49 protein-coding genes (1 of these 49 cut by a window edge) are annotated in these 57,671 nt (G+C 37.0%); 19 read left to right on the forward strand and 30 right to left on the reverse strand.

Features of this window, described 5'->3' with window-relative positions; all coding sequences use genetic code 11:
* Positions 1-84: 84 nt before the first annotated feature.
* From ACPF63_RS12970 to ACPF63_RS12980, 3 genes are all read right to left on the reverse strand, one after another.
* Positions 85-1,137, reverse strand: coding sequence for an alpha/beta hydrolase (locus ACPF63_RS12970; protein WP_426480200.1), 1,053 nt, complete (start codon positions 1,135-1,137; stop codon positions 85-87).
* Entirely contained in the window at positions 1,121-2,395 is a 1,275-nt protein-coding gene (locus tag ACPF63_RS12975) for a PepSY-associated TM helix domain-containing protein (RefSeq protein WP_426480201.1), read from the reverse strand. Before ACPF63_RS12975 ends, ACPF63_RS12970 begins: the two co-directional genes overlap by 17 nt.
* Positions 2,396-2,610: 215 nt before the next feature.
* Positions 2,611-4,761, reverse strand: coding sequence for a TonB-dependent siderophore receptor (locus tag ACPF63_RS12980; RefSeq protein ID WP_426480202.1), 2,151 nt, complete (start codon positions 4,759-4,761; stop codon positions 2,611-2,613).
* 342 nt (positions 4,762-5,103) lie between these two features.
* Between ACPF63_RS12980 and ACPF63_RS12985 the strand changes: the two genes are divergently transcribed.
* On the forward strand, positions 5,104-5,505 hold the full coding sequence (locus ACPF63_RS12985; RefSeq protein WP_426480203.1) for a nuclear transport factor 2 family protein: 402 nt from the start codon (positions 5,104-5,106) through the stop codon (positions 5,503-5,505).
* Between the two features lie 107 nt (positions 5,506-5,612).
* Here ACPF63_RS12985 and ACPF63_RS12990 read toward each other — a convergent pair whose 3' ends face one another.
* The 8 genes from ACPF63_RS12990 to ACPF63_RS13025 form a co-directional block, all read right to left on the reverse strand.
* Entirely contained in the window at positions 5,613-6,113 is a 501-nt protein-coding gene (locus ACPF63_RS12990) for a hypothetical protein (RefSeq protein WP_426480204.1), read from the reverse strand.
* Between the two features lie 261 nt (positions 6,114-6,374).
* On the reverse strand, positions 6,375-6,512 hold the full coding sequence (locus tag ACPF63_RS12995) for a hypothetical protein (RefSeq protein WP_426480205.1): 138 nt from the start codon (positions 6,510-6,512) through the stop codon (positions 6,375-6,377).
* Positions 6,513-6,568: 56 nt separating this feature from the next.
* Positions 6,569-6,946 carry a hypothetical protein gene (locus tag ACPF63_RS13000; protein ID WP_426480206.1) on the reverse strand — a complete coding sequence of 126 codons (378 nt, stop codon included), beginning with the start codon at positions 6,944-6,946 and terminating at the stop codon, positions 6,569-6,571.
* Positions 6,947-7,003: 57 nt separating this feature from the next.
* Positions 7,004-7,447, reverse strand: a complete 444-nt coding sequence (locus ACPF63_RS13005; RefSeq protein ID WP_426480207.1) for a hypothetical protein — start codon at positions 7,445-7,447, stop codon at positions 7,004-7,006.
* A 194-nt stretch (positions 7,448-7,641) separates the two neighbouring features.
* The gene (locus ACPF63_RS13010) at positions 7,642-8,835 is read right to left on the reverse strand and encodes a hypothetical protein (RefSeq protein WP_426480208.1); all 1,194 of its coding nucleotides are present in this window, start codon (positions 8,833-8,835) and stop codon (positions 7,642-7,644) included.
* 200 nt (positions 8,836-9,035) lie between these two features.
* Positions 9,036-12,218: a carbamoyl-phosphate synthase large subunit gene (gene carB / locus ACPF63_RS13015; RefSeq protein WP_426480209.1), complete on the reverse strand. Its 3,183-nt coding sequence runs from the start codon at positions 12,216-12,218 to the stop codon at positions 9,036-9,038.
* 167 nt (positions 12,219-12,385) lie between these two features.
* The gene (locus tag ACPF63_RS13020; RefSeq protein ID WP_180565575.1) at positions 12,386-13,459 is read right to left on the reverse strand and encodes a carbamoyl phosphate synthase small subunit; all 1,074 of its coding nucleotides are present in this window, start codon (positions 13,457-13,459) and stop codon (positions 12,386-12,388) included.
* A gap of 176 nt (positions 13,460-13,635) precedes the next feature.
* Positions 13,636-14,526, reverse strand: coding sequence for an aspartate carbamoyltransferase catalytic subunit (locus ACPF63_RS13025; RefSeq protein ID WP_317169709.1), 891 nt, complete (start codon positions 14,524-14,526; stop codon positions 13,636-13,638).
* Positions 14,527-14,765: 239 nt separating this feature from the next.
* On the opposite strand from ACPF63_RS13025, the gene ACPF63_RS13030 reads away from it, so the two are divergent.
* Positions 14,766-15,227 (forward strand): Lrp/AsnC family transcriptional regulator, encoded by a 462-nt coding sequence (locus ACPF63_RS13030; protein ID WP_426480210.1) that lies wholly within the window; start codon positions 14,766-14,768, stop codon positions 15,225-15,227.
* A gap of 318 nt (positions 15,228-15,545) precedes the next feature.
* On the opposite strand, the gene argH is transcribed toward ACPF63_RS13030, so the two are convergent.
* From argH to ACPF63_RS13070, 8 genes are all read right to left on the reverse strand, one after another.
* Entirely contained in the window at positions 15,546-16,850 is a 1,305-nt protein-coding gene (gene argH / locus ACPF63_RS13035) for an argininosuccinate lyase (protein WP_426480211.1), read from the reverse strand.
* Positions 16,851-17,116: 266 nt separating this feature from the next.
* Positions 17,117-18,199, reverse strand: coding sequence for a M20 family metallo-hydrolase (locus ACPF63_RS13040; protein WP_426480212.1), 1,083 nt, complete (start codon positions 18,197-18,199; stop codon positions 17,117-17,119).
* Entirely contained in the window at positions 18,174-18,968 is a 795-nt protein-coding gene (gene argB, locus ACPF63_RS13045; RefSeq protein ID WP_426480213.1) for an acetylglutamate kinase, read from the reverse strand. The genes ACPF63_RS13040 and argB overlap by 26 nt, the downstream gene beginning before the upstream one ends.
* Before the next feature lie 91 nt (positions 18,969-19,059).
* Entirely contained in the window at positions 19,060-20,019 is a 960-nt protein-coding gene (locus ACPF63_RS13050) for an N-acetylornithine carbamoyltransferase (protein ID WP_426480214.1), read from the reverse strand.
* Positions 20,020-20,050: 31 nt separating this feature from the next.
* Positions 20,051-21,199 (reverse strand): aspartate aminotransferase family protein, encoded by a 1,149-nt coding sequence (locus ACPF63_RS13055; RefSeq protein ID WP_426480215.1) that lies wholly within the window; start codon positions 21,197-21,199, stop codon positions 20,051-20,053.
* Between the two features lie 247 nt (positions 21,200-21,446).
* The gene (gene argC, locus ACPF63_RS13060; RefSeq protein ID WP_426480216.1) at positions 21,447-22,412 is read right to left on the reverse strand and encodes an N-acetyl-gamma-glutamyl-phosphate reductase; all 966 of its coding nucleotides are present in this window, start codon (positions 22,410-22,412) and stop codon (positions 21,447-21,449) included.
* Between the two features lie 36 nt (positions 22,413-22,448).
* Positions 22,449-23,645, reverse strand: a complete 1,197-nt coding sequence (locus tag ACPF63_RS13065; RefSeq protein ID WP_426480217.1) for an argininosuccinate synthase — start codon at positions 23,643-23,645, stop codon at positions 22,449-22,451.
* A gap of 81 nt (positions 23,646-23,726) precedes the next feature.
* Positions 23,727-24,302 (reverse strand): GNAT family N-acetyltransferase, encoded by a 576-nt coding sequence (locus ACPF63_RS13070; protein WP_426480218.1) that lies wholly within the window; start codon positions 24,300-24,302, stop codon positions 23,727-23,729.
* Positions 24,303-24,463: 161 nt separating this feature from the next.
* Between ACPF63_RS13070 and ACPF63_RS13075 the strand changes: the two genes are divergently transcribed.
* The 12 genes from ACPF63_RS13075 (at position 24,464) to nhaA (ending at position 40,156) form a co-directional block, all read left to right on the forward strand.
* Positions 24,464-24,880, forward strand: coding sequence for an IS1/IS1595 family N-terminal zinc-binding domain-containing protein (locus tag ACPF63_RS13075; RefSeq protein ID WP_047383611.1), 417 nt, complete (start codon positions 24,464-24,466; stop codon positions 24,878-24,880).
* A 227-nt stretch (positions 24,881-25,107) separates the two neighbouring features.
* Complete coding sequence (locus tag ACPF63_RS13080; RefSeq protein ID WP_426480219.1) at positions 25,108-26,487, forward strand: porin; 1,380 nt, start codon at positions 25,108-25,110, stop codon at positions 26,485-26,487.
* 191 nt (positions 26,488-26,678) lie between these two features.
* The gene (locus ACPF63_RS13085; RefSeq protein ID WP_426480220.1) at positions 26,679-28,259 is read left to right on the forward strand and encodes an MFS transporter; all 1,581 of its coding nucleotides are present in this window, start codon (positions 26,679-26,681) and stop codon (positions 28,257-28,259) included.
* A 43-nt stretch (positions 28,260-28,302) separates the two neighbouring features.
* Positions 28,303-28,530: a DUF6814 family protein gene (locus ACPF63_RS13090; RefSeq protein ID WP_034696261.1), complete on the forward strand. Its 228-nt coding sequence runs from the start codon at positions 28,303-28,305 to the stop codon at positions 28,528-28,530.
* A 61-nt stretch (positions 28,531-28,591) separates the two neighbouring features.
* On the forward strand, positions 28,592-28,786 hold the full coding sequence (locus ACPF63_RS13095; protein WP_426480221.1) for a hypothetical protein: 195 nt from the start codon (positions 28,592-28,594) through the stop codon (positions 28,784-28,786).
* Positions 28,779-31,481, forward strand: a complete 2,703-nt coding sequence (locus tag ACPF63_RS13100) for an ATP-binding protein (protein WP_426483220.1) — start codon at positions 28,779-28,781, stop codon at positions 31,479-31,481. Before ACPF63_RS13095 ends, ACPF63_RS13100 begins: the two co-directional genes overlap by 8 nt.
* Positions 31,482-31,490: 9 nt before the next feature.
* Positions 31,491-31,850 carry a response regulator transcription factor gene (locus tag ACPF63_RS13105; RefSeq protein ID WP_077414904.1) on the forward strand — a complete coding sequence of 120 codons (360 nt, stop codon included), beginning with the start codon at positions 31,491-31,493 and terminating at the stop codon, positions 31,848-31,850.
* Between the two features lie 155 nt (positions 31,851-32,005).
* Entirely contained in the window at positions 32,006-33,892 is a 1,887-nt protein-coding gene (locus ACPF63_RS13110) for an AMP-binding protein (RefSeq protein ID WP_426480222.1), read from the forward strand.
* A 55-nt stretch (positions 33,893-33,947) separates the two neighbouring features.
* The gene (gene acs / locus ACPF63_RS13115; protein ID WP_426480223.1) at positions 33,948-35,855 is read left to right on the forward strand and encodes an acetate--CoA ligase; all 1,908 of its coding nucleotides are present in this window, start codon (positions 33,948-33,950) and stop codon (positions 35,853-35,855) included.
* Positions 35,856-36,289: 434 nt separating this feature from the next.
* Positions 36,290-36,655 carry a hypothetical protein gene (locus ACPF63_RS13120; RefSeq protein WP_077414912.1) on the forward strand — a complete coding sequence of 122 codons (366 nt, stop codon included), beginning with the start codon at positions 36,290-36,292 and terminating at the stop codon, positions 36,653-36,655.
* Positions 36,656-36,764: 109 nt separating this feature from the next.
* On the forward strand, positions 36,765-38,975 hold the full coding sequence (locus tag ACPF63_RS13125; RefSeq protein ID WP_180565565.1) for a RelA/SpoT family protein: 2,211 nt from the start codon (positions 36,765-36,767) through the stop codon (positions 38,973-38,975).
* 2 nt (positions 38,976-38,977) lie between these two features.
* Positions 38,978-40,156: a Na+/H+ antiporter NhaA gene (nhaA, locus tag ACPF63_RS13130; protein WP_426480224.1), complete on the forward strand. Its 1,179-nt coding sequence runs from the start codon at positions 38,978-38,980 to the stop codon at positions 40,154-40,156.
* Here the strand turns inward: nhaA and ACPF63_RS13135 are convergent.
* Positions 40,153-41,166 carry a YihY/virulence factor BrkB family protein gene (locus ACPF63_RS13135; protein WP_426480225.1) on the reverse strand — a complete coding sequence of 338 codons (1,014 nt, stop codon included), beginning with the start codon at positions 41,164-41,166 and terminating at the stop codon, positions 40,153-40,155. The genes nhaA and ACPF63_RS13135 overlap by 4 nt on opposite strands.
* 331 nt (positions 41,167-41,497) lie before the next feature.
* Here ACPF63_RS13135 and ACPF63_RS13140 point away from each other — a divergent pair, with 331 nt between their 5' ends.
* Entirely contained in the window at positions 41,498-41,971 is a 474-nt protein-coding gene (locus tag ACPF63_RS13140) for a 23S rRNA (pseudouridine(1915)-N(3))-methyltransferase RlmH (protein WP_047376769.1), read from the forward strand.
* A 68-nt stretch (positions 41,972-42,039) separates the two neighbouring features.
* On the opposite strand, the gene ACPF63_RS13145 is transcribed toward ACPF63_RS13140, so the two are convergent.
* The 4 genes from ACPF63_RS13145 to ACPF63_RS13160 form a co-directional block, all read right to left on the reverse strand.
* Positions 42,040-42,492, reverse strand: a complete 453-nt coding sequence (locus tag ACPF63_RS13145; protein ID WP_077414920.1) for a tRNA (cytidine(34)-2'-O)-methyltransferase — start codon at positions 42,490-42,492, stop codon at positions 42,040-42,042.
* A 92-nt stretch (positions 42,493-42,584) separates the two neighbouring features.
* On the reverse strand, positions 42,585-43,397 hold the full coding sequence (locus ACPF63_RS13150) for a tetratricopeptide repeat protein (protein WP_077414922.1): 813 nt from the start codon (positions 43,395-43,397) through the stop codon (positions 42,585-42,587).
* A complete protein-coding gene (locus tag ACPF63_RS13155; RefSeq protein WP_077414924.1) occupies positions 43,394-43,960 on the reverse strand; it encodes a phosphatase PAP2 family protein in 567 nt (188 codons plus the stop codon). Before ACPF63_RS13155 ends, ACPF63_RS13150 begins: the two co-directional genes overlap by 4 nt.
* Positions 43,961-43,962: 2 nt before the next feature.
* Positions 43,963-44,304, reverse strand: a complete 342-nt coding sequence (locus ACPF63_RS13160) for a Sec-independent protein translocase subunit TatA/TatB (RefSeq protein ID WP_047376773.1) — start codon at positions 44,302-44,304, stop codon at positions 43,963-43,965.
* Positions 44,305-44,762: 458 nt separating this feature from the next.
* Between ACPF63_RS13160 and ACPF63_RS13165 the strand changes: the two genes are divergently transcribed.
* Together ACPF63_RS13165 and ACPF63_RS13170 are read left to right on the forward strand one after the other, a co-directional pair.
* Positions 44,763-44,960: a hypothetical protein gene (locus ACPF63_RS13165; protein WP_426480226.1), complete on the forward strand. Its 198-nt coding sequence runs from the start codon at positions 44,763-44,765 to the stop codon at positions 44,958-44,960.
* Positions 44,961-45,020: 60 nt separating this feature from the next.
* The gene (locus ACPF63_RS13170) at positions 45,021-45,713 is read left to right on the forward strand and encodes a hypothetical protein (protein ID WP_426480227.1); all 693 of its coding nucleotides are present in this window, start codon (positions 45,021-45,023) and stop codon (positions 45,711-45,713) included.
* Between the two features lie 64 nt (positions 45,714-45,777).
* Here ACPF63_RS13170 and ACPF63_RS13175 read toward each other — a convergent pair whose 3' ends face one another.
* The 3 genes from ACPF63_RS13175 to ACPF63_RS13185 all read right to left on the reverse strand — a co-directional run bounded on the left by ACPF63_RS13175 (position 45,778) and on the right by ACPF63_RS13185 (position 51,038).
* On the reverse strand, positions 45,778-46,596 hold the full coding sequence (locus tag ACPF63_RS13175) for an arylamine N-acetyltransferase family protein (RefSeq protein WP_426480228.1): 819 nt from the start codon (positions 46,594-46,596) through the stop codon (positions 45,778-45,780).
* Between the two features lie 97 nt (positions 46,597-46,693).
* Entirely contained in the window at positions 46,694-47,941 is a 1,248-nt protein-coding gene (locus tag ACPF63_RS13180) for a TCR/Tet family MFS transporter (RefSeq protein WP_077414930.1), read from the reverse strand.
* 187 nt (positions 47,942-48,128) lie between these two features.
* Entirely contained in the window at positions 48,129-51,038 is a 2,910-nt protein-coding gene (locus ACPF63_RS13185; RefSeq protein WP_047383562.1) for a protein translocase subunit SecDF, read from the reverse strand.
* 217 nt (positions 51,039-51,255) lie between these two features.
* Here ACPF63_RS13185 and ACPF63_RS13190 point away from each other — a divergent pair, with 217 nt between their 5' ends.
* A complete protein-coding gene (locus tag ACPF63_RS13190; protein WP_426480229.1) occupies positions 51,256-52,623 on the forward strand; it encodes a PQQ-dependent sugar dehydrogenase in 1,368 nt (455 codons plus the stop codon).
* Positions 52,624-52,795: 172 nt separating this feature from the next.
* Here the strand turns inward: ACPF63_RS13190 and hemN are convergent, their stop codons facing one another.
* The 3 genes from hemN to ACPF63_RS13205 form a co-directional block, all read right to left on the reverse strand.
* Entirely contained in the window at positions 52,796-54,154 is a 1,359-nt protein-coding gene (gene hemN / locus ACPF63_RS13195; protein WP_426480230.1) for an oxygen-independent coproporphyrinogen III oxidase, read from the reverse strand.
* 178 nt (positions 54,155-54,332) lie between these two features.
* The gene (locus ACPF63_RS13200) at positions 54,333-55,364 is read right to left on the reverse strand and encodes a WD40/YVTN/BNR-like repeat-containing protein (protein ID WP_426480231.1); all 1,032 of its coding nucleotides are present in this window, start codon (positions 55,362-55,364) and stop codon (positions 54,333-54,335) included.
* A 48-nt stretch (positions 55,365-55,412) separates the two neighbouring features.
* On the reverse strand, positions 55,413-56,930 hold the full coding sequence (locus tag ACPF63_RS13205) for an amino acid permease (RefSeq protein WP_077414938.1): 1,518 nt from the start codon (positions 56,928-56,930) through the stop codon (positions 55,413-55,415).
* Between the two features lie 164 nt (positions 56,931-57,094).
* On the opposite strand from ACPF63_RS13205, the gene pnuC reads away from it, so the two are divergent.
* Positions 57,095-57,671, forward strand: the 5' portion of a protein-coding gene (gene pnuC / locus ACPF63_RS13210) for a nicotinamide riboside transporter PnuC (protein WP_180565558.1). The gene runs 95 nt beyond the window's last position; 577 of the gene's 672 nt are visible here — the first part of the coding sequence; the start codon lies at positions 57,095-57,097; the stop codon falls past the right edge of the window.

Genomic DNA, 57,671 nt, shown 5'->3' on the forward strand with positions numbered 1-57,671 from the left:
TTTAGCCAAAACTTATTTTATACATTATCTAATATCAAAAATACAACCTGTTAATTAACAGACTGGATTTTTTATTTCAGTTCACTATTTCTTTGAATAATATCTGTTTTTCAGATTCGTAAAATAAGTTTCAGATTCTTTGAATCCATTGTTCTTCATGAATTTGATGACTACATTCAGGTACGCTTCTGAAGGGGTAAACTCTGTTCCTATTTTTTCGGAAAGCTTTTTATAATCTTCCTCCAGCAGTTTGGGATTTTTGAACAACTGTTTTATATCGGTTCTGAAGCCTTTAAATATAAATTTTAATGCTTCATAATTTCCGGGATAGGAAACAGTTCCATGGGTTTCCCCTTCGAAGAAACTATGTTTATAGTTCAAAGATCCGTTTTTTTCTATGATTCCTTTAAATTCTTCAATGGCCTGGGTCATATCGGAATTCCAGTTTTTCTGTTGTTCTTCATTGTCTGCCTGAGAAACATACAAAGATTTCTTTACCGGAAATTTTTTATTCTTTTCCAAATACTCTTTTGTTCTTGAAATGGTCACTTTATTATCCCACCATAAACTGGGATCATTCGCCACATAAGCATTGAAATAATCAGGATGTAAAAGGAATGTATTGATGGCAAATAATCCTCCGAAAGAATGTCCAACCAATACAGAATAATCCTGAGTCCGGTAATTTTTATTAATGAATGGTTTCAGCTCTTCCTGCATAAATTTTACAAAATTTTCACCTCCGCCACTGTCTGCAAAAAGGATAACATCTGGATTTACAGGGCTTTTTTTCTGAGCTTTCGTTGGCGTAAGATCTCTTGTTCTTTCTGTATTTTTTATTCCTACCACAATACATTCCGGAATATCTGGATAAGGAGTTCTGGCAATGAAATCCGTTAATCCGGTGTAATATTCAAAATTGATTTCTCCGTCTAGGAGATAGATGACCGGATATTTTGCAGCATTGATGGTATTGTCACTATAAGTTTTAGGCAAATGCACCCAAATTTCCCTGTTTTCGTTTAAAAATTTTGAAAATACATTTTGCTTCTCTCCTATTGTCAGTTTTTCCTGCCCATTCCCTAATGTGAAGAGTAAAAATAATGGGAGGTATAGAATTTTAAACCAATTGCTCATGCTGTAAATCTTTTCTGTGTTGATGAATATTTTTAATTTCTTTATTCTTTTTGGGTGATTTGTTTCTTCTGCCCCACCAGATCAGGAATCCGGTAACCGGAAGACTTGTACAGATAATTCCGATAATAAAGGTGAATATTTTACCGAACATACCACCCCAATATCCCACGTGAAGGTCAAAATTCATATGCTCAATTACTTCATGCATCTGAACTTCTTTGGGATAATCTATCTCATTCCCGGTATATTTATTTGTTTCCATACTTTTCCCATTGACAAGGCTTTTTAAACCAATAAACTGAGCTGCAACCACGTGATAGACTGTTGCTGAATCATTTCTTGGAATACTCATCCTGAGCTGTTTAGCCTCAGGAAATTCCTTGAATTTTTTGTCTACAAAATCAGTATAGGACAACGCTTTTTTCTCAGGATCAAATTTGGGTTCATATTTTTCTGCAATGGTATGGGCATCCACAGCGCCTCCAAAAGCCTGCTGGGTAAGATTTGTCAAAACCTCATAGGCCATAATCAGTCCTGTAATGGTAATAAATACTGCCGGAAGCAATGAATAAAAGCCAAAGACATTATGAAAATCGTAGTTTTTCCTGCGCCATTTTGTTCCTGATTTGATTTTAAAAGCTGTTGTTCTTGTTGTTTTATTCCATTTTTTTGGCCACCATAGAATCAGCCCTCCGATGAGCTGGATAAAAAATATAACTGAGGCAATTCCGACTACGGTTTTCCCGAACTTTCCTGCAAGCAACTGAGCGTGAATATGTGCAACAACATAAAAAAATTCATAGCTTTTTGTAGAACCGATGACTTTCCCAGTATAAGGATTAAGGTAATGATAGGCAAATACTCCTCTTGGACCACGTCCTTTCTGCTTTGCCTTTTCTGCTTTGTCTGCATTTTTGTCTTTGGTCGGCTTAGTTGCTGATGCTACCCTGAAACTTCGGTCTACCTCTTTATAAGTATCAAAATAGAATGCTTTTCTATCCGGAACCTGTTGATGAAACTGAACCAGCAATTCTTCGGGAGTCATTTTTTTTGCATTCACCGGAGTCTGGACATATTTGGCGCTTCCGCCGCACAGATCAATGATTTCGTCACAAAAGACAAATACTGTTCCCGAAAGAGTAACCGTCAGCACAATGATCCCGGAAACCAGTCCGAGCCAGAGATGCAGCCATCCGGTGATCCTTTTCGTAAGGGATTTCCCTTGCTTTTTTTTAGGATTAGTTTTTTTATTCTCCATATCTGTTTTTGTCATTCAAAAATATAATGGTTGAAAATGCAAAGGCGCAACAGGATTTATAATGGCGTTTGTAAAGTGAAAAGAGTTATTCCTGCTGCCATTTACTTTAGCATATTCGAGGGCACAGAAATATTGGGTTATTATAAATCAAAGCGTTGCACCTTTGCGGTTTTCATCCTTCTATTTTCGTTGAGATTATTTTTTGTTTTTAGGTATTAAAATTTAAATGCAAAATTGGCAAGGATTTCTCTTGGCTTCTGTGGCTGTCCGTAGAAATTCCAATAGGCTTCATTGAGGGCATTATTCATTTTCAGGCCGATTCTGTATTTTTTCTTGTCATAGAAAATTGTAGCACCTATGGTAGTATAAGAAGGAGCAAGGAAATGATTGGTAATATTAATATAAGTTTGGTCTACAAAATTAAATCCGGCTCCGAAACCAAGCCCCTCATACGCTCCATCTATAATTTTGTAGCTTGTCCACAGATTGGCTACATGTTTTGGTGTCCAGGCAATTCTTTTTCCGCTGTCTTTACTTCGGTCATCATATTTATTATTGTTATATCCATATCCGGCAACAATATTCCATCCTTTGAGAGGATTGGCGATGATGCCTATTTCCAGACCCTGACTTTTGATATTGCCATCCTGAATACTTCCTATTCCGCCCGGATCTGCAACCAGTCTGTTTTTAACATTAATATTATAATAACTTACGGTCGTCAGTAATTTTTTATGGAAAAGATCTACTTTAAAACCTGTTTCAACCTGATTTCCCTGTTCCGGATCCCATTTTGTCAAAACACCGGTTTCATTCAATGACGGAGCATAGTTTTTGAATCCATTCACATAATTGGCGAAAAATGAGATCTGATCTTTTACAATTTCATAAACCAACCCGAATTTTGGTGAAAACTGGGTCTGGCTGTACCCTGTAACTTTATTTTCAGGATATCCGTTTTTAGTCGAGATCTCTACACCATTTATTACTGTATCGTCATTTTTGTAACTGTCTACTCTTAAACTAGCCATTACAAGTAAATTATCTGTGATATTCAAAACATTGGAGATATATCCGCTAATCGTTCTGAATGTGGTAATATCCGATTCTGTAGATTTTCTCTCTTTATTCATGAATTTGTTTCTTGAAATGGGATCCCATGCTGAAGAACTGTCGAGATTCACTTTGTCATAAGGCATGAAAACGTTGCTGTATCCGTTAGCTTCATAATAAGGGAACTGATATTTTGTTCTTTGCTGGAAATAATCTATTCCTACTACCAGTCGGTTTCTTAAGCCACCTATTTTAAAATCTCCTGTAAAATTCTGCTGAATATTGTCTGTAGTCACTTTGAAGCTGTCGAAAGGACGGATCATTCTTTCTACCTGATTATTATTCAGATATCTAAGCACTAAAAAGATAGACTCATTTTCATTGGCTTCACCTCTTTGGTAAGATGTTCGCGAGGTCCATTGATCGTTGAATTTATGGGTAACCTCGGCCATCGTCACAAAATTGGTTCTTTTAGAACCAATATCATTGCTTGTAAACGCTCTTTTATAGGCTACTTCTAAGTCTTTCATTGAATGTAAGGTCAGTTTCTCTGAGTTTCTTACATAGGCATTCAATGTTTTATCCGGAGCATGAAATTCGGTATCAAGTGTTACTGTGGTTTTGTCACTTACTTTATATAAAACACTTCCGGAAAAGAACAATCCCTTGTTGTAACCCGCATCCTGAAATGAATCCTGAGAATAGGCTGCCACATTGAATCTTGCCAATGCTGTTTTTTCTTTATTCAAAGGGGTATTCACATCAGCCGTGATCCTGTTCATTCCCCAGCTTCCGGTGGTATAATTGATAATTCCCCCGAAGTTTTCCTGTGGTTTTTTAGTGACTATATTCACCACTCCGCCATAGTTGGCTAAGGTTCCTCCGAATAAAGTTCCGGACGGTCCTTTAATTACTTCTACTCTTTCGATATTAGCGATTTCGGACTGTACTCTTGGGTTTTGGGTAAGTCCGTTTCTGAAACTGGCATTGGAGCTGAAGCCTCTCATAAAAATATCGTTCCCGCTGTCATTTACACTGTTGCTTACCACAACACCTGGAGCAGAAGCCATCGCAGTGTTGAAGTCCATTGCACCCATTTCACTGATGATTTCTTTGGGAACAAGGTTGTAAACGGTAGGGTTTTCAAGGTTTTCCAGAGGAAGTCTTGCTATAGATTCAGATTTTTTCGTTCTGTAATTATGGGTTCCCTGGAGTGATACGGACTGGATTTCAGCCACTTTAATGGTATCCGTTTCCTGGGCACTCAACATTGTTACGGCTAATAGAGCTGCAGAAATAATTGTTTTTTTCATGTTTATAATTAAGTTAGTTTTGCAAAATTATTTTATTTTTATTAATTCTAAATAAAAATATGACACATATCATAAAATTAACTGCTTTGAAATAGCCCATCAACAAAGGATTTATTGAAATAAGAACTTATATCTGCTATTGATTATCTGCTGTGAAATGGCATTTTAGGTAATAGGATTTAGAATTTTCTTATCTTCTAATCTTATATATTTATGGCATTATTGATTAGAATTTTCCAAAAGGATTTGCCGTGGAAAAATGAGTTTAAGCTCTTTTAAACTTATTTTTCCAACATATAATTTTTATAGAAATGATTCAGGAAATTTAAAATTTATAGAAAAATGAATAACAGTATTCAAGAAACCGTACAGGATTTCCTTCAGCTTCTTTCGGGAAGAAATCTAACAGAGTTAACCAATTTATTTTCTGACACGGTAGATTGGTATATACCTGGAGATGAACAAAAAGCACCATGGCTGGGAGTAAGAAGCAACAAACAGGAAGTATCCGATTTTTTTGAGTTATTATGGAAAAATACAGAACCCGTTTCTGCTAAAATCGACCATATTTTTACTGACCATGAAAATGCTGTTATCACGGGAGAATTTGCAACGAAAATGCTTGCAACCGGTAATATTGCAGAGTCTTTATTCTGTATTCAGATGCGTATTCAAAACAATAAAATTATACGTTACAGATTACTTGAAGACAGCCTGGCTGTTTCAAAATCTTTATCAAAGTAATGAAGATATCTAACCATTTTATTGATGTAAAATTGAAAGCGAAAGAAAAATCTTTCGCTTTTATGGTGATTTGTAATTATTTACTTTAAAGTATTAAATTATCTTTTCTATATGACAGCAGATGCCATCATCGACATGTAATAGTTGGCACAATGCAGCGCATTAATCAGGACAATCTCTTTATCCGGAAACAATTCAAAGGCGTCAGAAGTTGTAATCTGGTATTCATAATTCAGAGAGGCCCATTTTAAATGCGGTTTTATGATCATAAGCTCCACTCCTTCCTGATCTGTAAGGACAAATGATTCTTTAAAGATACCTCTGTGTTTAAAGAGATAGCCGTTTTTCACGCCCTCAAAATAAGTCTGCACTACAATTTCACCATTCCAGTTCATCCTGAATTTTAAAAGGACTCTTTCATGGTCTTTCAACTCAATAGTGGTTCCCCAGAAACCTTTTGGTTCCACCTGATAGGATTGACCACTTGCAATTTCAATAACAGCATTAAATTTAAACCAGCTTGTATAAGTAAGTTTCCCAATTAATGTCTCTTCTTTTGTGACTTCAAAAGATAAAGAATTGCTTGATTTTGCGTAATATTCTGCCATGGTTATATCTGGATTTGGTGAAGTTTTTATTAGTTTTTAAATAGTAATAACAGCTTGAATTTTAACGCTCTAATTTATAAATAATTCTGCAAAAATAATCTACTTTTAAGATTATACGATAAAAACTATTGTGAATTAATTCTGGGAATGATTTTTATATTGAAAGTTTGCTTTCAAATATAGATCTGTACCACATACAATCTATTATTTACTTTCAAACCAATATTTCCACTTTTCATGATCAACTCCAAATTTCCCCTGCTACCATCTCGCGGGATAACCAACATCATCATTTCTGATAAGTCTGTGCTCTCTTTCCGGATAGGTCACATATTGATCTGCATCCCCAAAATGGGTATCATCATGTAAAATTCCGATAATGCCTAGTATTTCCAACAATCCTGAGAACTTTTTATGGTAGTAAATAAAATTTTTATTGCTTTTTTATCCATTCTTCATTGATTGTTAAGTTTTTCATAATAATGATTTAGATCTGCATTCAGCATGATTTTTGGATTTTTAAATACTTCATTTGAAAAATAGGTTTTATAGACTGCTGATTGATCAAAATCTTTATAATAAAGTTCTATTTCAGGATTTATCCCATTGCATAATTTATATGTTCCAACGCCGTAAAAATTACTTTCAAACGTTTTATTCTCATACAAAGTTAAAGTGTCTGCTATATGTGGAGCTTCTACACAACAAACTGGATTATCAAAATTCTTGTTAATATACTTTCCATAGATATCCTGTTTCTTTAATGGAAAATTAATATTGATAATAAGCATAACAACTAATATTATTACAAATACTAAAAATGTTTTTTTCATAAAATTGCTCATAATACCATCCTATTCTTCTGAACTACCATAATCTTACTTTTTTCTTTATTCAATTTTGTAAACATAATCATTACGGATAAACTTAATTTTATCTTTCAATTCTGCAGGATAAAATATTGCTCCATCAATCTCAACACTTTTAATCATATATCTCCAACTTCCATTATGGCTTTTGTAAATTTTTGTTGTTGAATTGGGATAAAGCTCAAGAACAATGGAAGAATCTCTCACTTCTATTTTTTCAAGAGACTTTGGATTTTTGATTTTATAAAAAGACCGTGGTGACAGTATTCCATTCTCATAATGAAATGCAAAGCTGCCGGATTCATTATCAATTGCTTTTGAGATCGGATAACTATAATTGATCTTTATTATTTTTTTGGTCCCGGTCAGATTCTGAATATAAAAATCAGTCAACCAGGAACATCCTGAAAGTACCGTTACGAAAATAAAACTTAAGAATCCTATAATCATTGACTTTACACTCATTGTCTTGAATTTTAGATGGTTTTCGTAAAAATAATCAGATTACTTTAATTGATGAGCTTTTCAGATAAAAAAATCCCACAAGAAAACTTGCGGGATTTTTTATTTTACATTGTTTCAATTTTAAGGTACAGGCTTTATCACATTCAATGAGTCTGTATTATTTTTATCTGGCCATAAAATATACCTCAAGCCTGTTAATTTATTCTTATATAATAATTGACAGCCATATTTTTGGGACGGGTTTCTTTTCCTCCGGTAATGGCAATAATTAAAGGAACTGCAGCTTTGTCATAACCACTAACGGTTTGTGAGCCATCAAGATCTCCATCAGCTCCAGATGTATTTCCTGAAACGGCTAGAGGTGTTGCAACTACACCACCGAAACTTTGCTGTACAATTTGATGATTATGTTCCTTAAAATCATCCTGTTGGATACTACCCCGCAGCCTATTATCAGAAGGGTCTTTTTGATGTGAAGAAACTCCCGGAATGCCATTTCCAGCTTCATTTGAATCAAAGACATTATTTCCGCGCAGGAAAACACCTCTCAAATCCGGAACATTCGTCAAATTTTGTGAAGCACGTGCCAATCCACAGGTACTATCAATTATTCTTCCGTCACAAGGTGCCCATTTTGAATATTTGCTATTCCAGTTCTTATCAGGGTTTGACAAATTATTTTTGGTTACTTCCTGAAATTCTACCCAATTTAAATATGAGCAAAGTACTGTACCTACGGGAAAATCCTTGTTAAAACCATTAGGAAGTCCATTTAATAAACAGTTTACAGGTCCTTTATCTGTGTCTAAGAAAAAGAAAATATCTTTTGACGGATCGCTTCTTTTAAAAGTAATTGAATTATCATCGTCAAGAATACCTCCTTTATGAAAGCTTTTACTTATTTCTATTCCATTGGTTATTTTATAGTCTTCAACTACAGGACTTGGATCCGTACTTGATATTTTGTTATAAAAAATATAAATGGTTATCCCTTCATCTCCCTCCTGCACTACTGTTGATAATCCTTTTTTATTATTTTGAACTTCTAAACATTTCAGATATCCTTCAATTATATCTTTGTTTGGTGTATGCAAACTAAATGAATCAAAAAATGATTGTGAAACCATAATCGTTTCCAGTGATTTAATTTTCTCTTGAAAACTATTAATTTCATCATCGGAAGCGCCAAAATTTAAGACATTCTTCACCATAGATGTAGGATCAATTGCTTCAAAGCCAAATGAAAATTTTCGAGCTTTAAAATCTTCTTTGAATTTTTCAGATTCATAATATTTCTTCAGGTCGTAAAGAAAATCACCTGTTTTTACGACATTCAGGGTAGTATAAATTCCACCTTCCAAAAGTTTTGCACATTGAATGGGTTCCATTTGTATTGTTTTTTGAGGTTAGTTACTAAATTTTGATATATAACAAGAATTGTATTGTCAAAGTGTCATTTGTTATGACTCATCAAAAGTACTTTATACGGAATCATGCGTCAATTACCCTTTTGTGGTATTTATATTAAGGACACAAAAAACCCCGCAAGTTTTCTTGCGGGGTATATGGTATGTATTTTTACTCGAAATTACATCGTCTCCATTTTGAAGCTCATGCTTTCGATTACTTTTAAGATTGCTTCTACAGTATCCATTGAAGTTAAACAAGGAACACCATTTTCTACGCTCATTCTTCTGATCTGGAATCCGTCTCTTTCTGCCTGCTTACCTTTTGTAGTGGTATTCACAACATACTGAACTTTTCCTTTCTGAATAAGATCGATAAGGTTTACACTTTCTTCTCCTATTTTGTATCCTATTTTGCAAGGAATTCCTTTTTCTCCGAAGAATTTTGCAGTACCTTCTGTAGCCCAGATTCTGAATCCTACTTCATGGAATCTTGCTGCAAGAGCTGCTGCCTCATCTTTGTGCTTATCTGCTACTGTGAAAAGGATAGAACCGTGCATAGGAACTTTTCTTCCTGCTGCTACCAATCCTTTGTACAGTGCTTTTTCAAGGGTTGTATCTTTCCCCATAACCTCTCCTGTAGACTTCATTTCAGGGCCTAAAGAGATGTCAACTTTCGTTAGTTTAGAGAAAGAAAATACCGGTACTTTTACAAATACGCCTTCTTTGTTTGGAACCAATCCGTTTTTGTATCCTAAATCTTTCAGTTTTTGTCCTAAGATTGCCTTTGTTGCAAGGTTAGCCATTGGAACCTCTGTGATTTTAGATAAGAAAGGAACTGTTCTTGAAGAACGAGGATTTACTTCGATTACATATACATTTCCTTCAAAAAGAACGTATTGGATATTCATTAATCCGATCACCTTTAATCCTTTTGCCAGCCTTTCTGTATAATCTACCAAAGTATCGATTTCGCTCTGAGAGATATTCTGTGGTGGATATACCGCAATAGAGTCTCCGGAGTGAACTCCCGCTCTTTCGATATGTTCCATAATTCCCGGGATCACTACTGTTTCACCGTCACAGATGGCATCTACTTCAATCTCCTTTCCTACCATGTACTTGTCAACCAAAACAGGGTGCTCAGGGCTCGCCTCTACAGCGTTCTCCATATAGTGAGCCAGTTCTGCTTCTGCGTATACAATTTCCATTGCTCTACCTCCAAGAACGTAGCTTGGACGTACCAATACCGGATAGCCGATCTCGTTAGCAATTTCTATAGCTTCTTCTTTTGAGGTAGAGGTTCTTCCTTTTGGCTGAGGAATTCCAAGTTCCTGAAGTGCTTTTTCAAATTTATCTCTGTTTTCAGCTCTGTCAAGATCTTCCAGGGAAGTTCCCAGGATCTGTACTCCGTGAGAAGCCAATTTATCAGCAAGATTGATGGCAGTCTGTCCTCCGAACTGTACCACTACTCCTTTAGGTTTTTCAAGCTCGATGATGTTCATCACATCTTCTTCTGTAAGGGGCTCGAAGTATAGTTTATCCGAAATAGAGAAATCTGTGGAAACTGTTTCAGGGTTGTTGTTGATGATGATTGCTTCATACCCCATTTCTTTGATTGCCCATACTGAGTGAACCGTAGCGTAATCAAACTCAACTCCCTGTCCGATTCTGATAGGTCCGGAACCTAGTACGATAATCTTTTCTTTGTCTGAAACAACACTTTCATTCTCTTCTTCGTAAGTTCCGTAGAAATAAGGTGTTTCACTTTCAAACTCAGCAGCACAGGTGTCCACCATTTTGTAAACCGGCATTATTCCGTTTTCTTTTCTGAAATTGAAAACCTCACGTTCTTTTACATCCCAAAGAACCGCGATATTGATATCTGCAAAACCTAATTTCTTAGCTTCAATTAATGTTTCTTTATCAAATTTATTGGCAGCGATTACTTTTTCGAAGTCAACCAGCTTTTTCAGTTTCCAGATGAAGAATTTATCAATTTTACTCCATTCTACAATCTGTTCCCAGTCGTATCCTCTTCTTAAAGCATCTCCGATGATGAATAATCTCTCATCATCACATACTCTGATTCTTCTTTCAATTTCCTCTGCAGTAAGTGCTTCCGCTTGTTTTGTTTTTAATCCTAAATGCTTGATTCCTGTTTCTAATGAACGGATCGCTTTCTGTAAAGATTCTTCAAGGTTTCTTCCGATCGCCATTACTTCACCAGTTGCTTTCATCTGAGTAGAAAGTCTTCTGTCTGCAGTTTCAAATTTATCGAATGGGAATCTTGGGAATTTGGTTACCACATAATCCAGTGCCGGCTCAAAACATGCGTATGTTTTTCCAGTTACCGGGTTCATGATTTCATCCAGCGTTAATCCTACTGCAATTTTTGCTGCGATCTTTGCAATCGGGTATCCTGTTGCTTTACTTGCTAAAGCTGATGAGCGGGAAACTCTTGGGTTTACCTCGATGATATAATATTCGAATGAATCCGGATCTAAAGCTAACTGTACGTTACATCCTCCTTCAATTCCTAACGCTCTGATGATTTTTAATGAAGCATTTCTCAGTAACTGATACTCTCTGTCTGAAAGGGTCTGAGAAGGTGCTACTACGATAGAATCTCCTGTGTGAACTCCTACCGGGTCAATATTTTCCATGTTACAAACCACAATGGCGTTGTCGTTTGCATCACGCATTACTTCGTATTCTATTTCTTTGAAACCAGCGATTGATTTTTCAATCAAACATTGTGTAACCGGACTATGCTTTAATCCTAATTCGGCAATTTCTTTCAATTCTACCTCATTGGAAGCAATACCTCCTCCTGTTCCTCCCATTGTAAAGGCAGGGCGAACAATTACAGGATACCCGATTTCGTCTGCGAAAGCAAGTGCTCCTTCTACCGTATTAACGATATCAGATTCCGGAACCGGCTCATTCAATTCTCTCATCAACTCACGGAAAAGGTCTCTGTCTTCTGCTCTGTTGATTGCAGAAAGTGTAGTACCCAATACTTCCACTTTGCATTCTTCAAGAATTCCTGATTTTTCCAGTTCTACCGCCATATTCAGACCTGTCTGACCTCCCAATGTTGGTAATAATGCATCCGGACGTTCTTTTCTGATGATGTGGCTTACAAACTGTAATGAAATCGGTTCGATATATACTTTATCAGCGATTTCCACATCTGTCATGATTGTTGCAGGATTCGAGTTGATCAAAATCACCTTATAGCCTTCTTCTTTCAAAGACAGGCAAGCCTGCGTTCCTGCGTAATCAAATTCAGCTGCCTGACCAATGATGATAGGTCCTGAACCGATTACTAAAATTGTTTTTATATCTGTACGTTTTGCCATTTTTCTTTTTTTAGATACTAGAAGTTAGATACATAGATCTTAGACTTTTAGCATAATGCTTTATTTAGATTGAATTAACACACTTTGTCATTCCGCAGGAATCTAAACATACTTTGTTGAGATTCTTCACTCCGCTATTGCTTCGTTCTGAATGACAGAAAGCCGTATTATTTTTTAAAGTCCTCCATCATTTGAATGAACTCATCAAACAGGTAGTTTGCATCTTCAGGGCCCGGGCTTGCTTCAGGGTGATACTGAACTGAGAAACAAGGGTGGATTTTATGTTTTAATCCTTCATTTGTTCTGTCATTCAAAGCGATGTGCGTTTCGATAAGGTCTGTTCCTTTTAAGCTTTCCTGATCTACCGCATATCCATGGTTTTGAGAAGTAATGGCTACTGTATTTTTCTCTAAATCCAATACCGGGTGGTTTCCTCCTCTGTGTCCGAATTTCAGTTTGAAAGTTTTCGCTCCACAAGCAAGGCCGATCAATTGGTGTCCTAAACAGATTCCGAAGATGGGAACTTTTCCTAATAATCCTCTGATCATATCTAAAGCATGTGGTACATCTTCCGGGTCACCAGGACCGTTTGAAAGCATGATTCCGTCCGGATCCATCAATAAGATTTCTTCTGCTGTTGTATCCTGAGAAACTACAATGATATCACAGTTTCTTTGAGACAGCTCTCTGATAATCCCCAGTTTTGCACCGAAGTCTACCAACACTACTTTGAAACCTCTGTTCGGGTTAGCATAAGGTGTTTTTGTTGAAACCTCTTCTACCTGATTGGTTGGGAAATTTGTTGATTTCAATTCAGAAGCTACAGCAGCTTCATCAGCATCAGCATTTACGATTTTTCCTTTTACAACTCCATAGTTACGAAGAATTCTTGTCAGTCTTCTTGTATCAATTCCTGAAATTCCTGAAAGGTTTTTCTTTTTAAATAATTCATCTAAAGTAATCTGAGTACGGAAATTGGAAGGAAGATCGCAAAGTTCTTTTACGATAAGTCCTTTAATTGCCGGCTCAATACTTTCATAATCATCACGGTTAATACCATAATTTCCGATAAGCGGATAGGTCATACAAACTATCTGACCGCAATACGACGGGTCAGAAATCAATTCCTGATATCCTGTCATTCCGGTATTGAAAACTACTTCCCCTGCAGTTTCCAATTCTGCTCCGAAACCTTCTCCATGAAACACTTCACCGGACTCCAGTATTAATTTTTTCTTCATTTTAAACTTTTATCTCTTATTATTTTATTTATATGTCATTAACAGGTCGTCCTTACAGGGCTAGGATTATCATTATCCTTTTGTTTTCTATGGGCTTCACCCATTGCTATTAACAGGCCACCCCTACGGGGCTCACTATCTTTTCTATTTTTAACTTGGTTCTTTTACCTTTGCTCTTATTTAAAGGTAAACCCTTTTTCTTCCAATGCTTCTTTCAAAATGGCCATCCTGGCGAAGACACCGTTTTCCATTTGTTTAAAGATTCTTGATCTTTCGCATTCTACGAGGTCTGAATCTATTTCCACTCCCCTGTTGATAGGCGCCGGGTGCATGATGATTGCTTCTTTTTTCATCGCCTTCTCTCTTTCTTTCGTCAGACCATATCTTTTATGATATTCTGAAGCGGTGAAACTCATGGCAGCATCGTGTCTTTCATGCTGGATTCTTAATAGCATTAAAACATCCACTTCGCCGATCAGTTCATCTACTGACATATAAGTTCCGTTGATTAAAGCTCCTTCGTCAAACCACTGTTCAGGTCCTGAGAAGTATACTTTAGCGCCTAATCTTCTTAAAGCTTCCGCATTTGAATTGGCAACACGGCTGTGTTTTACATCACCTACAATTCCTACTTTTAATCCTTCAAACTTTCCGAATTCCTGATAGATGGTCATCAGATCCAGCATACACTGTGAAGGATGGTTTCCTGTTCCGTCTCCACCGTTGATCACAGGAATCTTAATATTTTTCAGTTCTTCGAAGTATCTGTCTTTCTTATCGCGGATCACCACAAGGTTTACTCCTATACTTTCAATGGTCTTTACTGTGTCATAAAGGCTTTCTCCTTTGTTTACCGAACTGTGTGATGCATCAAACGGAACTACCTGAAGTCCCAGTTTTCTTTCTGCAAGATCAAAACTTGTTTTCGTTCTTGTACTGTCTTCGAAGAAAAGGTTTGAGCAAAAAACTTCTCCTTCAATTTTAGCAGTTTTACCGTTCGCAAAAGCCATCGCTTCTGTCAGTATACTGTTGATTCTCTCGGTGCTTAGTTCTGTAATCGTAAACATAATTCTTATTTTTGGGCATAAAAAAAGCGAAGACAACAATCTTCGCTAATAACAATAAATATCGTAAAGGGCGCTTTCGCCCGGTAAATCTAATGATATAAATGCTTTTTTATTCATTAGGTGCAAAGATACAACAATTTTATGAACCTACAAAAACAAAGTTTAAAATAAATTAAAAACCTCAGTATTTCCTTATTCTCATTTTAAATTAATATTTTTGTTACAACTCAATTTATTTTATGGATTTAAAAGACAAAATGATTCTCAGCATTATTCAGGAAGACTCTACATTATCGGTTAAGGAAATTTCCGAAAAAATTGGTCTTACCTTTACTCCTACGTATGAGCGAATCAAACAATTGGAGAAGCAGGGGATCATTCAGAAATATGTAGGACTTTTAAACCGTGAAAAACTGGGATTAAATATTGTAGTCTACTGTAATGTCCGTCTCAAGGAACAATCCAAGAAAGTATTGGAAACCTTTGAGGAGCATATCCGAAAATATGATGAAGTACAGGAAATCATCAGTCTTTCCGGAGAGTATGACTATATGCTGAAAATTATAGCCAAAGACATTAATTCGTATAATGAATTTGCCGTTAATGTCATTTCAAACATTCCTAACATCGGACAATACCATAGTTCTATTGTACTTCACGAGGTAAAAAAATCTACCAAGTTTAAAATTGACCTGGAATAAATCCCTTTTATTTTTAAACCATTAAGCACTTTTAAGAGGTGAAGAATAATTAAAGAATTCGCATGCGAATTTTAAAACTATGCGGCTAAAAAATTCCGGATTTTCTTACCTTACCTTAAAGTTTTCATCTTCCTTAATAGTTCAGTTACAATCAATCATCAAATTCAAAGAGCAGGATTACAATTAAGCCATTAAGATCACTTAAGCAGATAAGATTTAAAGATTAAGGCTTTCACAACGAAAAGGCAGCAGGCTAAAATAATTTAGAAATTCTACTGATTTTTGCTTAAGTTTTTATTGACCTTAATGGCTTAGATTCTAACCCAATAATTTATTTTTCAGTTTATTGAACTGATATTCTATTTTATCCAGACAAAGATTTCCGATACTTCCCTGATGGGTATGTTCAAGGTTTCCAGGTTCAAACTCAAATGCATTGCTTTCAATCTCCTGCCCTACTTTCACATAAGCATCACGGAATGAGCTTCCGTTTTTCACCTCTTCATTGATCTTTTCTACGCTGAAAAGATATTTGTATTTCTCATCTTCCAGAATTCCGTCTTTTACCTGAATATTCGGTAAAGTATAGCTTAGGATTTCCAGACATTCCTTTAAAGAATCTATCGCAGGGAAAAGAATTTCTTTCGTAAGCTGTACATCTCTGTGATATCCTGAAGGCAGATTATTGGTCAATAAAATAAGTTCATTCGGAAGTGACTGAATTCTGTTGCATCGTGCACGAACCAGCTCAAAGATATCCGGATTCTTTTTATGAGGCATAATACTGCTTCCTGTGGTAAATTCTTTTGGGAAGCTGATGAAATTAAAATTTTGGTTCAAATACAGACATACATCATACGCAAACTTCCCAAGCGTTCCCGCTAAAGTTGCCATTGACATTGCCAGCATTTTTTCCGACTTTCCACGGGTCATCTGAGCATACACAGAATTATAATTCATGGACTGGAATCCTAAATTATAGGTCGTACTTTCACGGTTGATCGGAAAAGATGAACCATAGCCGGCAGCTGATCCCAACGGATTTTTATTAATGATATTCTTCACTGAAAACAGCATTTCCACATCATCCAAAAGTGCTTCAGCATAAGCACCAAACCACAATCCGAATGAGGAAGGCATTGCAATCTGCAAATGGGTATATCCCGGAAGCAACACTTTTTTATGCTGATCCGCCAGTTGAATTAAAATCTGAAAAAACTCGTCGGTAAGAGCTGTTATCTCACGGATTTCATCTAATAAATACAGCTTGATATCCAGCAAAACCTGATCATTTCTTGATCTTGCGGTATGGATTTTCTTTCCCGTATCTCCTAATTCTTCAATGAGAATAGCTTCTATCTGAGAATGGATATCCTCAGCATCTTTATCAATTTCAAAACTACCGTCTTCAATTTTATGTAAAATACTATTTAAAACAGATAACATCTGCTCTGATTCTTCCTGGGAAATAATCCCGGTTTCTGCTAACATTTTGCAATGTGCCATAGAACCTTTGACATCATATTTGGCCAAACGCTCGTCAAAGTCAAGATCTTTCCCAACGGTAAAATTATTGACTAATATATTGGTGGCAAGGTCATCCTTCTGCCATATTTTTTTCATGATATAATTTGATTTAAAATACTGATTGATTTTGACATGCCCGGCAAGGCAATCCTTATTACTATTAACTATAAAAAAACATTTCCTTGTGAAGCTGTCATTTTTAATTTTCTTTTTGCATAAATCTTATTAAAAACTAAACTTCTAATGTGCCTGCCGGACAGAGTCAAAACATATATTGAGCTGGAAACCTGAAACTGGAGACTGGAAGTGAATTACAAACTATAACCACTTCCATCTTCCCGCTTCATTCTTCCATTCTTTCTTTATAACACTTTTTCTAAAATTCTGATGTAGATTTCTATTCCTTCTTCTATTTCATGGATATAGATAAATTCATCTGCAGTATGAGAGCGCCTACTGTCTCCAGGTCCCATTTTTACGGATGTACATGGAATAATCGCCTGATCTGAAGAGGTGGGCGAACCGTACGTTGTCCTGCCAATCTCAATTCCTGCTTTTACAAACGGATGATCCATTTCAATTTTTGAAGAATTCAGTCTGAATGATCTTGCAGTCAAAGTAGATTTCATCTGAGACTGGATAATTTCAAATGCTTCCTGATTGGAATATTCGTCTGTCACTCTCACATCCAGTGTGAAATTACAGGACTCCGGAACGACATTGTGCTGTACTCCCGCATGAATACCTGATAAAGTAACTTTAACCTCTCCCAGGTATTCTGAAACCTTTGGAAATTCAAAGGCTAAAATATTCTGGAGATCCTGCATACATTTTATAATCGAGTTATCATGATTAGGATGAGCGGCATGAGAAGGAGTCCCTTTCATTTCTCCATCAATCACAAGAAGTCCTTTTTCTGCAATCGCCAGATTCATCTGCGTGGGTTCTCCTACAATGGCGAGTTCTACGTTGGGTAGCTGCTGAAACAGTGCTTCAATTCCATCAAATCCTGAAATCTCCTCCTCTGCCGTCAAAGCAATAACTAAATTATATTTTAAATCTTCTTTATCATAAAAGTGTAAAAAAACCTGCGCCATAGAAACCAGAGAAGCTCCGGCATCATTGCTTCCCAATCCAAACAGTTTCCCGTCTTTTTCAACAGGAACAAAGGGATCCAGCGTGTAAGCTTTATTAGGTTTTACGGTATCATGATGCGTATTCAGTAAAACGGAAGGTTTAAACACATCAAAGTGTTTATTCACTGCCCAGATGTTATTTTTAAAACGCTTCGCAGGAATCTGATGTTTTGCGAAAAAGTTCTCAATTTCTACTGAGGTATTGAATTCTTCTTTACTGAATGAAGGAATCTCAATCAAATTTTTAAGCAATCCGACCGCATTATTCAATAGCTCTTCTTTATTATAAACAGATTTCAGTTCCCGCATGATGATTTTCTATATGGTTTTTCAGTTCTGTTTCTTTAATCAGAAACACTTTATCTACATTATTTTTTATGGCTCCGAGAGCATTTTCAAGTTTGGGTAAAATCCCTTTATGAAGTTTTCCTTCTTCTTTCAGTGTGGTAAAATCTTCTTCAGTAACACTTTTGATCACTGATTCGGGATCGTTCACATTTTCTAAAACACCTTCTTTATCAAAACAATACAACAGTTCAACTTCATATTTCTCCGAAAGAGCCTGCGCTATTACAGAAGCAATGGTATCTGCATTGGTATTGAAGAGATTTCCTTTTCTATCGTGGGTAATCGCTGAAAATACAGGAACAAGATTCAGTTTCATTAATTTTGAAACCAGTTTTTTATTCACGCTTTTCTTATTGATATCTCCCACAAATCCGAAATCTATCTCAGGATCTTCTCTTTTTTTGGCTTTGATCAGATTCCCATCTGCTCCGGAGAATCCTATGGCATTGCATTTTTTCTGCTGCAGCTTTTCAACAATATTTTTATTGATTCCCCCTGCATACACCATGGTTACAATATCCAGTGTTTCTTTATCCGTAATCCTTCTTCCGTTGATCATTTTCTGTTCAACACCCAGTTTATCTGCTAATGTTGTAGCCAACTTTCCTCCGCCATGAACAAGGATCTTCTTTTCCTGAATTTCAGAAAATTGTTCTAAGAATTGGGTTAACAACTCTTCATCATCAATTAAAGCTCCGCCAATTTTTATGATGTATAACTTTTCTTTCATTTGTAAACTTTTTGAGATCCTTACTTTTCTATCCTTGATCCTTGTCAAGGTTTAAAACCTTGACAAGGATCAAGATTCTGAATTGAAAAAATTATCCGGCATGCAGCTCATCTAAAATTTCACTGAACACAGCCTGTGCAGAGAAAATACGGTTTTTTGCCTGCTGATAAATAATAGAATGGTCTCCATCCATCACCTCATCACTCAACTCAACATTACGGCGGACCGGAAGACAGTGCATTACCTTTGCGTCGTTGGTATTGGCCAATTTTTCATTGGTAAGCATCCAGTCACCTTTCACTTCAGGCATTGCTGCATAATCATCAAAAGAAGACCAGTTTTTTACATAGATAAAATCTGCATCTTTTAACGCCTCGTCCTGATCATGGATCACTTTCACATCTTTAGTGAAGTTTTTATCCAAATCATATCCTTCAGGATTGGCAATTACCAACTCTACATCCATTTCCTGCATCCACTCCGCAAAAGAGTTTCCAACGGCATGTGCAATAGGTTTGATGTGTGGCGCCCAGGTCAATACTACTTTAGGTTTATGTTCTTTTTTCCAGCTTTCTGTAATCGTAATACAGTCTGCCAGACTTTGCAGCGGGTGACGGGTTGCAGATTCCAATGAGATTACAGGAACTTTTGCATGTTTTTCAAACTGGCTCAAGATGCTTTCATTCACATCATCTTCTTTGCTCTTCATTCCTGCAAAACAACGCACCGCAATGATATCACAATATTGATTTAAAACTTCAATTGCATCTTTGATATGCTCTACGGTATCTCCGTTCATGACAGCTCCGTCAGCAAACTCTAAATTCCAGGCTTCCTGTGAAGCATTTAATGTCAGCACATTCAATCCCAGATTTTGTGCTGCAATCTGGCTGCTGAGACGGGTTCTTAAGCTTGAATTTAAAAACACAAGTCCAATTGTCTTTCCCTTTCCTTTTTCTGTTTCGGTAAGGGGAGCTGCTTTTATTTGTAAAGCTTTTTTTATGATTTCCTGCAAGTTTTCAACATCACTTACAGAGGTAAATTTTTTCATTTCGAATTAATTTTAAAGATTTTTTTACACATTAATTATTGATCTTTTTCCCCAACACCACTTTCAAGGCATTGATGAAAAGATCCGTTTCCTCTTTTTTGATATTCAGTGCCGGAAGAATCCTTAAGACAGTTTTATCATTAGAGTTTCCTGTGAAAATATGATGATCGAACAATAAGCTTTTCCTTATTTCCGAACAGTCTCTATCGAGTTCTATTCCGATCATCAACCCTTTCCTTCGGATGGATTTAATATGTGGTAAATCTTTAATTTCATTTTCAATATATTCGCCCATTTCCTGAGCATTTTCGATAAGATTTTCATCTTTCATCACATCAAGCACAGCAATTGAAGCTGCACAGGCAAGATGATTTCCTCCAAATGTAGTTCCCAGCAAACCGTTGCTCGCCTGAAATTTAGGATGGATCAAAACTCCGCCTACCGGGAAACCATTTCCCATTCCTTTTGCCGTTGTAATAATATCTGCTTCAACTCCGAACTCCTGATGAGCAAAGAAATATCCACTTCTTCCATATCCTGATTGTACTTCATCCAAAATAAGAACCGCCCCATATTTTTCGCATAGTTCTTTAATTTTAGATAAGAATTCCGGCGTAGGAATCATAATTCCACCTACTCCCTGAATCCCTTCAATGATGACAGAAGAAATTTCATTTCCATTCTTCTCAAAAGTCTCTTCAAGCTGCTGCACATCATTCCATTCTGATTTGATAAATCTTTCTGAAAAATTAACCGGAGCTACAATTTTCGGATTATCAGTCACTGAAACTGCTGCAGAAGTTCTTCCGTGGAATGAACCTGAAAAATACAGCACTTTGCTTTTGCCATTATGAAATGAAGCCAGTTTCAATGCATTTTCATTGGCTTCCGCTCCCGAATTGCATAAGAAAAGGTTATAATCTTCATATCCGGAAAGTTTCCCTAGTTTTTCTGCAAGTTCAGTCTGCAATTCATTCTGAACCGAATTGGAATAGAAAGAAATTTTTTCCAGCTGATCCTTCAATTTGTTCTGATAATATGGATGGTTGTGCCCAATGGAAATGACAGCATGACCTCCGTAAAAATCAAGATACTGCTCTCCTTTATCATCCCAAAGAAAAGATCCCTGAGCTTTAACCGGATTTATATTGAATAATGGATATACGTTGAATAAATTCATTTTTTTATTTTTTATTTTTCTTTTGTTTTAAGACAAAAGAAACAAAAGTTCAAGACCTGGAAACTTCCGCTAAAAATTATTTCTATTCTCTAAAAATTCTAAAACTTGTGCGAATCCGAGATTAGTTCTTCGGCTAAATATTTGCCTCGCACTTCAAACAGTAGAATTTTCTTAACGTTCATAGAATTAATTTTCTTAACGCTCCATTTTCCTAAGTCATATTTACTTCTAAATTTAAATTGTCAATTTAAAACGCTATAGGTTTTAAGTTTAACCCTGCATTTTCTTCCCATTTCATTGCCAGATTCATGTTCTGGACTGCCTGCCCTGAAGCACCTTTTAACAAATTGTCAATCGCTGAATGAATAACGGCAACATTTCCACTCTTTTCGATCTGAATCACACAGCGATTGGTATTGACAACCTGCTTTAAATCAATTGCCCTGCTACTTACGGTAACAAAAGGCTCTTCCGCATAAAAATCCTGATATAATTGTTCTATTTCCTCCAGCGTCAAATCCGTCTTCATCGTGGAACTTGTAAAAATTCCTCTTGCAAAATCCCCTCTCCATGGAACAAAATTCAGGGTTACTTCTTTATTATTAAATGCAATCAGCTGTTGTAAAATCTCATCTACATGCTGATGAGTTAATGTTTTATACGCTGAAACATTATCATTTCTCCAGGTAAAATGAGTTGTTGCCTGCAAAGACTGCCCAGCTCCGGTAGAACCCGTAATCCCTGTAGTAAAAACTTCATTTAACACTTCTTTATCTGCTAATGGCAGTAAAGCCAATTGAATCGCTGTGGCAAAACATCCCGGGTTGGCAATACTTTTTGCCTCTGACAGTTGTTTTTTATTGATTTCAGGTAATCCGTAGATAAAATTTCTGTTCCCAAAGTTTCCTTCTAAACGGAAATCATTTCCGAGATCAATCACCAGCGTTTCATCTTTTACAGGATGTTGAGTTAACCAGCTTTGACTTTCTTTATGAGGAAGACACAGAAAAAGAACATCTACGTCTTCAGGTTTATCTGTCAAAACCATTTCACAAACTGCCGTTAAATCCGGGTAAAGATCCGAAATTCTTGTTCCCGAATTTGAACGACTATATAAAAAACTCAATGTCACATGGGGATGAAAAGCCAGTAAGCGTATCAGCTCACTTCCTGTATAACCGTTGGCACCAATTATTCCTACTGTTTTCTTCATTTTTATTCTGCCTTACATTAAATCATCCTTTCGGAACTAGTTGATATTCTGGTTAATCTGATGGTATATATTTAAAGAATTGCTTACAATCTTTGTGTATCCTTTCACATCATCACCTGTCCATGCTCTGTTAGCCTCTCCATAACTTCCGAATTTATCAGACATCAGGTCATGATCAGATTCAATTCCATTAAGAATAAATCTGTATGGATGAAGCGTCACAAATACTTTTCCACTGACTGTTTTCTGAGAATCCACCAGAAAAGACTCTATATTTCTCATCACAGGATCTAAGAAAAGCGCTTCATGAAGCCAGTTTCCATACCAGTCGGACAACTGAGACTTCATCATTTGCTGATATTTTGAAAGCGTATGCTTCTCTAATAAATGATGTGCCTTGATGATCACAGATGCTGCCGCCGCTTCAAATCCCACTCGTCCTTTAATCCCAACAATGGTATCCCCTACGTGAATATCACGACCAATTCCATACGCTGAAGCTAATTCTTCTATTTTTTGAATTGCAGATACAGAATGTTCAAAGCTTTCTCCATTCACGCGTATCACTTCTCCGTTTTTAAACTCGATCTCCAGTTCTGAGGGCTGAGTTTCTTTAATCTGAGACGGAAAAGCTTCTTCCGGAAGGTAATTTCTGGAAGTCAAAGTTTCCTTTCCTCCCACAGAAGTTCCCCAAAGTCCTTTATTCACTGAATATTGTGCTTTCTGGAATTCCATTTCATAACCGTGCTCCTTCAAAAATTCAATCTCTTCTTCACGGGACAAAGCCATATCACGGATTGGCGTAATAATCTCGATATTCGGGCACATTACCTGAAAAATCAAATCAAAACGAACCTGATCATTTCCAGCTCCTGTACTTCCATGAGCAATAGCATCTGCATTTACTTCTATTGCATATTTTGCAATTTCCTGCGCCTGAATTGTACGTTCAGCACTTACTGAAAGAGGGTACGTATTATTTTTCAATACATTCCCGAAAATCAAATATTTCACACATGAATTATAATAATCTTCCTGAGCGTCTACACACCTGTATTCTTTTACTCCAAGGTTTAGAGCTTTTCTTTCCAGTTCTTTTTCCTCTTCTTTTGAAAAACCTCCGGTATTTACGGTAACTGCATACACATCATACCCTAGTGTTTCACTAAGATATTTTGCACAGTAGGAAGTATCTAAACCTCCGCTAAACGCTAAGATGACTTTCTTTTTCATCTGGACTCTTTTTATTTTTTTTAGTTATCAAATGAAATTCATCAAGGGATTTTTGTACAGAATACTCAAAATCAGGTTGATTCATTTCATTATATTTATTTTCAGGCTGGTATTCCCCACCTCTTTTTTTTTATCATTTTCAGGAACAAATAACATAGCCGTACACAAACAGTTTTTACGTTCCTTCATCATTAAAATCTCATAGTTCACACAGTTTTTGCAGCCACTCCAGAATTCTTCGTCCTGGGTAAGTTCTGAATAGATGACCGGCTTATATCCTAAATCACTATTGATTTTCATTACTGCCAAACCTGTTGTCAATCCAAATACTTTCGCATCCGGATATTTATCTCTAGATAACTGGAAAACCCTCTGCTTAATTTGAGTTGCTACGCCCCCGTTCCTGAATTTCGGCGATACTATCAATCCCGAATTAGCCACAAACTTCCCATGCGACCAGGTCTCTATATAACAGAAACCTACCCACTCACCGTTTTCAGTAGCTACCACAGCGTTGCCTTCTGAAATCTTTTTACTCAAATATTCTATAGAACGTTTTGCGATGCCCGTTCCTCTGCGCTGTGCAGAATCATACATTTCCTGCTGTATTTCACTCACATACATTAGATGTTCGCATGAGGAAATTTCTATTTCCATTTATTTATCTAATTTTTTTGGCAAATTTAAAATATATTTTCTTTTAAAACCAAATAAAAAAGATATTTTTTTTTGTTTTAAAATTTTATACAGGTAAAATTATCTTTATTGAAAAATATACATTTGCTAATTTATTATATATTTGCTAAAATAATATAGTTATGGAAAATACATGCCCTAAATGCAACAGTACCAAAGTGGTAAAAAGCGGCATCATCAATGAAAAGCAACGCTTCCACTGTAAAGACTGCAAGTATTATTTCACTGTTAAAAAGCTGGGAAAACAGATTGATGACTATTATGTCACCAAGGCGCTTCAGCTGTACCTGGAAGGCTTAAGCTACCGTGAAATCGAAAGAATTATCGGGGTTTCCCATGTTACAATAAGTTCCTGGATCAAAAAATACAACATCACAAGACCTCCACACTCTGAATTCCATCCTGTTTATAAAATACTGAAACAAAATGAGTTGATTGATTATATTGCGCAGGAGGAAAACATTAAAAATTCCGGGATTATCATCACTCAGTTTGCTGATAAGTATATGCTGATCAAGTGGGAAAGGTTTAAGAAGTAAGTACGAGTTCCCAGTATATGTTTCAAGGCAAAATATAATATAAATCTATACATACCAGATATTTAAAACAAAACCCTTTGTAAAAATACAAATCCCGAAAAGCGAAATTTCTATAAGACAGCAAATTATAACTATAGTATTTCCACTAATATATATTAAATTTTCGTAACTAAATTATTAATTACAATTTGGCTTTCACAAAAAACAACGCCAAAATTTGATAATTTATGAAGAAATTACTTACATTTATTGGAGTAGCCTTAATCAGCAGTTCCGTATACTCTCAAGGTTCTCCTGATTATGGCAATGGCTTAAAAATCAACCTCAACCCAGATGGTGATAAATTCGTCCGCTTTATTTTATGGGACCAGCTTTGGCTGAGAAATACCTCTATGAATCCCGGAAGTATGGTAGGTGGCGAGCCCACAGACAACTCCTGGAGCATAGGAAACAGACGATTACGTGCTTTAGCGTATGCACAGGTCTCTAAAAGATATATGATTCTCCTTCATTTCGGAATCAACAACCAGACTTTCATCAATGGAGGAGCCACAGGTACTTCCGGTACAGGAGGTTACGGAAACGGAAAGAAAACCCAGTTATTTTTTCATGATGCATGGAACGAATATGCAGTTATTTTACCTGGAGAAGCTGGAAAATTCAGTTTATCTTTAGGGGCAGGGCTTCATTACTATATGGGACTTTCCCGCATGACTATGGCTTCTACGCTCAATTTCCTCACATTAGATTCTCCCGTTTTTTCATGGCCACTGATTGATAACTCAGACCAATTTGCAAGACAGCTGGGAATGTTTGCAAAAGGAAAATATGGCAAACTGGAATACCGCTTCAGCTTAAATAAACCTTTCGCAACAGATCTTATTCCGGTGAATGCAACAGATCCGTCAAAAGCTATTGCGGTAGACAATAACGGAAATCCCAGCTTTTCAAAAGCAGGGTATGTGGAATATCAGTTCCTTGATGAGGAGTCGAATACACTTCCATACAAAGTGGGATCTTATCTGGGAACAAAGAAAGTCTTCAATGTAGGAGCAGGTTTCTATCATCAGGCAGACGGAACAAGAACTTCCGTGAACTCCAACATTGAGAAGCATGACATTACTCTTTTTGCCGTGGATGCTTTTGCAGACATTCCTTTGGGAGAAGCGAAAAACAAAATGGCAGTTTCCGCCTATGCCGGATATTATAACTACAATTTTGGTCCCAACTATGTAAGAAATCTTGGAACAATGAATATTGCAGCTTCGGATCCTAATTTTATCGGAAACAAAGCCATTGCAGGACCAGGAAACCTGCAGCCGACTATCGGAACAGGTAATATTATCTACGCACAGGCAGGTTTACTCTTACCAAGCCAGGCAGAAAAGCCAAAAATCAGAATACAGCCTTTTGCAGCTTATACCCATAAAAGTTTTGAGGCTTTCGATAAATCTTCATCTCAGTTTGATGTAGGCGCCAATTGGTTCATAGATGGGCATCATGCAAAAATCACAACCCAATATTCAACGAGGCCAGTTTATACCAGCCCTACGGAAAGCCCTTCTTCAAAAGGGGAATTTATTGTACAGTTTCAAATCTACTTGTAAAAATTTAAACCATTAAGAATAATAAAGAAATTAAGATAAGTTAAGCTCCATCAAAGATGCATAAAAAATACCGCTGAATAAAATAGCTTTAGCTATAATCTTAATTATTCTTATCAACTTAAAATCTATTAATGGTTTAAAAGCAAATTCAAATTAACATCCTATTCCATTAACATCAAAAACTAATCAATATGAGCGAAAATCATCACGAAAGCTACGAAAATATGACCGACAGGCAGAAAAACCGCACCATATGGAGTGTGATCACCGCCTCTTCACTCGGTACCTTGATAGAATGGTACGACTTCTATATCTTCGGAAGTTTAGCCATTGTTTTAGCTACTAAATTCTTCCCTGCAGATAACCCTACCGCAGCATTTTTATCTACACTGGCTACTTTCGCTGCCGGATTTGTTGTAAGACCTTTCGGAGCTTTATTTTTCGGAAGACTTGGAGATATCATCGGAAGAAAATATACTTTTCTTGTTACTTTACTGATCATGGGATTTTCTACTTTCCTGATCGGCTGTATTCCAAGTTATAAAACCATTGGATTTATGGCGCCGGTTTTAGTTTTAATTTTAAGATTACTTCAGGGACTTGCCCTTGGTGGTGAATACGGAGGTGCTGCCACTTATGTTGCAGAATACGCCCAACCTCATCGAAGAGGCTACTGGACTTCATGGATTCAGACTACTGCAACGGCAGGACTTTTCATTTCACTGATTGTTATCCTCATCACAAAATCAACCCTTTCGGCAGAAGAATTTGATAATTGGGGATGGAGGGTTCCTTTCTGGATTTCCATTTTAATGGTAGCAGTTTCTTATGTTATCAGAAAGAATATGAAAGAATCTCCTCTTTTTGCTAAGGCTAAAAGTGAGGGAAAAACATCTAAAAACCCATTGAAAGAGAGTTTCGGAAATAGATACAACTTCAAGTTTGTATTATTGGCCTTATTCGGAGCAGCAATGGGACAAGGGGTCATCTGGTACACAGGACAGTTCTACGCTATGAGTTTCCTTCAAAAGGTAATGAATGTAGAATCTGCACAGGTGGATTCATTGATGGCTACCGCTTTATTTTTAGGAACGCCCTTCTTTGTATTCTTCGGCTGGCTTTCTGATAAAATCGGAAGAAAAGCAGTAATGATGACCGGAATGTTAGTCGCTATTTTAGCTTACAGACCTATTTATGACAGCATGTTCAAGAGTGTAAATCTTGAAAGTAAAACCGTTGCTGCCAATGGAATCACTGAAAAAAGAACTGCTAAAATCCACAGTGATATTGCTACAGACAGCCTGGTTACTTTCCATAAAGAAACTCTTTACACGGATGGCACTCTGATCAAAAAAGACAGTATCATTCACTGGTCGCCTGCAGGAGTTGTCATGAAAGACGGAAAAGCAGAAGAACCCAAATTATCAACTTCTGTAAAATTGAGCGATGACACGAAATGGTATCTGGTGTTCCTTGTATTTATTCAGGTCATATTTGTAACCATGGTATATGGGCCTATCGCCGCTTTCCTTGTTGAAATGTTCCCTGTGAGAATTCGCTATACCTCAATGTCGTTACCTTATCACATCGGAAACGGAGTATTCGGAGGACTTCTTCCGGCAGTAGCAACTTACCTGGTAACCACCGGGAAAGACGCGGGACACGCGACATGGTACCTGGAGGGACTTTGGTATCCGATTGGTGTTGCCACAGTGTGTCTTATCATTGGATTATTCTATCTTAAAAATAAGAACAATAATCTTCACGATTAAGCACTAAATCACTCAGATTTTTATTAATTTTAAAACTACTAAAATGAACGGACTAAAAAAAATATTAGGTATTCTCTGGATCGCAATTGCGGTGATTGTAGGATATTTCGGAATTACAGTATTGGGAATCCCCAAAATAGCATCCGGAAAACAGGAAGATCTGGTTTTTGGTATTATTATCCTTTTTGTACTGATGCCGATTATCTCAGGCGGAATGGCCATTTTTGGTTACTATGCCCTGAAAGGAGAATATTCTGACGATAAAATTTAAAAACAAAATAGATAATTGATGGATGCTGCATTCATCAATTATCTTTTATCAATAATCATTTATGAAAAAGAGACACGAGCAAAAACTTGTCATACTGAGCGTAGGGCTTATGATTGCTTTCAGCATTCCTATTTCATTGCTTTTCAACAGTGAAAAGGAGGTTTTAGGCTATCCTATGATCCTTATCTATCTGTTCGTGATCTGGATGATTTCCATTGTGATTTCTTTTGTCATTATAAAAAGACATGATGAGTAGTTTCGCATTATTTTTTGTTGTTCTGTTTTACCTTGCCCTTCTTTTCTTAGTTGCCCACCTGGCAGAGAAGAAAAGGAGTAAACTATGGATCAACAATCCTTACATCTACGCCCTGTCTCTTGCGGTATATTGTACTGCGTGGACGTATTATGGAAGCATTGGTGTGGCAGCTACAAGCGGATTAAACTATCTGCCGATTTACATTGGTCCTATCATGATTATTCCGGCATGGATCTATATCAATACCCGGATTGTAAGGATTTCAAGGGTTAATAAAATAAGCAGCCTTGCTGATTTCATCTCATTAAGATATGGAAACAGCAGAAGTCTGAGTGCTATTATTACTGTGGTTTGTCTTTTGGCTATTGTCCCTTATATCGGGTTGCAGATCAAAGCTATTTCGGAAACCTTCCATCTGGTAACGGAAACTCCGATGTCAAAAAATATCCTGACTGACAATGCTACTTTTGTGGTGGTTTTAATTGCCTTATTTTCCTCTTATTATGGAACACGATATGTGGATGCTTCGGAAAAACGTCTGGGAATTATCTCAGCTATTGCACTGGAGAGCTTTTTAAAACTATTCTTTATTATCATTCTCGGACTTTTCGTAATCTATTATGCCTTTGACGGATTTTCAGACATCTATGAGAAAGCCAGCAGGTTTAAAGATTTTAAAGAAAAAAACACCTTCAACGGGATTGAGGGTGCTATGAACTGGATGATTTTGTGTATGATTTCCGCAACAGCAATCTGTATCCTGCCAAGACAGTTTCACACCGCTATTGTTGAAAACAGACAGGAAAAACATATCAAAACAGCGATTTGGTTTTTTCCCCTTTATCTTTTAATCTTCACCGTATTTATTTTCCCGATTGCCTGGGGAGGAAGACTGATTTTTGATGGTCAAAAAGTAAACCCGGAGTTCTACTCTATCCTGATTCCGCAGCATTTTGACAATACCCTGATCACTGTGCTTGTTTTTCTGGGAGGATTAAGCTCATGTATTTCCATGATCATTATTTCAGCCATTACTTTATCAATCATGCTTTCCAACAACCTTATTATTCCATATGGATTGCTTGGAAAATTAAAATCTGAAAGTGAGGAACAAAATACAAGAAGCATTACCAATATCAGAAAAATCAGTATTTTCGGACTGATCATCATGGCTTTTGTCTTTTATAAGTATTTCATTCTGAAGACCTCACTGGATTCTGTAGGATTAATCTCATTTGTCATCATTGCCCAGCTGGCACCTGCATTTTTCGGAGCTTTATTCTGGAGAAGAGGAAGTTACAAAGGTGCCGTCACAGGACTTATAGCAGGATTAGCAATCTGCTATTTCGGATTGATCATCCCCCAGTATTATTTTTCATACAATCAGGAGCTTAAAGGAGTACTGAGAGACATGTATGATGCTTTCGGGTTTTTCACAATTCCTTATCTGGGAAGAATTCCACAGATTTTCTTCTGGTCGATGCTGGTGAATACGAGTCTGTTTACCATTGTTTCCGTAAGTTCTAAAGGGAATTACCGTGAAAGAAACTTTGCCGAATTGTATGTGGATATTGACAAATACATTCAAAATCATGAAAATGCTTTTATCTGGCGTGGCACAGCTTATATTTCGGATATTCAGAATATTCTTGAACGCTTTTTAGGCAAAAATAAAACAGAGCAGGCCCTAAGAATTTTTAATTTAAAATATAATATTGATTCCAAAACAGAAACCGCTGACTCCAGATTTATCAAATTTTCAGAAAACCTTCTGGCCGGAAGAATTGGAACAGCTTCAGCAAAAATATTAATTGAAGGGGTAACCAAAGAAGATAAAATATCTTTAAAAGAGGTCTTGAACATCCTTGAAGAATCAAAAGAAAACATCAGCTTAAATAAAAAGCTTACCGAACAGTCCGAAGAACTGCAAAAACTTTCTGACGATCTGCGAACCGCCAATGAAAGCCTCATCATCAAAGACCGCCAAAAAGATGATTTCCTGGACTCTGTTGCCCACGAACTGAGAACCCCGATCACCGCCATTCGTTCTGCCGGAGAAATTTTAGCTGATGATGATGATATTCCTTTTGACATCAAACAGGAATTTTTAAATAATATCATCACAGAATCCGACAGATTGAGTGAAATTATCAACGATATTTTGTATCTGGACAAATTACAACATGGTGAAATCTCTTTACATATTCAGGAAAACAATATTATTGAAACTTATAAAAAAGCATTAAATCCGCTTCTTCACCTGATACAGCAGAAAAATATTCATTTAAGTGAAGTTAATATTCTGAATCATTTTATATTTGAATATGATGAAGCGAGAATGATTCAGCTGTTTCAGAATATCTGGGGAAATGCCTTAAAATTTACAGATGAACAGGGAACAATCCAGACTAAATTATTTGAAAAGGACCAACAGCTGACCATTAGTATTTTCAATACCGGGAAACATATTCCGGAAGGGGATCTGGAAATGATTTTTGACAAGTTTTATCAATCGAAAAACCAAAATATTTTAAAGCCCACAGGAAGCGGACTGGGACTGGCCATTTCCAAAAAAATTGCACAGGCACACGGAGGAAGTATAAAAGCAGAAAACAGCGGACTGGGTGTAACTTTCACCATAAGCATTCCTGAAAAAACTAAAAAAGAGATTACAGATGAAGTTGAACACCATTAAAACCTTCTTATGAGAAAGATAATCATTGCGGATGACGAACACAAAATATTAATGTCATTAGAATACAGCTTTAAGAAAAACGGATACGATGTTTATATTGCCCGTGACGGAACGGAAGTTCTTGACTTTTTGAAAACAATGGTTCCGGACGTAATCCTTCTCGATATTATGATGCCAAATCTTGATGGCTACAGCACCTTGGACCTCATAAAGCAGGATAAAAAACTGAGAGATACCAAAGTCATCTTTCTGAGTGCTAAAAACAATCCCAGAGATATTGAAAAAGGACTGGAAATGGGAGCCGATGCCTACATCACAAAACCCTACTCCATCAAGAAACTGATGCAGCAGATTGAAGAGATGTTTTAATGTATAAAATTAAACCATTAAGATTCATATCATAAAGGGATTAAGAGTATTAAAAAATTGCTTCGCCCCGGCTCGCAGTCATATCCTTGTCAAGGTTTTAAAACCCTGACAAGGATAACAAAATACGCAAAAAAAACAAACACACGACTATTGACATGGATACTGACACCCTATTTAAACAAAGCATAGAGAACAAAGAAGATTTCTGGAAAGAACAGGCCGGAGAAATACAATGGTTTGATTTTCCTACACAGATTCTCACTAACGACGAAAATGACTACCCACAATGGTTTTCCGATGGAAAGCTCAATATGTGTTACTTATGCATTGACAAACACATTGAAGACGGTTGCGGAGATCAGATTGCTATCATTTACGATTCTCCGGTGACCAGTCAAAAGAAAACCTATACCTTCAATCAGGCGAAAAAGGAAATTTCAAAATTCGCAGGAGGGCTGGCTTCTTTAGGATTAAAAAAAGAAGATACAGCGGTTATTTATATGCCAATGATCCCTCAGACTCTTTTTGCTATGCTGGCATGCGCAAGAATCGGGGTTATTCATAATGTGGTTTTCGGAGGGTTTGCTCCCCACGAACTTGTGGTCAGAATTGACGACTGCAAGCCAAAAGTTTTAATCACAGCCACTGCTGGAGTAGAAATTGCCAAAAGAATTCCCTACCTCCCACTGGTTGAAAAAGCTATTGAACTGGCACAGGATAAAGTAGACCATATTGTTGTATACAACAGAAAACTAGTAGATAATCAGGATGAAATGTTCGATGGACTTATTGATTATGAAGAACTGGTTGAAAAATCAGCTCCGGCCGACTGCATTTCTGTGGAATCTACCCACCCGCTTTATCTTCTTTACACATCCGGAACTACAGGCAAGCCCAAAGGTATTGTTCGTGATACCGGAGGTTACGCAACTGCCTTAAAATTTTCCATGACGTATGTTTACGGCGTTGAACCGGGAGAAACCTATTGGGCTGCTTCAGATTTCGGATGGGCAGTTGGGCATAGTTTTTCAGTATACGGACCATTAATCAACAGAAATACAACTATTATTTTTGAAGGAAAACCTATCATGACTCCTGATGCAGGAACGTTTTGGAGAATCATTTCAGAATATAAGGTTTCGGTGATGTTTACTGCGCCTACCGCTATCAGAGCAATCAAAAAAGAAGATCCGAACGGAGAACTGGTAAAAAAATACAATTTAACCCATTTCAAAAAACAGTTTCTGGCGGGCGAAAGATGTGATGTTGCTACTCTGGATTGGTTTGCAGAACATATCGGAGTTCCGGCTATAGACCATTGGTGGCAGACAGAATCAGGATGGCCCATGCTTGGATTGCTGACTCATGATGAAAGTTATCAGATCAAAAGAGCTGCCGCAGGAAAACCTGTTCCGGGATATGACATTAAAATCTTTGATGAAAACGGACTGGAACTCGATCCTCATCACGAAGGCTATCTGGTAATCAAACTTCCTCTTCCCCCCGGAGCCATGCTTGGAATATGGAAAGACTACGAACGTTTTGAAAACAGCTACCTTTCTCAATACAAAGGCTACTACTTCTCGGGAGATGGTGCGATACAGGATGAAGACGGTTATATTTTCATCACAGGAAGAGTGGATGATGTGATCAACGTTGCGGGGCACAGACTTTCCACTTCTGAGATGGAGGAAATAGTTTCTTCACATCCTGATGTTGCGGAATGCGCTGTGGTAGGTATTGATGATGAATTAAAGGGACAGGTTCCTTTTGCAACTCTTGTGTTGAAAAACGGATCAGCAATTTCTGAAGAAGATGTTGAAAAAGATATCATTCAGATGGTCCGCAACAAAATTGGAGCGGTAGCTTTTCTGAAAAATGCTATGGTTGTTAAACGCTTACCTAAAACACGATCCGGAAAGATTTTAAGAAAACTGATCCGAACTTTACTAGACGGAAAAGATTTCCAGATTCCTTCAACGATTGACGATGAGAAAATCATTGATGAAATTCAGGAAAAAATAAAGGAATACAAGGCTTAAGCCAGAAATTAAACATAAATTTAAAATAAATTCAAATTTCAAAAACGAAAGGGATATGAGAAATTACTTAATAGAAGATTTACCACAGTATTTTGAAGATTATAAAAAGTCTATCAAAAATCCTAAAAAATTCTGGGATAAGGTAGCAGATCAAAATTTTGTGTGGTACCAACGATGGAGCAAGGTTGTTAAGTACGATATGAATGAAGCTAAAATCACCTGGTTCAAAAACGCGAAACTGAATATTACCAAAAACTGTATCGACAGACATCTTGCCGTAAGAGGAGATAAAACGGCCATCATCTGGGAACCCAATGATCCAAAGGAAGAAACACAGCATATTTCTTATCAGGAGTTATATACCCGCGTGAATAAAACAGCAAATGTTTTGCATGATATGGGTATTAAAAAGGGAGACAGAGTCTGTATTTATCTTCCCATGATCCCTGAATTGGCTATTACAATGCTTGCCTGTGCAAAACTGGGAGCAGTACATTCTGTGATCTTTGCAGGATTCTCAGCTTCTGCAGTAGCTTCAAGGGTAAATGACTGTGAGGCAAAAATGGTAATCACATCGGATGGAAGTTACAGAGGAAATAAAGTTCTTGACCTGAAAAGTATTGTTGACGATGCTTTGGAAAAAACACCAACAGTTGAAAACGTTCTTGTAGTCAAGAGAACTCACAACGAGATTAAAATGAAAGAAGGAAGAGATCACTGGATGGCTGACTTGTATGAGAAAGCTTCTTCTGATTTTGTCACCGTAATTATGGATTCTGAAGACCCGCTTTTCATTTTATATACTTCAGGATCTACAGGAAAACCAAAAGGAATGCTTCATACCTGTGCAGGCTATATGGTGTATACCGCTTATACATTCAAAAATGTATTCAATTATAAAGAAAATGATATTTATTGGTGTACTGCAGATATCGGGTGGATTACGGGACATTCTTACATTCTTTACGGACCTTTATTAAATGGGGCTACCACCGTAATTTTTGAAGGCGTTCCTACCTATCCTGAACCGGACCGTTTCTGGGAAGTCATTGAAAAACATAAAATCACTCAGTTTTATACCGCTCCTACAGCCATCCGTTCTTTGGCGAAAGAAAGTGCAGAATGGGTAGATAAACATGATCTGAGCTCCCTGAAAGTAATTGGTTCCGTGGGTGAACCTATCAATGATGAAGCATGGCATTGGTTCAATGATCACGTTGGAAAGAAAAAATGCCCGATTGTAGATACTTGGTGGCAGACTGAAACAGGAGGAATCATGATTTCACCACTTCCTTTTGTTACCCCAACGAAACCTACTTATGCTACTCTCCCATTGCCGGGTGTACAACCTGTCCTGATGGATGATAAACGAAATGAAATTACAGGCAACCAGGTGACCGGAAATCTTTGCATCCGCTTTCCATGGCCGGGAATCGCAAGAACCATCTGGGGTGACCATCAACGGTATAAGGAAACATATTTTACCGCTTTCCCTGGGAAATACTTTACCGGTGACGGCGCATTGAGGGATGAAGTGGGTTATTATAGAATTACCGGACGTGTAGATGATGTGATCATCGTTTCCGGACACAACCTTGGAACGGCACCTATTGAAGACAGTATCAACCAGCACCCTGCCGTTGCAGAATCTGCTATTGTAGGCTATCCGCACGACATCAAAGGAAATGCACTGTATGGCTATGTAACGCTTAAAGAAACCGGAGAAGGACGTGATAAGGAAAACCTGAAAAAAGAGATCAACCAGCTGATTTCAGATCAGATCGGCCCTATTGCCAAGCTGGATAAAATACAATTTGTATCCGGACTTCCGAAAACACGCTCTGGAAAAATTATGCGTAGAATTCTGAGAAAAATTGCAGAGGGTGACTTCAGTAATTTTGGAGATATCAGTACGCTTTTAAATCCTGAAATTGTAGAGGAAATCAAAAACGAAAGAATTTAAATTTAATTAATTTTTTAACCAATTGAAGCCCTGGAAGTTATTTTCCGGGGCTTTTTATTGTATTCTTAATGCTTCAAAAATTACGATGTGTTTTGCTAATCTTAATTAGGATTAAACTAATAACCATAATGATCAATATAATCTTAATGATATCTGGTACTGAAATGATGTAAGGATTGATAAAAAATAGAATAAGGAAACTCAAAAAAATTATCAAAAACTTGGGATCAAATACATATAGCACAACTATTGTGATTCTTTAAGACTCGACATTATTCAATTGTTAAAATTAAACATCCGTTCAATAATTATTCTCAAATATCGTCCAAGTCTATTGAAAACAGAATATTAATTAACAAATTATATTGACTTAAATGCAATGAAAATCAGAAAATTATTACTAACTTTAGTCATAACTTTAAAACCAATTAACTATGTCACATATATTAGCTGGACTATTTGATCATCACAGCGACTACAAAAGACTGGAAAATGATCTGGAGAATTCAGGATTTGAAAACTCAGATTATATTGTATACCTTAATAGTGGTTCTCATAATTCCCAATATCTGGCAAGTGTTACCGTAAATGATATCAATCAGATTGATCTTGCCCGGAATGCGTTTATTCAGAATGCAGCATTGAAATCCTACTTATTTGAAAACATGAACATCAATGAAGCGAATTATGATACCATTAAAAAGTATATTGACGCAAGAAACAGAGCTGAAATCCATAACAGCCCTGATATTAAAATCAAAACGTCAAGTGACGGTATGAATTCTGAAGTAAAATTCTAATCGATATAAAATCTAATAGCCGGAGATCCGCAGTGCATGCTGCGGATCTTTTATGTTTGAAAAAACTAAAAAATTTCGTATTTTCGTCTTATTATAGGCATGCGCACAAATGAGTTACGATTTAGAACAAGAGAATAAAGAGATCCTTGCAAGATATAAGGACCTGATTTCTAACACATACAGAACGTTGGATGAGGAAAATAATAAACTCATCCGAAAGGCATTCGATATCGCTTTGGATGCCCACAAGGATCAAAGGAGAAAATCCGGAGAACCTTATATCTACCACCCTATTGCTGTTGCTAAAATTGTAGCGACAGAGATTGGTCTTGGAGCTACTTCTATTGCCTGTGCCCTTTTGCATGATGTCATTGAAGATTCCGATTATACTTACGAAGATCTGAAAAAAATCTTTGGAGAGAAAATCGCCAGTATCGTGAACGGACTGACTAAGATCTCCATCATGAACCACCAGAATATCTCTGTACAGTCTGAAAATTACAGAAAACTGTTATTGACTTTATCCGAGGATTTCAGAGTTATTCTGATCAAAATTGCAGACCGTCTTCATAATATGAGGACGCTGGAAAGTATGGCTCCGGATAAGCAGAAAAAAATTGCTTCAGAAACGGTTTATATCTATGCTCCGATGGCCCACCGTCTTGGATTGTACAACATCAAATCTGAGCTGGAAGACCTTTCCTTAAAATATAATAGTCCCGAAGTATATAACGAGATCACGGAAAAACTCGAACTTGCCAAAGAAAGCCGTGAAAGATATATAGAAGAATTTACCAAAGAAGTATCAGAAAGACTTCGTGAAGAAGGCTTAAACTTTAAAATCAAAGGCCGCGCAAAAGCAATCTCCTCTATTTACAGAAAAATGCTGAAGCAGGGAGTTTCCTTTGAAGAAGTTTTTGATAACTATGCGATCAGGATTATCTATAAATCGGATGCTAAGAATGAAAAGTTTTTAGCCTGGAAGATCTACTCTATCGTTACAGATGTATACCACAGTAACCCGTCAAGAATGCGTGACTGGATTACCCAGCCCCGTTCTACAGGATACGAAAGTTTACACTTAACGGTTTTAGGTCCGGACAGAAAATGGATTGAAGTTCAGATCCGTTCTGAGCGTATGGATGAAATCGCTGAAAAAGGGGTTGCCGCTCACTACAAATACAAAGAAGGCTACAAACAGAGTTCCGATGACAGAAACTTTGAAAAATGGGTAACCGAAATCCGTGAAGTTCTTGAACAGCAGCAGAACCTCTCTACTTCGGAGCTTTTGGATAATATTAAGCTTAATTTATATTCAAAAGAGGTATTTGTGTTTACCCCGAAAGGAGAAATTAAAATTCTGCCAACCAATGCTACTGCCCTGGATTTTGCATTTTCAGTCCATTCTGACTTAGGGATGAAATGTCTGGGAGCCAAAATCAATGGAAAACTGGTTCCTATTTCCTATATCCTTCAAAACGGTGATCAGGTAGATATTCTTTCATCACAGAATCAGAAACCAAAATCTGACTGGCTGGAATTCGTAGTGACTTCAAAAGCCAAATCAAAGATCAAAAGTTATCTGAACTCTCAGAAAAATCAGCTGGTAGAGGAAGGAAAAGAAATTCTGCAAAGAAAACTTCGTCATGCGAAAATCAATTTCAATGATGAAGAAATTAATAAGCTTCAAAAGTTCTTTAATTTAAAATCTTCTCAAGAGCTGTTTCTTAAATTCCAAAGCAACGAATTGGATGTCAGCAGTCTGAGGAAATATATTGAAAGTAAAAACGTATTTAACAATTTACTTTCCAGATTCAGAAAATCTCCGCCAAAAAATCAGCATTTCGAGGAACCGAAAGAGGAAAACCTTGACATGATTATCTTTGGTAAAGATGAGGAAAAACTGAACTATAGCTATGCAAAATGCTGTACAGTGATTCCAGGAGACAAAATTTTCGGATTTATTACCATTTCAGACGGAATTAAAGTTCACAGTGACAGCTGCCCAAATGCCATCAACCTGAGAGCCCAGTATGACTACCGTGTTATTCCTGCCAAATGGGTAAATGCTGAAAGCTTCAAAAACAGAGTAAAAATTGAAATTGAAGGACTTGACAGAATGGGTATGATCAATGATATCACCACGGTCATCAGTGGAAGTATGGGAATGGATATGAAAAGTCTCTCTATTGAATCCAACAATGGAGTTTTCACTGGAAATATCATTCTCGAAGTTAAAAATAAAGGCCAGCTGGAAGAAACTTTCAAAAAACTTAAAAATATTAATGGTGTTTCAAGAGTGAGACGATTACAATCATAAACATGAATTTATCTCTTTATTTTAAAAAATTTTTCAACAACAGCCAGTCTTCAGGGATTATTCTTATTTTCTGTGTACTTGTTTCATTGCTTATTGCCAATTCATCTGCTGCAAAGAACTTTCAGTATTTTTTAGACAAGGAAGTGGGTACCCATCTTTTTGGACTGGAATATCCTGTCAGCATCTGGATCAATGACGGATTGATGGCAGTATTCTTCCTTCTGGTAGGTCTTGAAATAAAACGGGAACTTGTAGAAGGTGAGCTTTCATCCTTTAAAAATGCTTCGCTTCCTATTTTTGCCGCTGTAGGCGGAATGCTTGTTCCGGCAGTGGTTTACAGTATTTTCAATACCGGAACAGAGTACAGCAATGGCTGGGGAATTCCTATGGCTACAGATATTGCTTTTTCACTGGCAATTATTTCGATGCTGGGGAAAAAGATTCCCAATTCTATCAAGATATTTTTAGCTGCATTGGCTATTGTAGATGATCTTGGAGCTATTCTTGTGATTGCTATTTTCTACACTGAACAAATCCATTGGAGCTATCTCTTATTGTCTTTTGGAGTGACTGCCCTGCTGTTTATTTTAAATTTTTTAAAAGTAACCAAAACTATATTTTATATTATTCCCGGATTGTTTTTATGGTATTTCCTTCATCACTCCGGAATTCACGCCACGATAGCAGGTGTTGTACTTGCATTTTCAATACCTACCAACGCTTCCAATGTAGAAATATCACCATTGGAAAAACTGGAGCATCAGCTTCACATTCCGGTAAGCTTTCTGATCATGCCTATATTTGCTTTAACGAATACCAATATCACTTTTTCCAGTGAAATGGTTGCCGGTGTTACAAGTACATTAGGATTGGGAATTATTTGCGGTTTAGTATTGGGTAAGCTGATCGGTATCAATCTGTTTTCACTCATTGCTATCAAATTAAAGCTTAGTTCTCTGCCTCAAAACAGCAACTGGCTTCAAATGATTGGTGTAGGTCTATTGGCCGGAATTGGGTTTACCATGTCCATTTTTATTGCGTTACTTTCCTTTAAAGGAGAAATTCCTATTCAGGATGAAGCGAAATTTGCTATTTTGATTGCGTCCTTTATAGCTGCTATTGCAGGATTTACCATATTAAGTATAAGTTCAAAAGAAAATCCCGAACTGGAAGAGAATTAATCTTTCTTTCGGGTTTCCAGTTTTCTTTTATGCTCTTCATCACCATCAAAGTCAGGTTCTGTAATCTGAGTATGATAGTGTATGGTTTCTCTCTGGATTTCATCGGACAGCAGTTTTTCAATTCTGAGCTTTCTGATGGCCATATTCAGTTCATTTCCGAATAAAAGCAGATATACATTCACATTCACCCAAACCATCAGCAGAATCATACTTCCGATAGATCCGTAAAGCACGTTATACCTTGCAATATCCTTTACATAAATAGCAAAAATATAAGTAGTGACAACGAACAATATCGTGGTTAAAATAGCTCCAGGAACCGCCTGTCGGAATCTTGTAATTTTTACAGTGCCCAGCCAGTAAAACAAAGTCAGAAGGATAAAATAAAAAAGAGGAAAAGAAACGAACCCAATAATACTGGAGAGGTTATCTACAAGCCAGGAAATATCATAAGCCGGTGTAAAAAGCTTCATCACAACTTCCACATAGTACACCCCAAAAAGTGCTAAAAAAACAATGGTAATAAAGCCTATTGTAATAAAGAATGAAAGAATAAATTCCTTTACGTCACTCAGTTTCTCATCCGTATTTTCATTAAATCCATTAATCAGGGAAAATGTACCATTCGTGGCAAAAATAAGAGCCAGAACAATGGTCAGATTACTGATCCCTCTCATATTTGGGATAATATTGCTTTCTATATATCCTCTTACATCTCCTTCCATATTTGAAGGGAAAACATTATGCATCAGCACATCAAAAATATAGAACTGCAGTTTATCATAATGCGGCATATAAGGCAAAACGGAAAGCAGAAACAGAATAAACGGAAAAAGACTTATGGTAAAGCTCCAGGAAATAGCAGCTGCTTTTCTACCAATTTTTCCTTTGAAAATCCCGGAGATATAGATCTGAAACATCTGCCATAGCGATATTCCCAAAACAGGAATATGGATGCTGTCAAAAAACTCTTGAATCTTCAAAATAAATTTGGGAACCTTTACACTCATCGATCTGTTTGTCTTTATACAAATGTAGGGGAATTAAATTAAATAAGGAAAAGATAGAGGGTGATAGGTGGCGGAAATTAGGTAGCAGGTGGCAGATCTCAGGGATTAGGGGAATACTCTGTGAAATAGTAATGAAGGTTTATTGAAGCCAATAGTGAATTTTGCTTCGCAAGTGAATGGTGAATTTTGAAGAGAGCCAAGAACCTAGAATCAAGAGTCAAGAAAATGGCAATCTTGATAGAACCAGCAACTACTCAACCGGCAACATTAAACCCAAAACTTTGAACATTACCCTGCGAAGCCCTATCTTTGCGTTCTGAAACTTCTTACAATGCGAATCAGCTTACTTTGTATCGGTAAAACAGACGATAAAGAAATTACGTCTCTAATTAATTACTACCTCAACCGTTTACCTAAACACTGGAATTTTGAAATCACAGAAATCCCAGATGTTAAAAACGCCAAAAACCTCTCTCCTGACCTTCTTAAAAAAGAAGAAGCTAAATTATTTTTAAATCATATCGACAAAAATGATCTGGTTGTGATTCTTGATGAAAAAGGAAAACAGTTTACCAGCCGTGAATTTTCACAGAAAATTGATACCTGGATGAATTCTTCTGTGAAAAAAGTACACATTCTTATTGGAGGCGCTTATGGTTTTTCTGAAGAGATTTACAGCAGAGCAAATGAGAAAATGTCTTTATCCAAAATGACTTTTACCCATCAGATGATCCGCCTGTTTATTGTTGAGCAGCTTTACCGTGCTGATCAGATTTTACAGGGTAAGCCTTATCATAACGATTAAAACAAAGGAGCTATCTCAAAAGTTAAATAGTTTGACTTTTGAGACAGCCTCCTTTTATGTATTGATATTTATTTCAGACCAATCTGTCTTTTTGCCTCACCCACTACAAAAGCAACAGAATTGGCAATATTAAAACTCCTGATCAGTTTTGACATAGGAATTGTCAGATGATTTTCAAAACGGTCCAGAACCTCTTTGCTCAGTCCCACACTCTCTTTTCCGAAAACCAACCAATCCCCATCCTGAAAATCGGTTTCCAGATATGATTTTTCAGCATGTGAACTCATTAAAAAAACACGTGACCGATCAGGGATCTGTTCAATCCATTCTTCAATATCTGCATATTCAGAAACATCGAGATGTACCCAGTAATCCAACCCGGAACGCTTCAGGTTTTTATCATTAATTACAAATCCAAATGGGTGAACCAGGTGTAATCTGCTTTCGGTTCCTACACATAATCTTCCGATATTTCCTGTGTTATTTGGTATTTCGGGTTCTACAAGAACAATATTCAACATCTCTATCTCTTTATTCGTTTTTAAAAACAGTTAAACCAGGTTTAATATTTTCGTTTGGATTTAATTTAATAATCAGGATTATAAATTTCAATTTATTTCTTGCCACATTTAGCATAGGAATCTGTAAGCACCGTTTTTTCGTAGCCTAAAGCAACTGCTTTATCAAGATTTGCGCAGGCTTCCTTAAGTTTGGAAGTATCCAGCAGAATCATGGCTTTGCTCACATAAGATTGTGCAAATTTGGGATCTATGGAAATGGCTTTATTGGCATCGGTAAGTGCTTCTTTATATTTTTTCATTTTAAAATACACATCAGCACGGCCGTTGTAAAGCAATGATTCCGGTTTTTCAGAAAGAAGTATATTGTAATCTTTTAAAGCTCCGTCCAGATCACCATTATTTTTTTTCAGATTGGCCAGTCCTGTTTTTGCAAAAATATTATCAGGTGCAAAAGTCAGAATCTGATTAAGGTCTTTGATGGCAAGATCCTTTTTTCCCTGGCTGTCATAAATTTTGGAACGGGTAAGGTATAAATCCGGAGTTTCAGGATTCACTTTCAATCCTTTTTCTACATATTCCAGTGCTTTTACCTTATTTCCTTTCTGGCTGTAAAGCGATGAGAGGTTGGCATAAACGGAAACCGACATAGGATTTGCTTTTAACGCAGAATCATAAGATTTAAAAGCCTGAGTCGTTTTCCCCAGCCTTCTTTGAGCCGTTCCGAGATAGTCATAATATTCCGACTGAAATTTTTGAATCTGTTCTTTCTCAGCCAGTTTTAAGTATTGCTCTTCTGCACACTTATAGTCCGCTTTATTAAAACAGTCTTCGGCCAGTTTTTTATCCTGGGCATAGAAATTAAGAGAGAAACAAAGGGAAGTTACTAATAATAAAGTTTTTTTCATGAGGTTATAGTTTGTTTATTGATCACTTTTTTGGCGAGTGCACCAAATATCACTCCCAATAAAGATCCAACAAACGCCCCCACCAAAATATCAATTGGGAAATGCACTCCTAAATAGATTCGGCTGTACGAAACAACCAGAGCCCATGCAAATATAGCATAAGGAAACCATTTAATCTTCTTTTTCAATAAAATACCTAAATATGTTGCCAAAAAGAAGGTATTGGAAGCATGAGCTGAATAAAACCCAAACTGTCCGCCACATTTCACAATCCTCATATGATGCTCCAGAGTAGGGTCATGGCAAGGTCTTAACCTCGCTACCCCATATTTGAAAATATTGGCCAGCTGATCTGAAACGACAGCCCCAAGTGCTATAAATATGAGAATAAAAACTAAAGTTTTTAGTTGATAATTTTTGTATAAAAAATAAAGAAAAATAATATAAAGAGGTACCCAGATCCAGGTACTTGAGATCAGCATCCAAAACTGATCGAAAGATGAATCGCCCAAATTATTAAGGTATAGAAATACCTTTTTATCTTCCTGAATGATCTCCTCCATGATTATCTGCTTACAGGTCCTTCATAAGTCTCATCATCAGCAGGCTTCGGTTTTGGAGGCTCATTAGAAGCAAGAGTACCCGGTTCCGTCAGAATATCTTTTTCGATATCTTTCATCGGGTTGAAATCTTTGGCAGCATCTTTCACCTTTTCAATCTCACGCTTTATTTCAGAAACAGGATTATCTGTTTCCTTCATAATTTCAGTTTTGATATCTTCTACTGCTCCACGCATTTTTCTCACGCCTGCACCTAAGTCACGCGCAATCTGAGGCAGTTTATCCGGTCCGAATAATACAACGATTGCAATGGCAATGAGTGCCATTTCTCCAATGCTTAATTCCATCCTGTAAAATTACAAAAGATTATTGCATTTATGAATGGTAAACTAAAAATTTAAACAAATTTTAAGATTTTGTAAAATGAGAATGGAAGTTCAGTGTTTTTAGTTGAGAATTGCTGGTTATTAGTTCTTTGTTTCTCGCTACTGGTTTCTTTTATTACGGGTTCTATCCAGGCTGCCATTATCTTGACTCTAGATTCTAGACTCTCCCTTCAAAAATTCACCACTCACTTACAAAGCAAAATTCACTATTGACTTCAATCAACCTTCATTACTATTTCACAGAGTATTCCCCCTAATCCCTATTACCTATTACCTATTACCTATTACCTATTACCTATTACCTATTACCTATTACCTATTACCTATTACCTATAAATTAACAAATACTTAATTCAAAACAATGAGAATTACATAACAATTCAGTATATTTATAATACACAATCAAATAAATATATAGTATGAAAAAACTAGTGACTACTTTTAAAGTTTTCGCCGTATTATCGGTATTGGCATTCAATAGCTGCCAGAATGAAAACAGTGAAATGGATCAGCAGGAAACAATTCAGGCAAAGATAACCGCCTCTGACCTGAAAAAAGAGATTACTCCTCTTTCCTCTCAAATTGTTCCTGAAGCAGTACAGCTTCAACTGAATTAATCCGGTAAAAACCTTGAAACTTATCTGAAAAATGATCTGCAGATTGCAGCAGTGAAGGTATTGGGAAAAATTTCAACCCAAAAAGGCATTGATCTTTCCAAAAGCCTGATCACCGACAAAGACCAGTTTATTGCAACAGGAAACATCATGGATCCGTCTTCAGTAAAGATTGGAAAAATTGGAGATTTATATCACGGAGATGACCTGACAACAGCTCAGCAGGGATTGAAAGAAGCGGTCACTGAAGAAGTAAAACCTGGGATTAATGTTATGGAAATAACGTGGAACAGCAAAAGCGGAAAATTTACGACACTATGTTTTTACAAAGATTCGGGAATTATCTGGGACAATATTTTCGGAGGCCTTATTATGATGGATTCACGTGGAAATTCGGAAGCATCCAACAACAATCAGGCAGCAAAAGTAGTTTCTACCTGGTATAAGCAATGGTGGACCGCAAGCTGGCTGTGGGGATCCAAAAGAGGTGAAACCGGATATCAGATTACGATTTATTATTCCGGTTCTACGGTTTCCAATGCAGATGTAAGCGATTGGGGATATATCAGTTTAGGAAAAGCGAAAAGTGAGAGTAAGATTATAAAGAAAACAGGAGCTTACGGGCAATGCCGTTATGCGCTGGGGCTTTGTACTCCTACAGGTTCTTTAAGTTTTAATAGCAGCAATTTCTCTGTATCATTCTCAGGATTGGGCAGCAATATTGTAAGTAACGGGACAAAATCTCTTTATCCATAATTTTCATAAAAGTCAGATTTCAAAAAAACGGGAAGCCTGCTGAGCTTCCCGTTTGTATTTTATATCAAGACTTTTGAAGGGATCCGTTTTCAATTTTTGATTTCAATACTTCTACTGCATTTTCTTTCAGTCCGAAAGTATTCATCAGTATTTCATACAACTGCATATCATTTTCTATAGATATGGATTCTTTCTCACCATGATCAGACCGGATATTCAGGACATGGTCTGTATAGGTATAACGGACATTCTCATCTACTTTTGAAAGGATCAGTTTGTTCTTAAAATGAGAATCCGGATGAGTAGACAAATACCAATTAGAGATAGTAAGATCAATGGGCTCTACATGTTCAGGTATGAAGCGGTACACCGGGAACCATTGTTCTTTCAGCATCCAGAGAGTATAGGTTTCTTCTTTATAGGAAACTTTAAATATTCCGTTGGGTGTTTGCTGTGGTTCTTCTTCATTTAAAAGAATAGGTGCTGTAAGTGTAGCTGTCCCAAATCCACAGTCTACAACATACTTTTCACCTCCAAAATCAACGATCAGTAATAAATGAGTCTGTGCCGCAAGGCTGTCTTCTTGTCTCCCCCACACTACTCTTCCAAGCTGTAATTTTACATTGAATCCTAAATGTTTTAAAACTTCGCTTAAAAGTAAGTTTTGTTCATAGCAATATCCGCCTCTCGATTCTGTAACCAGTTTTTTAAAAATATCCGCCAGATCCAGAGAAGGCACTGTTCCTGTGTAAGAGTCAATATTCTCAAAAGGAATATGTTTAGGATGAAGCCGGTGTATTGTTTTCAATACCTCCATAGTCATTTCCGGCGTTCCGGAGAAATGAATCCGTTCGAAATATTTTTCCAGGTCTAATGTATTCATAATTTATTTTGTGTTTAAAAAAGTAGAAAGACTACTTCTGTAAAATTATCGAATAGATTGAACCCAGAGCCACCTATATGTTCGGAATAGAACAAATCTATTGTTTCTGAAAATCCTTTTCTATTTTTTCTTTTCCTTTTTTCTGAAATGCAGAATAGGTGATCACAACGCTGATCGCCATTAAAATAAATGCTAAAAAGAAAGGCGCACCGGAAAACTTGAATGGCGCTTCATCATGCGTAAAAAAGTAAAACAGGTTTGTCATCATCGGAGGCCCGATAATTGAAGTTGCACTCATTAAACTCGTTAACGCTCCCTGAAGTTCACCCTGCTCATTGGAAGGAACACTTTTTGTGATGACAGACTGTAAAGCCGGTCCACAGATTCCTCCTAAACAATAGGGAACCAAAAATACAAACATCATCCATCCTTCAGAGGCAAAAGCAAACAGCAGCATTCCTACGGCATAGAAAGCCAATCCGTAGTAAATACTTTTCTGCTCTCCAAGCCTTGGAGTAGTCCATCTGATCAGTCCACCTTGTACGAGACCAACCAATAAACCTACTACTCCCAATGAAATCCCTACCATTCTTTCTGTCCAGCTGAATTTATACATTGTAAAGAAACTCCAGTTGCTCTGTACGGCATGACCTGCAATATAAATCAATATTAAGGAAAGAATAAGTCCGGAAATTTCAGGGTGTTTACCTAAAAACTTAAATGAACCTATAGGGTTTGCACGTTTCCAGTCAAACTCTCTTCTTTTATCTTTATCCAAACTTTCAGGAAGGATGAAATATCCATACAGGAAGTTAAGCAGACATAGACCCGCAGCAGCATAGAAAGGGACTCTGGCACCATAATGACCAAGTACACCGCCCAGAACCGGACCTATAATAAATCCGAGCCCAAAAGCAGCTCCTATCAGTCCAAAATTCTTGGCTCTGTCTTCATCCGTCGAAATATCTGCAATATAGGCACTGGCAGTGGTGACACTTGCGCCCGTTATTCCGGCAATAATTCTTCCCAGAAACAGCCACCAGATTGTGGGAGCCAGTGCAAGGAAAATATAGTCCACGGCAAATCCGAAAAGAGAAATCAGGATCACAGGTCTACGCCCATATTTATCACTCAGGTTTCCAACAAGCGGAGAAAATATAAATTGGGTAAAGGCATAGGCAAATCCAAGCCAGCCACCATATTTTGCGGCTTCACTAATATCTGCATGAATAAGTTCCTCAATTAATTTGGGAACAACAGGAATGATGATTCCCCATCCTGTAATATCTATCAGTAAAGTAATAAATATAAAGCCTATAGCCGCTTTTTTCCTTGAATTTTCCATGATGGTGCAAAATTAATCAAATCTTAAAAATAATGGTTCTAAATTTCATTGTATTAAAGAAGTATAACATTAATAATACACTCAATTTGCTTTTTAGTATTTATAAGGAATAAAAAAAAAGCAGATATTTAGCAAAAAAAAGACCGTCTCTTTCGAAACGGTCTTTATTAATTTATTGTAGTTTGTATTACTTTGAAGCAAGTTCTTCTTTTGTAGAAGTGGTTTTTCCATGTACCTCTTCTTCTTTTCCTGTTTTCAGGAAGTCATAAGCAATTGCAGACGCAATAAAGATAGATGAATACGTACCGAATCCAATACCAATTAACATCGCAAACATGAATCCTCTCAAGTTATCACCACCGAAAATAAAGATCGCAAGGATAACCAGAATTGTAGTAAATGAGGTGTTGAATGTTCTACCCAATGTACTTGAGATAGAGTCATCAAACAGACCCGCTAATGTTAAAGATTTTTTCTCTCTCAAGTATTCTCTAATTCTGTCGAAGATAATTACCGTATCATTGATTGAGTACCCTAATACAGTAAGAATCGCAGCAACGAAATCCTGATTGATCTCCATGTTGAACGGCATAAACTTATGAAGTAATGAATAAGCCCCCAAAATGATAACAGCATCGTGGAATAACGCGGCAACAGCACCAAGGGAGAACTGCCATTTTCTAAATCTTACCAAGATATAGATAAAAATACCTGCTAATGCTGCAACTACAGCAAGAATACCGTGTGTCTTGATATCGTCTGCTACAGTAGGTCCTACTTTCTCAGAAGAAATAATTCCTGAGTGATCTTTATCTGCAGATTTGAAATCTTTTAAGGTCATGTTTGCAGGTAAGCTGGATTTTAATCCGTCATACAATTTCTGCTCAACAGTCTGGTCAGCTTTCAAAGATTCGTCTTCGATAAGGTAATCTGTAGAGATTTTCAACTGCTTGTCATTACCGAAAGTTTTAGCTTCTACTGAAGAATTTTTACCATCCTCAGTCTGGAACATTTTTACTAAGCTAGCTTCAACATCTTCAGCATTTACTGCTTTATCAAATCTTACCACATAATTTCTACCCCCTGTAAAGTCGATACCATATTTGAATCCGTGGATTGCAATAGATGCGATACAAACAATAGTTAAAACACCCGAAATGATGTAAGCATATTTTCTTTTTCCAATAAAATCGATCCAGGTATTTCTGAAAAGATTTTTTGTAGCACCTGTCCAAACAGAAAGGTGTTTTCCTTTATTCAGTCTGGAGAAGATCATTACTCTTGAGATCAATACCGAAGTAAAGAATGTCATCAAGATACCGATTCCTAATGTTAATGCAAAACCTTTGATAGGTCCAGTTCCGAAAAGGAATAGTACACCTGCCGTCAATAATGTCGTTAAGTGACCATCAACAATTGCATTTAATGCATGTTTGAAACCGTCTTTGTATGCTTCAAGAATACTTTTTCCTGCGAAAAGCTCTTCTTTAGTTCTTTCATAGATAATTACGTTCGTATCTACCGCCATGGCCATTGTAAGTACAATACCTGCGATACCAGGAAGCGTAAGTGTAGCATCTACGGAATCCATAATTCCGAAAATGTAGAATAGGTTGATGATCATTGCAATTACTGCATAAACACCAGCTCCACCATAGTAGAAAATGATATAAGCAATAATTAATAAGAATGCGATACCGAATGACATCACACCAGCATCAATAGATTCCTGTCCTAATGAAGGCCCTACAACTGTAGCCTGAACTACTTTTGCACCTGCCGGTAATTTACCTGCTCCTAAAACGTCTACCAATTCTTTAGCTTCTTCCTGAGAGAAGTTACCAGAGATCTGGGTTCTACCGTTCGGGATTGCATTTACAACGTTTGGTGCAGTGTATACTCTACCGTCAAGCGTTACAGCAACCGGCTTACCAACGTTTTTCTCAGTTAATGTTTTCCAGTCTTTTGCTCCTTTGGAATCCATCTGCATATCTACCACTACTCTGCTCAGCTCATCATAGCTGATGTTTGCAGTTTCTACCGCACCGTCTACCGGAGCTTTTTGGTTGATGTTACCTCTGATTGCATACAGGACTAAGCTTTCAGCATCTGTAGCTTCAGGCTTGTAACCCCACATGAACTGTGTATATTTAATGTTAGACGGACGTAAAGACTGACCAACCTTACTGTTTAAAATTTTATTTACAACAGCTGTATCGGATAATTTTACGTTAGCAACACCATTCGTTCTTAATTTGTCAAGCTGTAAAAGGCTCATGAAGTTCACATTCTTTGCTACTCCCATAGAATCTCCTTTTGTAGCAACCATAGTTGTCAAAGTTTGGAAATAAGGCGCAATCTCAGGAACCTGCTGTACTTCCCAGAACTGAAGTTTTGCAGAAGTCTGAAGCATTTTCTTCACTTTATCGATGTCCTTCATACCAGGCATTTCCACAGAAATTCTAGCTGTTCCAGGTACTCTCTGAACGTTTGGCTGCACAGCACCCATTTTATCAATTCTCGTTCTGATTACCTCAAAAGCTGTTCCTACAGATGCATCAATTTTTCTTTTAACAATGCTTTTTACCTGCTCATCAGGAGTGTTGTACTTCACCTCGGTAAGTGTAGTATTTCCGAAAATTTCCGGATCTGCCAACTTAAGGTTTGTACCTTTAGCTTTGTTCACTACATCGAATTGTTCGAAGAAATTATCAATGTAAGCTTTTGTAGAATTCTTCTGTGCTTCATCAGTTTTGTTTAAAGCCTCAATAAGAACAGGATTTGTAGAATAATTTGTTAAATCATTCACAAGATCTCTTTGGTTGATTTCCAAAAGAACGTTGATCCCTCCTTTCAAGTCAAGACCAAGTTTCATTTCCTTGTCTTTGGCTTTAGTGTAATAAAGTTTTGTGAATCCTAGATTCAAAGTATCCTTAGAAAGTCTAGCAATTTCTTTCTGATACTTCTCCGGATTGTCTCCTGCAATAGCAGTTGCCTGCTTTTCAATTTTGCTGGCGTACCATGTTGGTAATAGCTCGTTTAAGCAAATCAACCCTAGTACAATAGCGACAATTGTAATAAGTCCTTTTCCTTGCATTTTGTTATAACTACGTTAAATTAAGTCGGCAAATATAATGATTTTCTTGTATTTTATGAATTTTTAACAACAGAAATGGTTTATTTTCAGATATATTGGTATTCTGAGTTCTATTTAAGATTTAACAATTTTTTCTTAGTATCATAATGAAGTCTTCAAAATTCGATTGGTATAAAATTTTCATTCACTTTCTCAACACACTAACTCTCACAATATTATGAAAAAACTACTTTTTGCCATTAGTATTTTTTCTTCCTTAATTGCTAATTCTCAAAGCATTAATTTGGAAGAATTTGCCACCGGACTTACCAGCCCGGTAGAGATTACAAACGCCAATGACAGCCGGCTTTTTGTTGTTCAACAGAACGGAATTATTAAAATTATTCAACCTAACGGGACAATTAATCCCACTAATTTTCTGAACATCGGTTCAAAAATTATTTTTGGTGGTGAAAGAGGTCTTCTGGGACTTGCTTTTCACCCACAATATCCTACCAACGGGTATTTTTTTGTGTATTATAACAACCCGGCAGGCAATATCATTGTTGCAAGATACAGTGTCAGTTCAACTGATCCTAACGTGGCTGATCCTGCTTCTGAAAAAATCCTGCTCAACATTCCCAAACCATTCGACAATCACAATGGAGGAAGTATTCATTTTGCTCCTGACGGAAAACTCTGGATCATCACCGGAGACGGAGGAAGTGGTGGCGACCCCAACAATAATGCTCAAAACAAAAATGTTCTGCTTGGAAAAATGTTGAGAATAGATGTGGATGCTACTGGTCCTTACAACATTCCTCCTGATAATCCTTTTGCCGGAGCCGGAGTAGCTGGTGCCGATGAAATATGGGCCTATGGTCTCAGAAATGCATGGAAATTTTCCTTTGATCTGACCACCGGAAATGCGATGATTGCAGATGTAGGCCAGGGCGCCATAGAAGAAATCAATAAAATGCCTATAACACAAGCCGGCTTGAACTATGGCTGGCGCTGCTATGAAGGAAATAATGCCTATAATACAGCAGGATGTGCTGCACAGTCTACCATGACCTTTCCTATTGCAGTTTATGATCATTCAGGCGGAAAATGTTCTATCACGGGTGGCTATGTTTACAGAGGAGCTCAATATCCGTCACTTCAGGGGAAATATTTTTTTGCAGACTACTGCTCTACTCAAATCGGAATTCTGGATAGCAATAACGCCATCACTTGGACGGGTCCTTATTCCGGAAATAATTTTTCTACTTTCGGAGAGGATTATCAGAAAGGACTGTACGTAGCTGCAGTGAACAGTGGGAAAATTTTTAAAATATCCACAGGGACTTTAGGAACTCAGGAAAGTACTTTAGGAACCGTAAAAATTTATCCTAATCCTGCTTCAAAAGAAATTTTCATTGATGGCATTATGGATAAAAAAGCAACCCTGGAAATTATCAGTGCAGAAGGAAGAAAAGTATTGGAAACAGATCAGATCAGTCAGGGCAAAAGCATTGATATTTCACATATACCAACCGGAGTATACTATATTAATCTAAAATCCGGAGAACAGAAGTCTTACAGTCAGAAATTGATTATTAAATAATTATAGTTTGTTGTTAACGCAAGCGAAACGCTAAGATTTTTACAATTCTATGAAAAGGGCGCAAAGGCGTTTCACTAGCAAAAAAATCTTGCTAAACACAGTAGCTTTGCGAACATAGCAATAAACTACCTGGCTAATAAAAAAAGCGGTTCAGATCTGAACCGCTTTTGATTTATATTGTCATTGAGAAAATCCTTGTTTCAGGCTTATTTCTCATCATTCTCAGGTCAAAAACCATGGCTACATTTCTTGTGAATGCTCTTCCGGCTTCTGTAATTTTAACTTCTGTCCCATTAATCTCAACCAGTCCGTCATTTTCCATTTCTTTCAACATTTCCAAAGCGTTTTCAAGCTCCGGGAAAGAATTGTTGATATCAAAAGTTGTTTCAAGCTGGCACATCAGATTCAGAATATGTCTTCTTACAGTCAGGTCTTCTTCACTCAGAACGTGTCCTTTTACAACAGGGATCTCACCTTCTTCAACCATTTTCTGATATTCCTCAACCGTTTTTACATTCTGGGCAAAAGCATACCATGAATCTGAAATGGCAGACATACCAAGTCCTACCATCAGCTGGGTTTTGCTTGAAGTATACCCCATGAAGTTTCTGTGAAGTTTTTTATGAATCAAAGACTGATACAGATCATCATGTTCAAGAGAAAAGTGATCCATCCCTACTTCAATATATCCTAAATCCTGAAGCAATCTTTTACCATCTTCGTACAAACGGCGTTTTTCTTCTCCGCTTGGAAGGTCATTTTCATCAAAACCTCTCTGCCCAACTCCTTTCACCCATGGAACGTGTGCATAAGAGTAGAAGGCAAGTCTGTCCGGCTTCAGCTCCATTGTTTTTCTGATCGTGTGCTCCATCGCCTCCCAATTCTGATGTGGCAGTCCGAATACAAGATCATGACTGATTCCTCTGTAACCAATTTCCTTTGCCCATTCTGTAACATTTTTCACGTTTTCAAAGGGTTGAATTCTATTGATTGCTTTCTGAACTTTAGGATCATAATCCTGAACGCCAAAGCTTACTCTTCTGAAACCGAGGTCGTATAAAGTCTGAAGATGTTCTTTCGTTGTATTGTTTGGATGCCCTTCAAAAGAAAATTCCGGATGTTCCGCAATGTCTACAGTTGAAAAAATTCCCTCCAATAATGTTTTTAAGTTCTCAGGAGAGAAAAATGTAGGAGTTCCGCCTCCTAAGTGTAATTCTTTCAGTTTAGGTCTTTCGTTGAAAAGGTCAAGATAAAGTTTCCACTCTTTCAAAACACTTTCCAGATAAGGCACTTCAACACTGTGTTGTTTGGTAATACGTTTATGACATGCACAGAACGTACACAAAGCCTCACAGAAAGGCAAATGGATATAAATAGAAATCCCCTCCTCTGCATTACTCTCATGAAAAGACCTGATTACAGTTTCCTTCCATTTTTCCGGTGAAAATGTAGATTCATCCCAATACGGAACGGTAGGATAAGAAGTGTAACGCGGTCCGGGAATATTGTACTTATCTATTAAAGAGTTCATTTTGAAATTTAAAATTTTATAAGAGTATGAAATTTAACACCATTAAAATTTCATCTTACAAAATTAACCATTAGTTATGAATTTTAACCTATGAATTATATTAGGTTCTATTTTATAATGAGTCTAAATACGTATGGCCAGGCTTTTGGCAAATAGTGATAAATTCTATTCCTGATATTTAAAATTTTAATTTCATGACCGCGATTTTATTATTTCCGGCAAAAACTACATTGCTCCCATCAATCCATTGGCAGACGAAAAAGCCTTTCTCATCAGAAATTTTCTTCCATGTCTTTCCAAAATCTGAAGAATAGCTGACATGCTTGTCTCCAACTGCAATGATTTCTTTTCCTTTTGATCCGGGCTTAATTTTCACACAGGTTGTATATCCCGCATTCTGTCCTGAAGCCTGAATCTGCCAGGTCTCACCAGCATCAGTAGTGGTTGCAATATTGTTCACATTGGCATCCTGCCTGGTATAATCCCCTCCTGCTGCAATCCCGAAACGGTCTTCAAAAAAATCGATAGAATACATTCCTTGTGAAGATTCTCCCTGAATGAAAGGTGTTTCTATAATCTTCCAGTCCAATCCCTTCTGCTTAAAGATCCTGGAAGCTTTCCCACCCGTTGCAATCCAGAGAATATCCTTGTAGGAAGCAATATTTGTATTGCTGGCAGCAAATGCGGCTTCCCCTTCCTTAAGTCTTACTGCCTCGTGATTACCCATTGGAGGATTCCACACATCGTACATTTTCTTGTGAGGGAATAATAGTGCCAGCTTCATCAAAAGATTTTTATCAGGATCACTGAACGTTATACCATATCCATCCTTTACAAAATGTAAAGCATCATAGAAAGCGGTTTTAACAGTATCTTTAAAGACAATCTGTGATTTCAGATCTTTCTTATCAATTTTAAAGAAGTAAGCAGGGCTTTCAATGTTGATGGCATAAAAAGAGGTTTTATCCTGTGCCAGCGTTCTGAACTGAAGCTTTTCCTCAGACAGTTTTATCTGCTTCTGATTTTTATAATCTTTCAGATCTACAAACCCGAATTTGGAATCTGTACCGCTATACCAGACCTTATTGTCATATAATTCCAGCGCTCTGATACTGATTTTATCATTAAGAATGGTTTCAAAACTTTCCACTTGCTGGGAAAATGCTGTAAGTCCTGCGGACAGGAATAAAATGGAAAAAAACTTTTTCATATAATAGTATTGGGACAAAAAAAACCGCCGAAGCGGTTTATATTATTATTAATCTTGGTTCTGATATTTTTCAGGATTATTAAGTTTACTGTTTGATTTTCCGTAAAGGAAATACACCAAACCTCCTAAGAACAACCATACAGCAGAAAGTTCCAATGCATGAGCACTTAAGTTAAATATCAAATAGATATTGATAAACACTCCCAATGCCACCACTATTTTGTAAGCCGGAACTTTGAAAGGTCTGATCAAATTAGGTTCTTTTTTTCTCATTACCCAAACGGCAATACAAACCAATGTAAATGCAAACAGGGTTCCAAAACTTGTCATATCTGCCAATGTTGAAATTGGAGTAAATGCTGCGATCAAAGCCACTACAATTCCCAACAAAATAATTCCTTTGTAAGGTGTTTTTGTTTTTGGGTGAAGTTCTCCGAAAAATTTAGGAATCAATCCGTCTTTTGCCATACCGATGAAGATTCTTGACTGCCCCATCATCATTACCATTACTACAGAGATCAATCCTACTGTTGCGGCGATGGTTACTACATTACTTGCCCAGTGCTTTCCTGCAATTTCAAATGCATACGCTACAGGCGCTTTGATTGCATCAGGATATTTACCTTCAGGGTTAAAGTCTGTATAATGCATCATCCCTGTTAATACAAGCGATACACAAATATAAAGCGCTGTACACACCAATAGTGATGCAATAATTGCAAAAGGCACATCTTTTTTAGGATTAATAGCTTCTCCTGCCTGTGTAGAAACAGCATCAAAACCAATATAAGCAAAGAAAATAGCTGCTGCACCGGAAATAATTCCTTTAATACCATAGGCAGAGACCATATCTCCTTCAGAATTTCTGATCTGTACCTGATCCGGAATAAAAGGTTTCCAGTTTTTTACACCATCTACAGCGTTGTAAAGATCAGTATTAGAAAAAATAATATATACTCCTGCAATAATTACAAAAATAACGGCAGAAGTTTTCATCAAAACAATCAGGTTATTAGCCCCTGCTGCTTCTTTAGTTCCTTTTACCAATAATGCAGTAATTAAAAGAACAAGAATAAATGCCGGCAGGTTCATTGAAAAACCATCTCCTGTATAACTGGCAGGATCTGATGTAAGATAAGCCGGTAAATGAATATTAAAGATTTTCAAAAATTTGTTAAAATATCCGGACCAGCTCACCGAAACGGCCATACTCGCCATGGCATATTCGAGGATGAGACACCACCCCATGGCCCATGCAAAAATTTCTCCTACCGTTCCATAGGCATAAGCATAAGCTGAACCTTCTACAGGAATAATGGATGCAAACTCTGCATAGCACAATGCAGCAAAAACACAGGCAATACCTGCTATGATAAAGGAAATGGCAAGTGCTGGCCCTGCGTGATAATAGGCTCCTGTTCCCGTAAGAACAAAGATTCCACCACCGATGATAGCACCCACTCCAATTGCTGTTAAACTCCATTTTCCAAGGACTTTCTTCAGCTCACTTTTCTTCATATCTGCCTCATAGGCACTTAGTGGCTTTTTAACCCAAATTTTCGACATGTTTTTTTATTTATTAAGGATTTACGAAAATATAAAAAATTTAGGAACTCCCACGTTTATCGTTAAACTTTCGTCATTTATTTTACATAAAGTTTTTAAAAACCTGAGCAACATATTATATAATCCATTTTAAAAAGTCCATATTTTTGCTTATTTTTGATTGCATGAATTTATATGATCTTTTTGTAAAGCCTTATGAAAGCTATGATTCTTTACAGATTACATTGGAAGCATCAGGTGCTATTTTCGGAATACTCAGCGTATTTTTTTCCATTAAGAAAAATATATGGGTATACCCTACCGGCATTATTTCAACTCTGATCTACGTATATCTTCTTTTCAATGCCGGGCTGTTAGGAGACTGCATAATCAATGTCTATTATTCTGTTATGAGTATTTATGGCTGGGTTCTATGGGCCAGAAATTCTGAAGATCATGTTCATGTAGAAGTTACCTGGGCCACCCGAAAAGAATGGACTCATGCTGCACTACTTTTCATACTGAGTCTGGCACTGGTTACTCTTATTTATTATTATAAGCCTTATATTGATAATCAGTTTTCTATGGAGGGAGCCAGTTTAGGATTGTATCACCTGGACTTGGCAAATTGGATGGATGTTTTCACCACTTCAATATTTTTAGTAGGAATGTGGTTGATGGCCAAACAGCGCATTGACAGCTGGATTTTCTGGATTATCGGAGATATTATCTGCATCCCTATGATGATTTTTAAGGGATTTG

The sequence above is a fragment of the Chryseobacterium sp. R2ACT005 genome (genome assembly GCF_049949215.1).
In the GTDB taxonomy this organism is placed as follows: domain Bacteria; phylum Bacteroidota; class Bacteroidia; order Flavobacteriales; family Weeksellaceae; genus Chryseobacterium.

What these genes read in the sequence shown, in the direction of transcription:
- ACPF63_RS12970 (WP_426480200.1), bottom strand. Translation starts at nt 1,137, where the DNA reads ATGAGCAATTGGTTTAAAATTCTATACCTCCCATTATTTTTACTCTTC.
- ACPF63_RS12975 (WP_426480201.1), bottom strand. Translation starts at nt 2,395, where the DNA reads ATGGAGAATAAAAAAACTAATCCTAAAAAAAAGCAAGGGAAATCCCTT.
- ACPF63_RS12980 (WP_426480202.1), bottom strand. Translation starts at nt 4,761, where the DNA reads ATGAAAAAAACAATTATTTCTGCAGCTCTATTAGCCGTAACAATGTTG.
- ACPF63_RS12985 (WP_426480203.1), top strand. Translation starts at nt 5,104, where the DNA reads ATGAATAACAGTATTCAAGAAACCGTACAGGATTTCCTTCAGCTTCTT.
- ACPF63_RS12990 (WP_426480204.1), bottom strand. Translation starts at nt 6,113, where the DNA reads ATGGCAGAATATTACGCAAAATCAAGCAATTCTTTATCTTTTGAAGTC.
- ACPF63_RS13000 (WP_426480206.1), bottom strand. Translation starts at nt 6,946, where the DNA reads ATGAAAAAAACATTTTTAGTATTTGTAATAATATTAGTTGTTATGCTT.
- ACPF63_RS13005 (WP_426480207.1), bottom strand. Translation starts at nt 7,447, where the DNA reads ATGAGTGTAAAGTCAATGATTATAGGATTCTTAAGTTTTATTTTCGTA.
- ACPF63_RS13010 (WP_426480208.1), bottom strand. Translation starts at nt 8,835, where the DNA reads ATGGAACCCATTCAATGTGCAAAACTTTTGGAAGGTGGAATTTATACT.
- carB (WP_426480209.1), bottom strand. Translation starts at nt 12,218, where the DNA reads ATGGCAAAACGTACAGATATAAAAACAATTTTAGTAATCGGTTCAGGA.
- ACPF63_RS13020 (WP_180565575.1), bottom strand. Translation starts at nt 13,459, where the DNA reads ATGAAGAAAAAATTAATACTGGAGTCCGGTGAAGTGTTTCATGGAGAA.
- ACPF63_RS13025 (WP_317169709.1), bottom strand. Translation starts at nt 14,526, where the DNA reads ATGTTTACGATTACAGAACTAAGCACCGAGAGAATCAACAGTATACTG.
- ACPF63_RS13030 (WP_426480210.1), top strand. Translation starts at nt 14,766, where the DNA reads ATGGATTTAAAAGACAAAATGATTCTCAGCATTATTCAGGAAGACTCT.
- argH (WP_426480211.1), bottom strand. Translation starts at nt 16,850, where the DNA reads ATGAAAAAAATATGGCAGAAGGATGACCTTGCCACCAATATATTAGTC.
- ACPF63_RS13040 (WP_426480212.1), bottom strand. Translation starts at nt 18,199, where the DNA reads ATGCGGGAACTGAAATCTGTTTATAATAAAGAAGAGCTATTGAATAAT.
- argB (WP_426480213.1), bottom strand. Translation starts at nt 18,968, where the DNA reads ATGAAAGAAAAGTTATACATCATAAAAATTGGCGGAGCTTTAATTGAT.
- ACPF63_RS13050 (WP_426480214.1), bottom strand. Translation starts at nt 20,019, where the DNA reads ATGAAAAAATTTACCTCTGTAAGTGATGTTGAAAACTTGCAGGAAATC.
- ACPF63_RS13055 (WP_426480215.1), bottom strand. Translation starts at nt 21,199, where the DNA reads ATGAATTTATTCAACGTATATCCATTATTCAATATAAATCCGGTTAAA.
- argC (WP_426480216.1), bottom strand. Translation starts at nt 22,412, where the DNA reads ATGAAGAAAACAGTAGGAATAATTGGTGCCAACGGTTATACAGGAAGT.
- ACPF63_RS13065 (WP_426480217.1), bottom strand. Translation starts at nt 23,645, where the DNA reads ATGAAAAAGAAAGTCATCTTAGCGTTTAGCGGAGGTTTAGATACTTCC.
- ACPF63_RS13070 (WP_426480218.1), bottom strand. Translation starts at nt 24,302, where the DNA reads ATGGAAATAGAAATTTCCTCATGCGAACATCTAATGTATGTGAGTGAA.
- ACPF63_RS13075 (WP_047383611.1), top strand. Translation starts at nt 24,464, where the DNA reads ATGGAAAATACATGCCCTAAATGCAACAGTACCAAAGTGGTAAAAAGC.
- ACPF63_RS13080 (WP_426480219.1), top strand. Translation starts at nt 25,108, where the DNA reads ATGAAGAAATTACTTACATTTATTGGAGTAGCCTTAATCAGCAGTTCC.
- ACPF63_RS13085 (WP_426480220.1), top strand. Translation starts at nt 26,679, where the DNA reads ATGAGCGAAAATCATCACGAAAGCTACGAAAATATGACCGACAGGCAG.
- ACPF63_RS13090 (WP_034696261.1), top strand. Translation starts at nt 28,303, where the DNA reads ATGAACGGACTAAAAAAAATATTAGGTATTCTCTGGATCGCAATTGCG.
- ACPF63_RS13095 (WP_426480221.1), top strand. Translation starts at nt 28,592, where the DNA reads ATGAAAAAGAGACACGAGCAAAAACTTGTCATACTGAGCGTAGGGCTT.
- ACPF63_RS13100 (WP_426483220.1), top strand. Translation starts at nt 28,779, where the DNA reads ATGAGTAGTTTCGCATTATTTTTTGTTGTTCTGTTTTACCTTGCCCTT.
- ACPF63_RS13105 (WP_077414904.1), top strand. Translation starts at nt 31,491, where the DNA reads ATGAGAAAGATAATCATTGCGGATGACGAACACAAAATATTAATGTCA.
- ACPF63_RS13110 (WP_426480222.1), top strand. Translation starts at nt 32,006, where the DNA reads ATGGATACTGACACCCTATTTAAACAAAGCATAGAGAACAAAGAAGAT.
- acs (WP_426480223.1), top strand. Translation starts at nt 33,948, where the DNA reads ATGAGAAATTACTTAATAGAAGATTTACCACAGTATTTTGAAGATTAT.
- ACPF63_RS13120 (WP_077414912.1), top strand. Translation starts at nt 36,290, where the DNA reads ATGTCACATATATTAGCTGGACTATTTGATCATCACAGCGACTACAAA.
- ACPF63_RS13125 (WP_180565565.1), top strand. Translation starts at nt 36,765, where the DNA reads ATGAGTTACGATTTAGAACAAGAGAATAAAGAGATCCTTGCAAGATAT.
- nhaA (WP_426480224.1), top strand. Translation starts at nt 38,978, where the DNA reads ATGAATTTATCTCTTTATTTTAAAAAATTTTTCAACAACAGCCAGTCT.
- ACPF63_RS13135 (WP_426480225.1), bottom strand. Translation starts at nt 41,166, where the DNA reads ATGAGTGTAAAGGTTCCCAAATTTATTTTGAAGATTCAAGAGTTTTTT.
- ACPF63_RS13140 (WP_047376769.1), top strand. Translation starts at nt 41,498, where the DNA reads ATGCGAATCAGCTTACTTTGTATCGGTAAAACAGACGATAAAGAAATT.
- ACPF63_RS13145 (WP_077414920.1), bottom strand. Translation starts at nt 42,492, where the DNA reads ATGTTGAATATTGTTCTTGTAGAACCCGAAATACCAAATAACACAGGA.
- ACPF63_RS13150 (WP_077414922.1), bottom strand. Translation starts at nt 43,397, where the DNA reads ATGAAAAAAACTTTATTATTAGTAACTTCCCTTTGTTTCTCTCTTAAT.
- ACPF63_RS13155 (WP_077414924.1), bottom strand. Translation starts at nt 43,960, where the DNA reads ATGGAGGAGATCATTCAGGAAGATAAAAAGGTATTTCTATACCTTAAT.
- ACPF63_RS13160 (WP_047376773.1), bottom strand. Translation starts at nt 44,304, where the DNA reads ATGGAATTAAGCATTGGAGAAATGGCACTCATTGCCATTGCAATCGTT.
- ACPF63_RS13165 (WP_426480226.1), top strand. Translation starts at nt 44,763, where the DNA reads ATGAAAAAACTAGTGACTACTTTTAAAGTTTTCGCCGTATTATCGGTA.
- ACPF63_RS13175 (WP_426480228.1), bottom strand. Translation starts at nt 46,596, where the DNA reads ATGAATACATTAGACCTGGAAAAATATTTCGAACGGATTCATTTCTCC.
- ACPF63_RS13180 (WP_077414930.1), bottom strand. Translation starts at nt 47,941, where the DNA reads ATGGAAAATTCAAGGAAAAAAGCGGCTATAGGCTTTATATTTATTACT.
- ACPF63_RS13185 (WP_047383562.1), bottom strand. Translation starts at nt 51,038, where the DNA reads ATGCAAGGAAAAGGACTTATTACAATTGTCGCTATTGTACTAGGGTTG.
- ACPF63_RS13190 (WP_426480229.1), top strand. Translation starts at nt 51,256, where the DNA reads ATGAAAAAACTACTTTTTGCCATTAGTATTTTTTCTTCCTTAATTGCT.
- hemN (WP_426480230.1), bottom strand. Translation starts at nt 54,154, where the DNA reads ATGAACTCTTTAATAGATAAGTACAATATTCCCGGACCGCGTTACACT.
- ACPF63_RS13200 (WP_426480231.1), bottom strand. Translation starts at nt 55,364, where the DNA reads ATGAAAAAGTTTTTTTCCATTTTATTCCTGTCCGCAGGACTTACAGCA.
- ACPF63_RS13205 (WP_077414938.1), bottom strand. Translation starts at nt 56,930, where the DNA reads ATGTCGAAAATTTGGGTTAAAAAGCCACTAAGTGCCTATGAGGCAGAT.